Source organism: Streptococcus sp. NLN64 (genome assembly GCF_015831295.1).
GTDB lineage: Bacteria > Bacillota > Bacilli > Lactobacillales > Streptococcaceae > Streptococcus.
Window position 1 is genome coordinate 1 of sequence record NZ_JADXDQ010000008.1, and the last position, 50,873, is coordinate 50,873.

The 50,873-nt window shown below is 43.9% G+C and carries 46 protein-coding genes; 39 read left to right on the forward strand and 7 right to left on the reverse strand.

The annotated features are described in order from the left end of the window. The 9 genes from I2503_RS02130 to I2503_RS02170 form a co-directional block, all read left to right on the forward strand. Nucleotides 1-353: transposase (locus tag I2503_RS02130; RefSeq protein WP_196966865.1), on the forward strand; the 353-nt coding region annotated here is incomplete at its 5' end. Nucleotides 354-951: 598 nt separating this feature from the next. Further along, nucleotides 952-1,806, forward strand: a complete 855-nt coding sequence (locus I2503_RS02135; RefSeq protein ID WP_196090943.1) for an Rgg/GadR/MutR family transcriptional regulator — start codon at nt 952-954, stop codon at nt 1,804-1,806. Nucleotides 1,807-2,351: 545 nt separating this feature from the next. Then, nucleotides 2,352-2,519 carry a hypothetical protein gene (locus tag I2503_RS02140; RefSeq protein ID WP_196966866.1) on the forward strand — a complete coding sequence of 56 codons (168 nt, stop codon included), beginning with the start codon at nt 2,352-2,354 and terminating at the stop codon, nt 2,517-2,519. Nucleotides 2,520-2,521: 2 nt separating this feature from the next. Then, a complete protein-coding gene (locus I2503_RS02145) occupies nt 2,522-4,462 on the forward strand; it encodes a kinase (protein WP_196090944.1) in 1,941 nt (646 codons plus the stop codon). Continuing rightward, the gene (locus I2503_RS02150; protein ID WP_196966867.1) at nt 4,453-5,673 is read left to right on the forward strand and encodes a transporter; all 1,221 of its coding nucleotides are present in this window, start codon (nt 4,453-4,455) and stop codon (nt 5,671-5,673) included. The genes I2503_RS02145 and I2503_RS02150 overlap by 10 nt, the downstream gene beginning before the upstream one ends. Nucleotides 5,674-5,860: 187 nt before the next feature. Further along, nucleotides 5,861-6,472, forward strand: coding sequence for a 30S ribosomal protein S4 (gene rpsD / locus I2503_RS02155; protein ID WP_196966868.1), 612 nt, complete (start codon nt 5,861-5,863; stop codon nt 6,470-6,472). Nucleotides 6,473-6,915: 443 nt separating this feature from the next. Continuing rightward, complete coding sequence (locus I2503_RS02160; RefSeq protein ID WP_196090960.1) at nt 6,916-7,212, forward strand: DUF4298 domain-containing protein; 297 nt, start codon at nt 6,916-6,918, stop codon at nt 7,210-7,212. 66 nt (nt 7,213-7,278) lie between these two features. Next, nucleotides 7,279-7,569 carry a hypothetical protein gene (locus I2503_RS02165; protein ID WP_196090961.1) on the forward strand — a complete coding sequence of 97 codons (291 nt, stop codon included), beginning with the start codon at nt 7,279-7,281 and terminating at the stop codon, nt 7,567-7,569. A gap of 9 nt (nt 7,570-7,578) precedes the next feature. Further along, nucleotides 7,579-7,734 (forward strand): hypothetical protein, encoded by a 156-nt coding sequence (locus I2503_RS02170; protein WP_196090962.1) that lies wholly within the window; start codon nt 7,579-7,581, stop codon nt 7,732-7,734. A gap of 55 nt (nt 7,735-7,789) precedes the next feature. On the opposite strand, the gene I2503_RS02175 is transcribed toward I2503_RS02170, so the two are convergent. After that, nucleotides 7,790-8,338: a TetR-like C-terminal domain-containing protein gene (locus I2503_RS02175; protein ID WP_196090963.1), complete on the reverse strand. Its 549-nt coding sequence runs from the start codon at nt 8,336-8,338 to the stop codon at nt 7,790-7,792. Between the two features lie 87 nt (nt 8,339-8,425). Here I2503_RS02175 and I2503_RS02180 point away from each other — a divergent pair, with 87 nt between their 5' ends. Beyond that, nucleotides 8,426-10,849, forward strand: a complete 2,424-nt coding sequence (locus tag I2503_RS02180) for a YhgE/Pip domain-containing protein (RefSeq protein WP_196090964.1) — start codon at nt 8,426-8,428, stop codon at nt 10,847-10,849. Between the two features lie 245 nt (nt 10,850-11,094). Here I2503_RS02180 and I2503_RS02185 read toward each other — a convergent pair whose 3' ends face one another. From I2503_RS02185 to I2503_RS02205, 5 genes are all read right to left on the reverse strand, one after another. After that, nucleotides 11,095-12,081 (reverse strand): LacI family DNA-binding transcriptional regulator, encoded by a 987-nt coding sequence (locus tag I2503_RS02185; RefSeq protein ID WP_196966869.1) that lies wholly within the window; start codon nt 12,079-12,081, stop codon nt 11,095-11,097. 2 nt (nt 12,082-12,083) lie between these two features. Beyond that, nucleotides 12,084-12,884: a hypothetical protein gene (locus I2503_RS02190; RefSeq protein WP_196090966.1), complete on the reverse strand. Its 801-nt coding sequence runs from the start codon at nt 12,882-12,884 to the stop codon at nt 12,084-12,086. Between the two features lie 40 nt (nt 12,885-12,924). Then, the gene (locus tag I2503_RS02195) at nt 12,925-13,767 is read right to left on the reverse strand and encodes a sugar ABC transporter permease (protein WP_196090967.1); all 843 of its coding nucleotides are present in this window, start codon (nt 13,765-13,767) and stop codon (nt 12,925-12,927) included. Further along, nucleotides 13,767-15,059 carry a sugar ABC transporter permease gene (locus I2503_RS02200; RefSeq protein ID WP_196090968.1) on the reverse strand — a complete coding sequence of 431 codons (1,293 nt, stop codon included), beginning with the start codon at nt 15,057-15,059 and terminating at the stop codon, nt 13,767-13,769. Before I2503_RS02200 ends, I2503_RS02195 begins: the two co-directional genes overlap by 1 nt. 328 nt (nt 15,060-15,387) lie before the next feature. After that, the gene (locus tag I2503_RS02205; RefSeq protein WP_196090969.1) at nt 15,388-16,641 is read right to left on the reverse strand and encodes an extracellular solute-binding protein; all 1,254 of its coding nucleotides are present in this window, start codon (nt 16,639-16,641) and stop codon (nt 15,388-15,390) included. 320 nt (nt 16,642-16,961) lie between these two features. On the opposite strand from I2503_RS02205, the gene malQ reads away from it, so the two are divergent. From malQ to I2503_RS02330, 25 genes are all read left to right on the forward strand, one after another. Then, nucleotides 16,962-18,470 (forward strand): 4-alpha-glucanotransferase, encoded by a 1,509-nt coding sequence (gene malQ / locus I2503_RS02210; RefSeq protein WP_196090970.1) that lies wholly within the window; start codon nt 16,962-16,964, stop codon nt 18,468-18,470. A 20-nt stretch (nt 18,471-18,490) separates the two neighbouring features. Further along, nucleotides 18,491-19,597 carry a sn-glycerol-3-phosphate ABC transporter ATP-binding protein UgpC gene (ugpC, locus tag I2503_RS02215; RefSeq protein WP_196966870.1) on the forward strand — a complete coding sequence of 369 codons (1,107 nt, stop codon included), beginning with the start codon at nt 18,491-18,493 and terminating at the stop codon, nt 19,595-19,597. Between the two features lie 35 nt (nt 19,598-19,632). Beyond that, nucleotides 19,633-21,900: a glycogen/starch/alpha-glucan phosphorylase gene (locus I2503_RS02220; protein ID WP_196966871.1), complete on the forward strand. Its 2,268-nt coding sequence runs from the start codon at nt 19,633-19,635 to the stop codon at nt 21,898-21,900. A gap of 120 nt (nt 21,901-22,020) precedes the next feature. Continuing rightward, nucleotides 22,021-22,518: a DUF6287 domain-containing protein gene (locus tag I2503_RS02225; RefSeq protein WP_196966872.1), complete on the forward strand. Its 498-nt coding sequence runs from the start codon at nt 22,021-22,023 to the stop codon at nt 22,516-22,518. 72 nt (nt 22,519-22,590) lie between these two features. Beyond that, complete coding sequence (gene mutL, locus I2503_RS02230) at nt 22,591-24,492, forward strand: DNA mismatch repair endonuclease MutL (protein WP_196966873.1); 1,902 nt, start codon at nt 22,591-22,593, stop codon at nt 24,490-24,492. A 14-nt stretch (nt 24,493-24,506) separates the two neighbouring features. Continuing rightward, nucleotides 24,507-25,091, forward strand: a complete 585-nt coding sequence (ruvA, locus tag I2503_RS02235; RefSeq protein ID WP_196966874.1) for a Holliday junction branch migration protein RuvA — start codon at nt 24,507-24,509, stop codon at nt 25,089-25,091. An 11-nt stretch (nt 25,092-25,102) separates the two neighbouring features. Continuing rightward, nucleotides 25,103-26,341: a competence/damage-inducible protein A gene (locus tag I2503_RS02240; protein ID WP_196966875.1), complete on the forward strand. Its 1,239-nt coding sequence runs from the start codon at nt 25,103-25,105 to the stop codon at nt 26,339-26,341. A gap of 52 nt (nt 26,342-26,393) precedes the next feature. Next, entirely contained in the window at nt 26,394-27,569 is a 1,176-nt protein-coding gene (recA, locus tag I2503_RS02245) for a recombinase RecA (RefSeq protein WP_196966876.1), read from the forward strand. An 83-nt stretch (nt 27,570-27,652) separates the two neighbouring features. Continuing rightward, complete coding sequence (gene spx, locus I2503_RS02250; RefSeq protein ID WP_196090978.1) at nt 27,653-28,051, forward strand: transcriptional regulator Spx; 399 nt, start codon at nt 27,653-27,655, stop codon at nt 28,049-28,051. An 88-nt stretch (nt 28,052-28,139) separates the two neighbouring features. Beyond that, a complete protein-coding gene (locus tag I2503_RS02255; protein WP_196966877.1) occupies nt 28,140-28,718 on the forward strand; it encodes an SP0191 family lipoprotein in 579 nt (192 codons plus the stop codon). A 69-nt stretch (nt 28,719-28,787) separates the two neighbouring features. Then, complete coding sequence (locus tag I2503_RS02260) at nt 28,788-29,054, forward strand: IreB family regulatory phosphoprotein (protein WP_196090980.1); 267 nt, start codon at nt 28,788-28,790, stop codon at nt 29,052-29,054. Beyond that, entirely contained in the window at nt 29,054-29,473 is a 420-nt protein-coding gene (gene ruvX / locus I2503_RS02265; protein ID WP_196090981.1) for a Holliday junction resolvase RuvX, read from the forward strand. Before I2503_RS02260 ends, ruvX begins: the two co-directional genes overlap by 1 nt. A gap of 9 nt (nt 29,474-29,482) precedes the next feature. After that, on the forward strand, nt 29,483-29,785 hold the full coding sequence (locus tag I2503_RS02270) for a DUF1292 domain-containing protein (RefSeq protein ID WP_196090982.1): 303 nt from the start codon (nt 29,483-29,485) through the stop codon (nt 29,783-29,785). Between the two features lie 298 nt (nt 29,786-30,083). Further along, entirely contained in the window at nt 30,084-31,298 is a 1,215-nt protein-coding gene (locus I2503_RS02275) for a Mur ligase family protein (RefSeq protein WP_196966878.1), read from the forward strand. Between the two features lie 65 nt (nt 31,299-31,363). Then, the gene (locus tag I2503_RS02280; protein WP_196966879.1) at nt 31,364-31,750 is read left to right on the forward strand and encodes a hypothetical protein; all 387 of its coding nucleotides are present in this window, start codon (nt 31,364-31,366) and stop codon (nt 31,748-31,750) included. Nucleotides 31,751-31,790: 40 nt separating this feature from the next. Then, nucleotides 31,791-33,296: a cardiolipin synthase gene (cls, locus tag I2503_RS02285; protein WP_196091009.1), complete on the forward strand. Its 1,506-nt coding sequence runs from the start codon at nt 31,791-31,793 to the stop codon at nt 33,294-33,296. Between the two features lie 94 nt (nt 33,297-33,390). Continuing rightward, nucleotides 33,391-34,917 (forward strand): hypothetical protein, encoded by a 1,527-nt coding sequence (locus I2503_RS02290; RefSeq protein ID WP_196966880.1) that lies wholly within the window; start codon nt 33,391-33,393, stop codon nt 34,915-34,917. A gap of 5 nt (nt 34,918-34,922) precedes the next feature. After that, nucleotides 34,923-35,072, forward strand: coding sequence for a hypothetical protein (locus I2503_RS02295; protein WP_196966892.1), 150 nt, complete (start codon nt 34,923-34,925; stop codon nt 35,070-35,072). Between the two features lie 246 nt (nt 35,073-35,318). Then, nucleotides 35,319-36,770 (forward strand): LCP family protein, encoded by a 1,452-nt coding sequence (locus tag I2503_RS02300; protein WP_196966881.1) that lies wholly within the window; start codon nt 35,319-35,321, stop codon nt 36,768-36,770. Nucleotide 36,771: 1 nt separating this feature from the next. Beyond that, complete coding sequence (gene cps4B / locus I2503_RS02305; RefSeq protein ID WP_196966882.1) at nt 36,772-37,503, forward strand: capsular polysaccharide biosynthesis protein Cps4B; 732 nt, start codon at nt 36,772-36,774, stop codon at nt 37,501-37,503. Nucleotides 37,504-37,511: 8 nt separating this feature from the next. Continuing rightward, on the forward strand, nt 37,512-38,207 hold the full coding sequence (locus tag I2503_RS02310) for a Wzz/FepE/Etk N-terminal domain-containing protein (protein ID WP_196966883.1): 696 nt from the start codon (nt 37,512-37,514) through the stop codon (nt 38,205-38,207). 13 nt (nt 38,208-38,220) lie between these two features. Next, nucleotides 38,221-38,991, forward strand: a complete 771-nt coding sequence (locus tag I2503_RS02315; RefSeq protein WP_196966884.1) for a tyrosine-protein kinase — start codon at nt 38,221-38,223, stop codon at nt 38,989-38,991. 17 nt (nt 38,992-39,008) lie between these two features. Next, nucleotides 39,009-40,028 (forward strand): UDP-glucose 4-epimerase GalE, encoded by a 1,020-nt coding sequence (gene galE / locus I2503_RS02320; RefSeq protein WP_196966885.1) that lies wholly within the window; start codon nt 39,009-39,011, stop codon nt 40,026-40,028. Between the two features lie 410 nt (nt 40,029-40,438). Beyond that, nucleotides 40,439-41,422 carry a putative sulfate exporter family transporter gene (locus tag I2503_RS02325; protein WP_196966886.1) on the forward strand — a complete coding sequence of 328 codons (984 nt, stop codon included), beginning with the start codon at nt 40,439-40,441 and terminating at the stop codon, nt 41,420-41,422. A gap of 240 nt (nt 41,423-41,662) precedes the next feature. After that, on the forward strand, nt 41,663-42,001 hold the full coding sequence (locus tag I2503_RS02330) for a hypothetical protein (protein ID WP_196966887.1): 339 nt from the start codon (nt 41,663-41,665) through the stop codon (nt 41,999-42,001). Between the two features lie 67 nt (nt 42,002-42,068). Here the strand turns inward: I2503_RS02330 and argS are convergent, their stop codons facing one another. Next, complete coding sequence (gene argS / locus I2503_RS02335) at nt 42,069-43,757, reverse strand: arginine--tRNA ligase (protein ID WP_196966888.1); 1,689 nt, start codon at nt 43,755-43,757, stop codon at nt 42,069-42,071. Nucleotides 43,758-43,866: 109 nt separating this feature from the next. Here argS and I2503_RS02340 point away from each other — a divergent pair, with 109 nt between their 5' ends. The 4 genes from I2503_RS02340 to I2503_RS02355 are packed head-to-tail and all read left to right on the forward strand — an operon-like array spanning nt 43,867 to nt 50,379. Then, entirely contained in the window at nt 43,867-44,316 is a 450-nt protein-coding gene (locus tag I2503_RS02340) for an arginine repressor (protein ID WP_196090997.1), read from the forward strand. Continuing rightward, entirely contained in the window at nt 44,313-46,838 is a 2,526-nt protein-coding gene (gene mutS / locus I2503_RS02345) for a DNA mismatch repair protein MutS (protein WP_196966889.1), read from the forward strand. Before I2503_RS02340 ends, mutS begins: the two co-directional genes overlap by 4 nt. Nucleotides 46,839-46,881: 43 nt before the next feature. Then, nucleotides 46,882-48,609, forward strand: a complete 1,728-nt coding sequence (locus tag I2503_RS02350) for an ABC transporter ATP-binding protein (RefSeq protein WP_196090999.1) — start codon at nt 46,882-46,884, stop codon at nt 48,607-48,609. Between the two features lie 3 nt (nt 48,610-48,612). Continuing rightward, entirely contained in the window at nt 48,613-50,379 is a 1,767-nt protein-coding gene (locus I2503_RS02355; RefSeq protein WP_196966890.1) for an ABC transporter ATP-binding protein, read from the forward strand. Nucleotides 50,380-50,873 lie beyond the last annotated feature (494 nt).

Genomic DNA, 50,873 nt, shown 5'->3' on the forward strand with positions numbered 1-50,873 from the left:
TTGGTGAACTTGGCGATATTCGTCGTTTTAAAACACCGAATCAGATTAACGCCTTTATTGGCATTGATCTCAGACATTATGAATCAGGGAACTATCTAGCTAGAGAACACATTACAAAACGTGGGAATCCCTATGCCCGCAAAATTCTCTTCAAGTGTATTCACAATATCGCTTCAGCTAGTCGTACTAACCCCTGTCATATTGCGGATTTTTATGAGAAAAGAAAAAGACAATCGCCAAAGGGTTCTACGAAACCACATGCGATTGCCTCCATGCATCGGCTAATACGGACGATACATTACCTAATAACGCATAATAAGCTTTACGACTACAATATCGCAAAAAGTCGGTAAAGAAACTTATGCCATACCATTGTAGCACCTTTCGAAAAAAATGGAAAGTCAAGGTGCTGTTTCAGTGTACACTTTTTAGTCGGTTCGCTCCATTTTAGGAATAAAATTACTACAAAAATGCCTGTAAGCAAGCCCATTATAAGAGAAGAGGGATTGAGTGTAAAGGCACGCTTATGCTCAAGGCCTTGACACCAAATCCTCTTCTCTTAGCTTTACAACTAGGCTTAGCAGGCATCACTATGCCAAATAAATTGCCCTATTTTTAAAAAATTGGTTGACAAATGGTAGAAAAACTTTTGAAGAAAGTTTCAGTGAAGTACGGCAAGACGAGTTAACACAGTAATAAAAGACAAACTAATACTTAACTGATTTCAAAATCAGAATACTAGCGGGATTTCAAAAAAATGACGAGGAAAGCCGATGAAGATAGAACTAAAGTTCATCAAAGAGGCTTGACAAAGTCAGATTTCAAAATCCAATGAGTATAAAAGAGTATACATGACTCCTAAGTCGTAATCTATTATACTTCTTGACAATTTCTGACTTAAAAATATATAGTGATAATGTGATCCTACTGAAACAATCAAGGAGATGTAATATGAATTATATGGGTGAAGTTTTTAGGGAGCTAAGACAAAGTCGAAAGATTTCTTTAAAAGATGCTACGGGTGGGGAATTTTCCTATTCGATGTTAAGTAAATTTGAAAAAGGGGAATCTGATTTGACTATATCGAAACTTTTAACTGCCCTTGAAAATATTCATACAGAATTAGATGAATTTACCTTTCTTGTTAATGGCTTTAAACAGACCCCTTATAATGAACTTCAAGACAAAATATGGAAAGCAATAGAGTCTAGAGACATGTCTCAATTGCAAACTCTGTACGAATTAGAACTTCTGAATTATCGAATGGAAGAAGATCAAAAATACCTGTTAAATGCTCTCGTTATTAAAGCTCATTTTGTTATATTAGATCCAGAATTTGAAGTTACCAATTTAGATCTTGAAGTATTGTATGATTACTTGTTTTTCATTGATATTTGGGGAGAGTTTGAATTGCGTTTATTTTCGGACATAGCCCCTCTCCTACCATTAGATCTGTATTATCAATATTGTCGTGAGATGTTGCAAAAAGTGGACTACTTAGGTGCTATGCCTAAAAATAGAAACTATGTCCAAACCATACTTTTAAATGGACTTTTTAAAGCGATTGATTCTAAGCAATTAGTTAAGGCAGCGTACTTTGATCAACAGATTCGAAAAAATTTTTTTGAAGAAAATGAAACTTATCTTCGAATTGTATATAGATTTGCAGATGGGGCCCATGATAGGATAAAAGGAAATGAAGCTATAGGTCTTAAGAAGATGGAAGAAGCTGTTGAAATTTTAAACATCTTAGATTGTAGTGAAAGTGCAAAATATTATGCCTCAATTCTCGAAAACTTCATTTGAGATATTTGAATAAATGACAATCGTTGATTTTGGTAAGCTATACTCATTTAATTTAAATTCGGGATATTCACGATAGTTCCTATGGATGAATAGGGAATCTAGTGGGGATTGTTTTACAGGGCCGAGAGTGCTCACGAACATTCTAGATAAACGAATATGCTAGCGATCAAGGACGTGTTTAAGGAGTCTGAATATATTTTATTAGATACTAATAAAAAGAGTTGGCATCTCTGTTAAGAATGGAGGTAGGTTAGCTCTTTTTTTATTTTTCTCAAGTAAGGGATAAGAAAATATTCCAATTTTTATAAATATTGGAATAAAAATTTATAATCTTTTTAATACATAAAGGAGGTAAAACAGATGACACAATTTGTTCGTGATGCAAATAAATTACAAGCTCAATCACAAATTCTAGTTCTTACATATAGATGTAAGATTGGTTGATTAGAATAATAGAGAAGGAAATGAACACTTTGATTGAATTAAAAGTGTTCATTTTACTCTAATTTTAAATTTAGAAGAAATATTTTGTTAGGGAGAATAATATGAGGAAGCCAACTTTTACCAAGTATTGTGAATTTAATTCAAAGGAATACTCCAAAACAACATCATTTGAAGCGAGGTTTGAACGCTTTATTGAAAAAAAAGTAGAGAAGATTCGAAAACATCCAGAAAAATATCCGAATATTCTTGTATTAGAGGATGGAGAATAAAAATGTTTACTTATTACGATAGTTCAAAGTATCTTCTGCCAGAATTTGGCTTTAAAATCCATATTTCAGGTACTTGGGAAAACTATAGGGAAATTTATAGAAGGACTATTCCATTTTTAATAGATAGGGATATTTCCTTTAAATATATAAAAGATAAAGAAGATGTTTTATTTAATTTATCGACTGAGGAATCTCCTTCTGAATCTGGAAAATTAATTACAATATACCCTGAGAACAGAAATCATTGTATAGAGATTTTAAATGAACTCTATGATCTCCTTCCTTCAAATATAGAAGGTGTTTATATACTTAGTGATCGGAATTATTATGATTCGAATATTTTGTTTTACCGGTACGGCTGTATCAAGGTTGATAAAGACAAGCTCATAAATGGTCTTCCGACTTTAATCTGTTCTGATGGAAAAATATGGCAGGATTTCCAAAGAACCTATTTTGAATTACCTAATTGGATTGAAGATTTACAAGAAAAGCAAGTTTTTAAACCATCTTATTTAGGTAATACCTATGAAATAGAAAATTTAATAAAGCAGAGTAATGGTGGAAACGTATATAAAGCTAAACGAATGGATAATGGAAAAAATGTTGTTATAAAGGAAAGTAGACCCTACATCCATGTTTTTGAAGAAATACAGAAGAAAATGTTGAGAGAGAATGAGTGGAATATACTTGAAAATTTTAGGTCTTCAGTTAGAAAAATTGAAAAAGTGAAAGAGTGGCTCAACTATTACTATATTTATGAATATATAGACGGAGAGGATCTTGTAACATTCTGTGATAATCTAAATCTCTTTTCTTATTTTTCGTCTAACGTAGATAAAAATTTGAATCATTTTAAGCAACTTCTCACTATATTTACCAAAATTATTCAAACTGTCTATCATTTTCACAAACAAGGTGTGATTCTACACGATATTCATCCAAGCAATTTCATTGTAGACAATCATAAGGAAGTTCATTTTATTGATTTTGAAAATTCATATATTGATGGAACAAAGCCTCATACTGGTATTTATTCAGATGTGTCTTTGAAGAATTGGAACAGACTTAATGGGAAGATAGCAGATTGTTATAAGGTTGGCAATACCCTACTTTATTTATTAGGAAGATTGCAGTTGACGGACGAAAGAAATCGACTACCTGAAGTAAACAATTTATTATTACAAAAAAAAATACATACGAACATTGATGAATTGATTCAATATTTACTAGGTGAAAATCCAGATATAGAAACAGCTTTGTATTTAATTCAGAATCGTATTTATGCCCTGAAACGCTCAAATACGAAACAGCTGATTCATATTTCGGAATGCAACACATCTCACCTAGGATTTGACCTTTTAGAATTTGTTCAACTTCAGGAGGAAAGATTCTCAAACTACAAGGAAGTCCTACAGGATAAAAAAAGATTCTACTCAGTGTTAACTCAAGAAAAAAGACTTGGTTTGGATGGTGTTATGGGATTACTCGTTTATCTGAAATCAATAGACTACGATCAAGTAGTTATAGATAGGTGTATCACGTCGGTGTTGGATAATTTAGTAACCGTGGATAATCATCTGAAAGGAGTGAGGATCTCAGATGTGAGCGTATCACCATATCTATTCAATGGAACAGCTGGAATTATTTTAGGTCTGATGTATATTGATTTTGAGAAATATTATGATGAGATTATTCAATTGTCAAAAACTTTGAATATGGAATATGCTCAGTCAGGAAGCTTTTTGTATGGGATGTTGGGCATAGCTCAAGTGCTACTAGAATTGTATACCTACACAAAGAAAGACGCCTATCTTTATACCGCTAGAGAATTGATTATTAGTAGTGGCATTTTGGCAAAAAGTGACGAGGAATTGCAGTCAGAGTATCTGTTTGTGGCTCATCAATATTCAGAAATTAGGAAGGAGGATACCGCGTGCATTTAGTTTTTAGGCATAGCTTTTACCGTGTGATTACAGCATCACGCCTACTGAACTCAATAGGTTCGTATTTGTATAATTTGGTTTTTGTAATTTATGCAACTACACTCCCTGAAGCCAATTGGGCTGTCTTTCTCGCAAATATGACTGCTATAGTCCCGACTATCTTTACATTTTGGGTTGGAGTAAAGGCCGATGAGACGCGACAAAAAGCTAAATGGATGATTAATTTAGGTTGGGTTCAAGCGGGTCTTTTTACCTTGATTGCTGTAATGATTGGGAACAAAACCTTTCTTGTTTTTTCTGTGGTTTGTATCCTCAATTTTTTGAGTGATCTAATTAGCGACTACATTGCAGGTCTTCGCTTGCCTATCATGCAATATAATCTTGCTAAAGAAGATTTATTTGAGGCATATTCCTTTGCTCAATTTTCGACCTATCTGGCCAATATTCTTGGACAAGGATTAGGTATCTATTTACTAACACTCTCTGATAATAATTTTACCTTTGTTGCCTTTATCAATGCTATGAGTTTCGCCCTTTCTTCCCTTCTTCTTTGGAGAAATAAAGAAAAACTAACACATCAAACCGTTATTTCTAATAGTAAGAAGCAGTCTCTTTTCCAACAGTTTGGGGAAATGTATAAGCAAATGGAAGATATATTTAGAAAGCATAGTACAAGTAACTTTGCTTATCTACTCCTGTCTATATTGATTTTAAACGCACTAGGTGGCTCTGTTAGCAGTATTTATCATTTTTACTTCATGGAGCATACTCTATTCAATTTAACCTATGGAGAGTCGCTTTTAGTGATGGAGTTCATTCTTCTTTTAGGGGCTATCATCGGGAGTCTAACACCCCATGACTTTTTTTCAAAACAGGAGTTTTCTTTTATTTTACAATTTAATGCAAGTCTTTTTATTGTAATTGGATTATTGAATGTTTTGGGGCTAGCGATATGGCTTGGTTTCCCTTTCCTATTCGGGGCGGCCTATCTCATGGGTAAGCTCACTCCCAAATTAGATGCCTTGATGATGGAGCATCTTCCTTCTGAGACTTTGGCGCAAAGTGATCACTTTATTGGACTTCTTTTCACTCTGTCTCTTCCTATCGGTACATTTTTTTTCTCAACGCTGGCGGTCTATAGTAGCGCTTTGACCTGGATATGTTTTAGCTTAGCGGCCGTAGTTATCTTTTTCTTTTCTTTCAAAAAATAAAAACTTTACAGGGGAGCCTTGGTATGCTACAATAGAGGACGTGTGAAATAGCAGCAGAAAAATATGAAGCTCGTCAACAGGAAGTCCCAGTAAGTAACCCTTGCTGTTTGGGCGAAGGTTTCCTGCACGAATCAGGATTTTTCAAGTGACTATTTCCTCAAACATTATTTTAGAGGAGGACATTTATATGTCACGTTATACAGGACCAGCATGGAAAAAATCTCGTCGTCTTGGCTTGTCTCTATCAGGAACTGGTAAAGAGCTTGCACGTCGTAACTACGTACCAGGACAACACGGACCAAACAATCGTAGCAAACTTTCAGAATACGGTTTGCAATTGGCTGAAAAACAAAAACTTCGTTTCATGTACGGAGTTGGTGAAAAACAATTCCGTAACTTGTTCGTACAAGCTACAAAAATCAAAGGCGGAATCCTTGGTTTCAACTTCATGCTTCTTCTGGAGCGTCGTTTGGACAACGTTGTTTACCGTCTAGGTTTGGCTTCAACTCGTCGTCAAGCTCGTCAATTCGTTAACCACGGTCACATCCTTGTTGATGGTAAACGTGTTGACATCCCAAGCTACCGCGTTGAAGTTGGTCAAGTAATCTCAGTTCGTGAAAAATCAGCTAAAGTTCCAGCAATCTTGGAAGCAGTTGAATCAACTCTTGGACGTCCAGCATTCGTATCTTTCGATGCAGAAAAATTGGAAGGTTCATTGACTCGTCTACCAGAGCGTGATGAAATCAACCCAGAAATCAACGAAGCTCTTGTCGTTGAATTCTACAACAAAATGCTTTAATTTTAAGCTTATTATGGAGAAAGTCCGATTTTACGGGCTTTTTCTTTTATTGAAAATAGAATGAAGGGAATGTATTGCCCCTTTTGTGAACTTGTTCCACAGATTTCCTGTTTTTAGGAGTTTGATTACTCTGATAAATTATATATGCTGAAAGCGGAAGCGGACTAACGCCCATGAAGCAGGTTTTCTCTGGAGGTGGTGGGGTGTTTTTTAGGTTAGCATTAAGTGTTTGTTCTGCTAGAATCGGATATACTGAATGAAGACGATAAGCCTTCGAGTCACCCATAGGTGTGCGGACGCTTATCTTTTTTATACCTATCAAAAGCCAGCGAGGTGGTATAATGAAGTGAGAGGTGACAAACTAACCCTGTTTTAAATTTAGAAAAGTCTCTCTTCAGATCTAACTCTACTACAAGACAAAGTTCACATAAGAAAGGTCGTCTATGGAAGATTTAAAGCTCACACAGCTGCAGGAAATGGAGGAACGTTATGAACGTCTTCTTCCTCGTTTTGAAGCCTTTAACGAGGAGTTAGAGGCTTTTCAGAAGGTCTACCAAGACTACATCCTACTCCGAGAGTATTATGCTAGCGAAGACTGGTGGCAGCTTCAGGAAGAATTGCCTGCTGACTATAAATGCGGTGTTCTGAGTCAAGATCGTCTTTACAATCTTATTCAAGACCATGATGAGTTGATTGCCGACCTTTTAGAATTGAGCCATCGTATGTATCGGAATCGTTAATTTTTTTTCTTTCTTTCGAATTAAAAGATGAGGGCCCCAAAAAAGAAAGAAAGTGAGGATAAAAAGATGGCAACGATTCAACAGGTAGAGACAACGACTATCCAGGGAGGTAGTCAAAGCTGGTGTCCAGGTAAGGTTCTGGTTCCAGGTTTTCCTTACCCATACCCAAGCGGACCTTTGGGACCAGTTCCGACTTGTGCTGGTGGTCAGGTCATTGATGTAGTGGATTTGCAATCCATTACTGGGGGAGCTGGTTATATTAGCGAAGCAGGTAGTGCAATTGGCAAAACATGGGCGATGATTTACAAAACGGGACGTGATTTTGGTCGTAGCCTTGTTAATGCAATGATTCCATAGGAGGTCCCCATGAAGAGACAACTAAATCAAACCGACTTACAGGCCTTGGAAGGTGGAGTTGTAAATCCCTTAGTAGTGGGTGCAGCTCTGATTACGATTCCCTTTGTGTTTGGGGCTATCGCAGGAGCAGCAGACGAGTATTCCCGTAAACATGGGCATTCTTGAGTAGAAGACTATAAAAGGACTAGTAGTTGTAGCTACTAGTCCTTTTATAGAGATCTTATTCCTCGATTCCACTGAATTTCAACATTTTCATTAAAAATCGTGCCATGGTTTGAGGGCTTTCCTTCTTCCCTTGGGCGATCCAAAGCTGGTAAACACCTAGGAAGGCGTTAGAAAGGTAGATGGCTGCATATTTCTTTTCCTTATCTTGAAAAAGTTTGCGACTGTAGCGGCCCTGCCATTCATTTTCTAAGAGTACTTGGAGACGTTTCCGGATGAATTGTTGAATTTCTTGTGTTCCATTCTCTGAGAGAAGGGCAGCGAGAAGGGGTTCTCTTTTAAGAAAATCAAATATTTCTGTAATGGTAGCCTCCAGATGCCCAACGTGTTTATCAAAAATATAGTCTAAGGTATGGAAGAGACGATCTTGATAATGGTCAATCATATCGAATTTGTCTTTATAGTGGGTATAGAAACTAGACCGGCTAATGTCCGCTTCCTGGGTCAGTTTGACCGTCGTAATTTGGTCAAAAGGTTGTTCTGAAAGGAGCCTTACCATCGCATTTTCTAGGACCTTTTTTGTTTTTTGTCTTTTATTGCTTTCCATGGATTTCTTTCCTTGCATTTAAAATTTGAAGTGGTATAATCTAGTATATCAAAAATAGACACTGTGTGCAAAAATGGAGGTTGAGTCATGTTTAAAGAATGGAAAGCCATTTTTAAACGACCTAAATTTATTGTTGTGATGTTAGGAGTCTCTCTGATTCCTTTCTTATATAATGTCATCTTTCTTAGTTCCATGTGGGATCCTTATGGAAAATTGTCTGATCTGCCGGTGGCGGTTGTCAATAAGGATCAATCAACGGTTCTGAACGGTAAAACCTTAGCTATTGGGGATCAGATGGTTGAAAATATGGAGAAGGGGAAAGCTCTAGATTTCCATGTCGTCGATCAACAAGTAGCTGATAAGGGCTTGGAAAATGGGGATTATTACATGGTCGTGGAACTGCCAGAGGATCTTTCCCAAAAGGCTGCTTCCATCATGACTACAGACCCTCAGCAAATGAAAATCCAGTATAAAACCTCTAGTGGACATGGATTTGTTGCAGGAAAAATGAGTGATTCAGCAATGAGTGTGCTCAAGCAATCGGTTCAAAAAAATATTATTAATAACTATACTTCTACCCTCTTCAGTAGTATGAAAGAACTCCAATCAGGAATGGGAACGGCTAGTGCTGGAAGTGGTCAGTTGGCAGATGGAGGAAAACAACTCCAGGCCGGAACAGACCAACTCAATGCTGGTTTGCAACGCTTGGCAAGCTCTACCCTTCTTTTTTCAGATGGCGCTAATCAGTTGGCCGCAGGTTTGGGACAATATACAACTGGGGTCAGTCAATTAGCTGGTGGTGTTGGTCAGCTAGCAACGGGTGTGAATCAGTATACAGGTGGTGTCGCTCAGCTTTCTGCTGGAGCTGACCAATTGGATGCGGCCTCTGCGGAATTGCAAGCTGGTGTGCAGGCCCTTCAGGATGCGGCGCGTGGTGGTGATCTGACTGCTCTGGTTGACGGGTCAAACCAGGTAGCCACTGGAATGGGGCAATTAGCTGACCAATTGGCTGGGATTACCATTTCTCCAGAACAGACCGAGACCATCAACCAAGCTGTTTCTCTTTTAACCAACCTTCAAAGTAAATTAGGTCAAGGACAAGATCCGACGGCTGGGCTTAAAGCAGGGTTGAGTCAACTAGAAGCGGATCTGTCGGCCTTGATTGCGGCAGGAGGGTCTGGAACGTCAACGAGTATCGATGCTGCGGGTGCTGTGTCGGCAACAGCAGCCTTCCAAAAATTAGATGCGGCAGATCAGGCTGAAATTCTAGCCGCTTTGCCAGCTGGTGGATCAACTTCAATAACAGATACGAGCCAATTACAGGCTTTATTGGGAGCTGTGCAAGCTCTCTCCGCTGTACTTGATCAAAATGGTGCAGCTCTGGGGCAAGACCTAGCTCCATTAGTTGATCAAGCCTTGACAGACCTTCAAACACTTCAGACAGGTATTGGCCAATTCGGTCAATTACAAGCTGCAACACAGACCTTGGCACAGGGTTCTTCCGCTGTAGCAGCCGGTTTGGGCCAACTACAAGGACAGCTTGAAACGGGAGCGGATGGTCTGGTCGGTGGAGTTTCCGCCTATACCTCCGGTGTTTCAGAATTGGCCCAAGGAGCTCGTACCTTGAATGAAAATTCCGGTCAATTGCAGTCAGGTGTTGCCCAATTGCAAGATGGCGCTAGTCAATTGGATGCTAATTCTGGAGCTCTCCTAGATGGTGCCGGACAGTTGGCTTCAGGAGCTAGTCAATTACAAGATGGCTCTCAAGCACTTGCTCAAGGGGGCGGTCAACTTGGAACAGGGATGACATCTCTAGTTGATGGCTTGGTTAGTCTTCAAATTGGCTTGGACAATGCCAATCAACAACTACAAAAGGCTAATGTAGAAGAAAGCAATGCGAATACCTTATCTGAACCAATTGCTTTGGAGAAAACGGAACAGGATCAAGTGGAGGTAAACGGAGTTGGGATGGCCCCTTACATGGTTTCTGTCGCTCTCTTCGTTGCAGCTATTGCGACCAACACCATTTTCCAAACACTCCCTTCTGGTAGACAACCTTCCACTCGTTGGTCTTGGTTGAAAGCTCGCTTGGAAGTGAATGGAATTATTGCTCTAGTAGCGGGGCTGCTGGTTTATGCCGGAATTCACTTAATTGGCCTAACGGCTAATCATGAAATGGCAACGCTAGGTGTTATCTTACTCACCAGTGCAGCCTTTATGGCCTTAGTTACGACATTGGTGACCTTGGACAATAAGGTTGGAGCCTTCTTGGCCCTGATTCTATTACTGCTACAATTGGGAGCCAGCGCAGGAACCTACCCAATTCAACTCTCTAATTCCTTTTTTGAGACCCTTCATCCTTGGTTACCTATGTCTTACTCCGTCTCTGCCCTTCGAGAGACGATTTCGATGACTGGTCAAATTGGAAGTCAAGTAGCCTTCCTCAGCATGACCTTGGGACTCTCTATTCTTGTCGGGTATTTGATTTACAGACCTGACAAGCAGGAGTAAAGTTCAGGGACTGGGAGACAAGTCAACTACTTATACTTAACTAATTTCAAAATCGGAATACTAGCGGGATTTCAAAAAAATGATGAGGAAAGCTGATGAAGTAAAGTTCATCAAAGAGGCTTGACAAAGTCAGATTTTGAAATCCAATGAGTATTACAATTAGAATACATAAAAATAGCATAGAATCAACGTTTCTGTTATGTGATTCTATGCTATTTTCTTTGTGAAAAATTTTTGGTTTGACCTTATTTTTCGAGTAGGTTGTGGTCAACAATTTTTTGATAGGCTGTTTGTTGGTCTTTTTTATGGTCTTGAATAATTTGGAGCAGGGTTTCCACACACTCTTGACCTAGTTCCAAGGCTTGGATATCGATATAGGCTGTCACATCGTAGGTAGGAGCTAGAGAAGTGAAGCTGAGGCAAGGAAGGTGGAGCTGATGGTCTTGTAGATAGCTGGCCACCCCTTCTGCCAAGAGGCTATCGGTCACAATGATGGCGTCTAAGGGAATTTGTTTTTCCAGCATATCTTCCATCACCTGGTAGCCCTCGTGAAAGAGGAGATCTTTGGCGAAGTAGAGGAGCTTCTTATCCATCTCCACCCCCTTTTCTTCCAAAGCATCTTGATAACCTTGAAAGCGATCTTGGTTAACAAAATAATCCATACTTCCCGCTAAAAAGGCAATGCGTTTGTAGCCTTTGCTCAGAAGGAAGTGAGTGGCATCAGCCCCTGCTTGTCGGTTGTCATTGTCCACCAGGGAAGTAAAGGGATCTGTCGATTTTCCTAAAATGAGGAAGGGAAAATGCTGTTCGCGAACGAATTGAACCAAGGGATCTTGAGGCTTCGCATACAGAAAGATCAACCCATCAACTCGTCGCCCTCGAACCATTTGGGAAATGGATTCTAGGCGCTCGGTTTCCGTTCTGCCTGTAGACAATAAGATGGCATATTGGTATTCGGAACTAATTTGGCTAATTCCCCGCAGTACAGTTGGGAAAAAGGAGTTTTGGTAGAAAGCATCTGAATCGTCCGGTAGGACTAAGCCAAGTACCTTGGTTTCACTACTAACCAAGCTCCGAGCATTGAGGTTGGGATGGTAGTCCAATTCTTTCATGATTCGGCGCACCCGTTCCTTGGTCGCCTGACTGATTGTTGGTTTATCCTGAATGACGCGCGTGACGGTTGAAGGGGAAACCCCAGCCCGTTCCGCAACATCTTTAATGGTGACGCGCATAATTATTCTCCTTGATGATCACGGAATTGTGTTTGGTAAAAAACCAAAGCGAGGGTAAGTAAGAAGAGACTGTTTTGAACCAAAACGGAGGTGGCCAGATCTAGGCCAAGTAAGCCTAGTAAGCAGGTCACCAGCGTTGGAATTCCTAGGGAATAGAGAATGATGTGAAAGGCTTCTTTAAAGCCCTGAAGCGAGTTAAAACGCGATTTGCTGACCAAGTATAGGAGTGCAGCACTCCCTAAGGTTAGCAGTAAGAAGTTTAGACTAAGCAGTCCCCAAGAAAGTGCTAGGACAAAAAGACTGATGACCAAGCGATTGCTCTCAAACCAAGATTGATTTAGGGCCTGTGTCCAAGTATTCGGGCTGCTTAAATCTTTGGTTTCTAGTTTATCATAAGAAAGGCGAGCAATCTCCTGATTGGATTGGAACAATCGTACATCGTCTTCCCGGAATTCCCAGACAAAATCTGGACTCTGTGGAGCCTCTTCCCCAATGACAATCCAATCTTCTCCAACCTGCCAGGAGGTTTTCTGAGAAATTTGAGCTCGTCCCTGGTTAAACGTGATTCCAGTAGCAGCTATTTTCTCCACCTGTTCTTGGTCAAAGACACGATAGGCTTGAGGGACCAGCTGCTCCAAGGGATAGGAAGTCCGTTGCAAACTTGTCCAACAGACAGGAATACAGGTAAGAGCTAATAGGAAGATCCAGGTAAAGAGCAGCTGAGGCCAGCTGAGGAGTCTCCGTTGCTCAAAGGCTCGGCGAAAAGGGAAGAGATTTTGGAAATAGCTAAAGGGGTAGGGCAAGGTTGTGTCCTTTCTAAGTGGCGAAAAAGGTGGGACAAGCTTATCCCTTGTCACCACCGCTAGTTAAACCAGAAACAAAGTTCTTTTGTAGGAAGAAGAAGAGGATACAGATTGGCAACGCCGTTAACACGGCCCCGGCAGCGAAGAAGGAGATTTTTAGATTCTTAGGATCGCTGACGAAGGTACGGAGACCAACAGCCACTGTATAATATTCTTTTTCCCGTAAAAGGAAACTGGAGAGAATGTAGTCTCCAAAAGGTCCCATAAAGGCCCAAAGTGCTTGAACTGCAACCATAGGACGAACAAGGGGGAGGACAATCTGCCAGAAACGGCGGAAGTGTCCAGCACCATCAATCTTGGCGGACTCATCCAAAGAAATAGGGACTGTATCAAAGTAGCCTTTCATCAACCAAGCATTCATTGGGATGCCACCACCAACATAGAGGAAGATGAGGAACCAGCTTTGGTTTAGAGCATTGAGCATCAAGGCCATAACAAAGAAGGCTGTGAGGGCTGCAATGGTCGGTACCATTTGAATGATGAGGAAGAAGACCAAACTTTGTTTACGGGCAATAAAGTTGTAACGGCTATACGCATAACCAGCTAATACAACAATAGAGGTTTGAATCAACATTGTCAAGACAGCAATGATTAAAGTATTGGTGTACCAAGTTCCAAAGAGGGTGTCGGTAAAGAGACCGCTAAAGTTATCTAAGGAAAGCTGAATGTTGCTGTCCAATTTAAAGGCAACCACGTTCCCAGATTTGAAGGCTGAGGAGATGGTGATAGCCAAAGGGTACAAAATAATCAATGATAGGAGGCCCAAGTAAAGGTAGGTCAACCCTTGATTGAGGCGTCTTTTAAAGGTGATGGAACGTTGCATTATACATCCTCCATATCAAAAGCGTGAAGTTTCTTGAAGGCAATCATGGAGATACCGATGACGATGATGGAGATAATAAGGGTCACAGCCGCCGCCATGGAATATTGCGGAGCAGTACCAGTGGTAAGTCGGTAAATCCAGGAAATCAAGATGTCAGTAGAACCAGCACCTCCCCCAACACTTCCGGGACCTCCTTCATTGAAGAGGTAGATAATGGAGAAGTTATTGAAGTTGAAGGTGTATTGACTAATCAAGGTTGGAGCAGCAACTGCCAAAATCATTGGGAAAGTAATCTTGGTGAATTTTTGCCAGCTATTCGCCCCATCAATGTAGGCTGCCTCATATAAGTCATTTGGAATGGATTGTAGGATACCTAGAGTAAGGACATAAATATAAGGGAAACCTAGCCAACCTTGCATCATAATGAGAGCTACCTTGCTCCAGAAAGGATCCGTCTTCCAAGGAATAAGGACGCCGTCTAAGAAGGGGATGACCTTGGAAATGGCAGGGATAACTTGGGTATTGATTGCTCCAATGGAATCATTAAACATGTTGGAGAAGGTCATGATTGTAATGAAGGCTGGAACTGCCCAAGGAAGGAGGAAAATAACCCCAAAAATTCGTTTCCCTTTGATAAAAGGTTGATTAGAGATAATAGCAGTAAAGATCCCAATGATGATTTGCAGGGTAGTAGCTGCCAAGGCCCAGATAATGGTCCAGCTTAAAACAGAACCAAATGCTGAGCGGAAGGTAGACAGTTGCCAAATGTTCATGAAGTTAGTCAAGCCGACCCATTCCAATAGTTTAGCCGGAGGCAAATGCTTGAAATCATAATTGGTAAAGGCAATCAAAATGGTTACCAAAACCGGGAAAACAATGGCGAAAATCATAGCCACATAAGAAGGGACAATTAGTAAATAAGGGAATCCATTCTCATAAATGGAGTGACTCATTTCCTGCCAGCTTGTAGCGACAGGTAGTCCTTGATTCCAGCGATTGGCAGTCTTGTGAGCATCCCATAGATTAAAGCCATAAAAGACCAGATAGGCAATGACAAAAATCAAGTGGAAGGTTCCCTGAATTAAGAGGAAGAGGGAATTATCTCGGCCCCTCATGGATCCAAGTGTCACCAAGCCTTGCAATTGGAATAGCGCTGTTGTAAAGAAATAAATTAAGAATAAGAGTGTTATCCCTAAGAAAATTCCTCCCTTAACTTTCTGGCGATTGTAAATCTGCCCCAGTCCAGGAATAAGGGATAAAAGAAGTGCTTTTTTTGCGTTTTGTTGTTCCATAAATCAGTCCTCGTAGAGATAGGATTGTCTGGGGATAAAGAGTAGTGTTGGGATTGTTATACTCTTTTAGTTTATCTTTTGTTACTGTGTTAGCTCGTCTTGCCGTACTTTAGTACTGCCTGCGACTCGCTGCCTTGTACTAAAAGCAAACTAAAAGACTATATCTCAACTTTCCCTATTTTAGTTCGTGAACATACTTCGACTGAACCCTATAGAAGTAAGTTCTAAAATAATAGAGAGGCCAAGACTTTAGAGTCCCAGCCTGCTCTCACTAACAGTTAAGGGTTCTGAGAAATTTGTCTCTTATCACCCGGTATAGAGAGATGGGCTACTCTCCGAATTTTTGATCAATGCTATCTTTGATGAGTTTTACAGCATCGTCAGCAGCAGCTTTAGGGGCTTTTTTACCACTTACAGCTTCAAAAAGCATTGTTGCTGCTGGATCCCAAACAGTAGACATTTCAGAAATACTTGGCATTGGTTGAGCAGAGTCGAACTGTTTCACAACGGCATTTGCCAACTCATCTTTGCTATCTACAGCATATTTACGAGCTTCAGTATTTGCAGGAACTTCATGGTTCTTGTCATAGAAAGCTTTTTGTTGATCGGTTGAAGTCAAGAAGTTTAGGAATTCTTGAGCGCCATCGATGTTCTTAGAAGCTACAGGGATAACCCAAGCTTTACCGCCTGCAAATGCTTCGTAGTTGGCTCCACCTGGAAGAGTTGGGATTGTTGCTACACCGTAGTTGATGCCTGCATCCTTATAAGCAGCAGCCTTCCAAGGCCCATCAATCACAGTAGCTGTTTTCTTTTCTTGGAATTGAGACTCAATCAAGTTGGCAGCACCTTTTTGGTCTTGCATCCCTTTAGGCCATTTTTCATACCAAGTTTTCGCATATTCTAGACCTTTGATAGAACCGTCGTTAGCAAGACCGATATCTTTGGCATCTGTACCATCCTTACCAAAGACATAACCACCGTTACCACCTAGAAGTCCGTATGCATAGTAGAAGTTTACCCAGTCAGCAAGGAAGGCCGTGTTTTTACCTTCTTCTCCTTCAAAGTTGTAGGCTGGATCTTCGGCTAATTTTTCAACTTCTTCGAAAGTCTTAGGAGCTTCTTGGATTAAATCCTTGTTATAGTAGAGGACCAACGTTTCGATAACAGCAGGAGCTCCATAAACATGACCATCGGCAGCTGTTACCAATTTTTTGGTTGTGTCGTCAGTCATGCTTTCTTCAGCCAATTCAACTTCTGCTAGTTGGCCATCGTTACCAAGGCTTCCGACACGGTCGTATGGCGCCATCATAACATCCACAACATCACCAGATTGGTTATCCAAGGAAAGATTATCCAAGCCAGTCAATTGATCTCCAGTCTTGATGTTGATTTTTGTTCCGCTTTCTTTTTCAAAAGCCTGAGCAGCTTCTTCGATGTAAGGTTTGTATTGTTCTTCAACATAAACCGTTAGTTCTTTACTACCGGAGTCAGAATTTTGTGAACCATTACTGCAGGCTACCAAAACCCCTGCAAAAGCAATCGTTGAAAGAAGGGCGGTCGTTTTAAGAATTCTCTTCTTCATGATGAGTGTCTCCTTTATCTAGCTCATTAGAGCAAACGTTTTCTCTTGACAAAAAAATTATATCAAAAATTGCAAGCGGTTGCAAGCGGTGTAGAAAAAATTTTTATGATAAAATAAAACAAGGGAAATCTTCTTTATATAAAGGGATTTCCGAGCAAAACCCAAGTGATTTTTTCAAGAAATTTTCAAGAAAAAATGAAAGTGGAAAAATTATCCAAATTCATCTTGCTTTTGTGAGTCAAAAGGGATATAATGGCGATGCAAACGTTTTCGCAAAGTGCTTGCGTAACGTGATTGAAAAAAACAGGCGAGGTATACTTATGAAGCAACGTCAAAGTGGTGTCTTGATGCACATTTCTTCCCTTCCAGGGAAGTACGGGATTGGATCCTTTGGCCAAGCAGCTTATGACTTTGTGGACTTCTTGGTCCGTACAAAACAGCGCTACTGGCAGATTCTTCCATTAGGAACAACTAGTTACGGAGATTCTCCTTACCAATCATTTTCAGCATTCGCTGGAAATACTCATTTTATTGATTTTGATATCCTCATCAAGGAAGGTTTGCTGATGGAAGCCGACTTGGAGGGAGTGGACTTCGGTGATGATCCTTCTACAGTGGATTACGAGAAATTATTCTATAACCGTCGGCCATTGCTAGAGAAGGCAGTGGCGAACTTTATGGCCCGGGGTTATAACCCAGAGTATCAACATTTCTTAGTGGACTCCGCTAGTTGGTTGGATACGTTTGCGGAATACATGGCTATTAAAGAACACTTCCAGCAAAAATCATGGTTGGATTGGCCAGATGAAGCTGCTAAAAGTCGCGAACCACGTGCAATTGCAGAGTATCGGGAAAAACTTGCTCCTGCTTTGAATTACCACCGTGTCACTCAATACTTCTTCTTTAAACAATGGTTAGCTCTTAAAGGCTATGCCAATGAGAATCACGTTGAGATTGTTGGAGATATGCCAATTTATGTGGCAGCTGACTCTTCTGAAATGTGGTCTCAACCTCATTACTTCAAAACAGATGAAGAAGGCCGTCCATCATGGGTTGCCGGAGTTCCACCTGATGCCTTTACGGCTGAAGGTCAGCTCTGGGGTAATCCAATCTATGATTGGGATGCTATGAAAGCTGATAACTATGCATGGTGGATCAAACGTTTGGAAGAAAGCTTTAAGGTCTATGACGTTGTCCGGATTGACCATTTCCGTGGATTTGAGTCCTACTGGGAAGTGCCTGCTGGTGCAGAAAATGCTATCGGTGGTCGTTGGGTCAAGGGTCCAGACTACGACCTCTTCAAGACAGTCAAAGAAGAATTGGGTGATTTAAATATCATCGCCGAAGATCTTGGCTATATGACCCAAGAAGTCTATGACTTCCGCGAGAAAACTGGCTTCCCAGGAATGAAGATTTTGGAATTTGCCTTTGATCCAGACGGTGATAGCCAAGATATGCCGCACCATGCTAAGAATAACTCTGTTATGTATACAGGTACCCATGACAATGAGACAGTTCTTGGCTGGTATGAAAATGAGGCGGACGAAGCCACTCGTCGTTTTATGGAACTCTACACCAATAAACGACCTGATGAGTCTGTACCGGCAGCGATGTTGCGGACCGTCTATGCATCTGTCAGCTTTATGGCGATTGCGACTATGCAAGATCTTCTTGGCTTAGGTAGCGATGCCCGAATGAATACCCCATCCACACTTGGTGGAAACTGGGTATGGCGGATGACAGAAGAACAACTAAACCAAGAGGTAGAAGATTTGTTGACCTACCTCACTGTGACTTATCGTCGTTCTAACGAGAACCTGTCTAAGTAAGAAAGGTAGGGACAATTCCTATGGCAACTTTATCCCTTAAAAACATTTACAAACGTTATGATAATGGATATGAAGCCGTGAAGGATTTTAACCTGGAGGTGGCTGACAAAGAGTTTATCGCTCTAGTTGGTCCATCTGGGTGTGGAAAATCAACGACCTTGCGGATGATTGCAGGTCTAGAAGATATTACCCAAGGTGAATTTTACATCGATCAAGAACTGGTAAACGATGTGGAACCTAAAGATCGTGATATCGCTATGGTTTTCCAATCCTATGCCCTTTATCCACACATGACCGTTTTTGAAAATATGGCCTTTGCTTTGAATTTGCGCAAAGAATCAAAAGAGGAAATCAAGAAAAAGGTGGAAGAGGCTGCGGAAATTTTAGGACTCAGTCATCTGCTAGACCGTTTACCTAAAGCTTTGTCTGGTGGGCAACGGCAACGGGTTGCTTTGGGACGGGCTATCGTCCGCGCTCCCAAAGTCTTCTTGATGGATGAGCCCTTGTCTAACTTGGATGCCAAATTGCGCGGAGACATGCGGGCAGAAATTATCCGCATCACGCAACGCTTAGGTGCGACAACCATCTACGTAACGCACGACCAAACCGAAGCCATGACCATGGCAGATCGGATTGTCGTGATGAACATTGGTGAGGTTCAACAAATCGGAACTCCAAAAGAAATTTATGAAAATCCACGCAACTTGTTCGTGGCTGGTTTCGTTGGAGCTCCGACCATGAACTTCATCCAGGGGCGGATTCAGGGAGACCATTTTATTTCCGAGGATGGGACTGATTTCAAATTGGCGCAAGGGCAGTATGCACAGTTGAAGACCAAAGGGTATGACGGAAAAGAAGTAACTTTGGGAATTCGTCCGGAAAATATTTCCAATGACCCACTGGTGTTGGAAACTTATCCTCAATCCCAATACAAGGCAGAGGTTGATTTTGCGGAGCTTTTGGGAGCGGAGTACATTGTCCACACACATCTGGGTGAGACTACTCTCAAGGCTATTGTTCACAGTCGACAAGATGTGCACATGGGGCAAGAAATGACCTTGGCCTTTGATATGAACCGGGCCCATTTCTTTGACCGGGAAAGTGAAGAAAATATTTTACATTCATAAATAGAAATTATATTTTTTAGGAGATAGAAATCATCATGCTTAATTTTAGAGACTATATGAGTCAAGTTCAGCAGAAAAACTTGGCGGATTGTTCAAATGAAGAGATTTATGTAGCCTTGTTGAACTATACCAAAGAATACAGTGCTGAGTTGCCCTACAACGATGCAAAGAAAAAACTCTATTACATCTCTGCAGAATTCCTTATCGGAAAACTCTTGTCCAATAACTTGATCAACCTTGGCTTGTATGAGTCAGTGAAGGAAGACTTAGCTGTTGTAGGTAAGAGTTTGGCAGAGGTGGAAGATGTTGAATTGGAGCCATCTTTGGGTAACGGAGGATTAGGACGTTTGGCAGCCTGCTTCCTAGATTCAATTGCTACTCTTAACTTGAACGGAGACGGTGTTGGTTTGAACTACCATTACGGTCTTTTCCAACAAGTCTTGAAAAACAATGAGCAAACAACGATTCCAAACCACTGGTTGGAAGAGCAAAACTGGTTAATCCGTTCAGAACGTACCTATGATGTGCCATTTGCTCACTTCAGTCTTCGTTCAACGCTGTACGATATCGATGTGCCAGGATATAAAACTGGTAAGAAAAACCGTTTGCGTCTCTTCGATTTAGATACAGTTGACGGCGCTATCATTCATGATGGCATCCAGTTTGATAAGACGGATATCTTGAAAAACTTGACCCTCTTCTTGTATCCAGATGATTCGAACCGCCAAGGTGAATTACTCCGTATTTTCCAACAATACTTCATGGTTAGCAATGCAGCTCAGTTGATTTTGGATGAAGCGGTTGAAAAAGGAAGCAACTTGTATGATCTTCCAGACTATGCTGTGATTCAAATCAATGATACTCACCCATCCTTGGTAATCCCAGAAATGATTCGCCTTTTGCAAGAACGTGGACTTAGCTTCACAGATGCTGTAGCCATTGTGAAACGCATGACTGCTTATACAAACCACACGATTCTTGCAGAAGCTTTGGAAAAATGGCCGTTGGAGTTCCTTGAAGAAGTAGTTCCACACCTTGTTCCAATCATCAAACAATTGGATGCAGATGTAAAAGCGAACTACAAAGATGCATCTGTAGCCATCATTGATGAAAATAATCGTGTGCACATGGCTCATATGGACATCCATTACGGATACTCTGTTAACGGGGTAGCAGCTCTTCATACAAATATCTTGAAAGATACTGAGTTGAATAACTTCTACAAGTTGTACCCAGAAAAATTCAACAACAAAACAAACGGTATTACTTTCCGTCGTTGGTTGATGCACGTTAACCCAGAATTGACTAAATTGATTGACCAAGAAATTGGTCGTGACTGGCACCATAATGCAGAGCTCTTGCAAGGTCTTTTGGATGTAGAAAACCGTGCTGCCGTTAAAGAACGTTTGGAAGTGATCAAACGTGAAAACAAAGAGAAATTGGCAAAACACTTGAGGGAAAAACAAGGGGTTGAATTGAATACCAACGCCATCTTTGATACCCAAATTAAACGCCTTCATGAGTACAAACGTCAACAAATGAATGCTCTTTATGTCGTGTACAAGTACTTGGACATTAAGGCTGGAAATATTCCTGCTCGCCCAGTAACGATGCTCTTCGGTGGAAAAGCAGCACCTGCCTATACGATTGCCCAAGACATCATTCATATGATCATGACCCTTTCTGAAATTATTAAAAATGATCCAGAAGTGGCACCACACTTGCAAGTGGTTATGGTTGAGAACTACAACGTTACAGAAGCAAGTTATTTGATTCCTGCGACTGATATCTCAGAACAAATCTCCCTTGCTTCGAAAGAGGCATCCGGAACTGGTAACATGAAATTCATGTTGAACGGTGCCCTTACCTTGGGAACATCAGACGGTGCGAATGTGGAAATCCATGAATTGGTTGGCGACGACAACATCTTCATCTTTGGACAAGATAGCCAAACTGTTATCAATCTATACGAAACACACGGCTACGATTCTTACCACTACTACGAAAAAGAAGCTATCCGCCCATTGGTAGACTTCATTGTTAGCGATCAAATGCGTGCAACTGGACATCCAGAACGCTTGGAACGCCTCCATAATGAGTTGATGAACAAAGACTGGTTCATGACCCTTCTTGATTTGGAAGAATACATCCAAGTGAAGGAAGCAACCTTGGCAGCTTACGAAGACCGTGATAGCTGGTTGGATAAAGTCTTGGTTAACATTGCCATGGCAGGATTCTTCTCATCTGACCGTACTATCGCTCAATACAATGAGCAAGTATGGCATTTGGAGCCAACTAAATAACTGAAAAAGCAAAAGGTTTGAAAACGACGTTTTCAAACCTTTTTCAAAACAGGACTCTGCCTTTACAAATAGCAGGGCAAGGGTTAAAATAGTAATAGAAAGTCTACCAGGAGGTCCCACATGCGAACACGATTGTTTCTACTGTTTGCCAGTTTCACTATTATTTTAGCCGCTTGTGGTGCTAAGTCTGCATCGGAGTCGAAAGAGAGTTCTTCTACCAGTGTAAAACAAGAGGTCTCCAGTAGTTCGAAGGCTTCCTCTTCAAGCGAAACAACCAGCTCAACTCAAATCCAAGAGTCCACAATTGATACTCAGGGGATTTTAGCTGGGGACTATTCCACATTAGTCGGTACTTGGGTCAATGATAAGGGGGAGGCTCTTCGTATCGAGCCGGATGGCAGTAGTGATCGCTTCGATGCCTCTATTTTTAATGGACTAGAGGAGAACGAGGGTACCCTGGTATCTGACCACTATAAGATTGGTGGGGCCTCCTCTGCCCTCACCATTGTTCCAGCAGGGCAAAAACTGCCCTTTCATGACCAAGTCGCTACTGTCGACAGTCTGGTTATTGGAACAAGCGCGGAGGCAGCCAAGCATGCCTTTACGCGAGCACACTAATTTTTCCTATGGTTAAAGAGGCTGGATCCCACAATCCCGCCTCTTTCTTGCTATCTAGAAAGAGGATTTATTGTGACAGAAATTCTTGAATTACCAGAAGTCCTGGCTAACCAAATTGCTGCTGGAGAAGTGGTTGAGCGCCCCAGCAGTGTGGTCAAGGAACTCTTAGAAAATGCCATTGATGCTGGCAGCCAGTCTATTGAAATCCGCTTACAGGAGGCTGGACTTAAACTCATTGAGATTCGTGATGATGGTCGAGGAATTGCTTTCGGAGAATTATCTTTGGCCCTTAAACGTCATGCAACCAGTAAAATTAAACGTCAGGCTGATTTATTTCGGATTCGGACTTTAGGTTTCCGTGGGGAGGCTCTACCTTCTATCGCTTCCGTCAGTCGCTTGACCCTGGAAAGCCAGGAGGCTGGTGCTCATAAGGGGCAACGATTGGTGACACAGGCTGGTGAGATTTTGGAAGAAGAGACCATTAGCCGTGCTCAAGGAACGACCGTTCGAGTGGCGGATCTGTTTTACAACACCCCAGCTCGTCTCAAGTATATGCGCAGTCCCCAGTCGGAGCTTTCTCATGTTGTGGATGTGGTCAACCGTCTAAGTCTAGCCCATCCAAGCATCTCATTTACGCTCATTCATGAAGATAAGCAGCTGCTTCAAACAAGTGGACAAGGAGATTTACGTCAGGTTTTAGCAGCTATTTATGGCTTGACAACTGCACGGAAGATGGTTGAAGTGGAGGCTCACGACTTGGATATTTCCGTTCATGGTTATGTGAGTTTACCGGAATTGACCCGTGCCAACCGTTCTTACATCACCCTGCTCGTTAATGGTCGTTATATCAAGAACTTCCTGCTGAATCGGGCTATACTTGAAGGTTACGGCAGCAAGCTCATGGTTGGCCGTTTCCCTCTCGTTGTTTTGGATATTGAATTGGATCCCTTCCTTGCCGATGTGAATGTCCATCCGACCAAGCAAGAATTGCGTTTGTCAAAAGAAAAAGAAGTGATGGATTTGATTCGCCAGGCTATTCAAGAGGCCCTAAAAGAGCAGGATCTGATTCCCGATGCCTTGGAAAATTTAGCCAAATCAGCGGTTCAGAAAGTAAATAAACCGGTACAAACCAGCCTGGTTTTGGAAGAAAATCCTATCTATTTCCAAGTCCCTTCCCAAGAAGAGGCTCAAGGTTCAACCCCTGGAGTAGTAGTGGAGGAAGCGCCTCCGGCATCTAACTCTGTTCACTTTGCCCAAAGACAGGAAGCTGATTATGGTGATTTAGACCATCCTGAATTGGATTTAGCCAGTCTAGAAAAGGCATATGGGAAACTAGAAGGAGAGGAGACAGCAACCTTTCCCCAACTAGAATACTTTGGCCAAATGCATGGGACTTATTTGTTTGCCCAGGGGAAAGAAGGTCTCTATATTGTGGACCAACACGCAGCCCAGGAAAGGGTTAAATACGAAGAATATCGCCAATCCATCGGAGAGGTTTCTGGTGATCAACAACAATTGCTGGTACCTTATATTTTTGAATTTTCAGCGGGAGATGCCCTTCGTATTAAGGAGCAGCTACCGGTCCTCGCGGAAGTTGGTGTTCATTTATCTGATTACGGAAACAATCAGTTTATTTTGCGGGAGCACCCGATTTGGTTCAAGGAAGAGGAAATTGAAGCTGGTGTTTATGAGATGTGTGATATGCTCTTGATGACCAAGGAAGTCTCTATCCATAAGTATCGAGCTGAATTAGCGATTATGATGAGCTGTAAACGATCAATTAAGGCCAACCATGCCTTGGATGAACATTCCGCCCGCCATCTTCTCTATCAATTAAGACTCTGTCAAAATCCTTATAATTGTCCTCATGGGCGGCCAGTTTTAGTTCATTTTACGAATAGAGATATGGAGAAGATGTTCCGGCGCATCCAGGAGAATCATAAGAGTCTTCGAGAATTTGGTAAATACGAATAGAAAGTAAGAAAGTCATGTTTGAATATATGAAAGGTCAGCTGACCAAGATTCGCACCAATGCTCTTGTTTTGGAGGTTGGGGGGATTGGCTACTTAATCCATGTGGCCAACCCTTACGCCTACAGCGGTCATGTCAACCAAGAATTGACGGTTTACCTCTATCAAGCGGTACGGGAAGATGCCCATACCCTTTATGGTTTCCGAGATGAGGCGGAGAAGGAGCTCTTTTTGCATCTGATTTCGGTATCGGGGATCGGGCCTACTTCAGCCTTAGCCATTATTGCGGCGGATGATCATGAAGGTTTGGTTCAAGCCATTAGCGAGAAAAACAGTACCTATTTAACCAAATTCCCTAAAATTGGGAAAAAAACGGCCCAACAAATGATTTTAGATTTGGAAGGCAAACTACAGGCGGGTGAGGTTCAGCCGCTTAAGACTGCTATGGCAGCCGATAATCAGGCTTTGGATGAAGCTATGGAAGCCTTGCAAGCTTTGGGTTACAAAGCTACGGAATTGAAGAAAATTCGGAAGTTCTTTGATGGAACTTCGGATACGGCTGAAAATTATATGAAATCAGCCTTGAAAATGTTGGTGAAATAAAGGAGACGGCCATGAAGGCAGAGATCATTGCAGTAGGGACGGAGCTTTTGATGGGGCAAATTGCCAATACCAATGCTCAATTCCTGTCTCAAGAATTGGCAGGTTTGGGGATTGGGGTTTATTACCACACGGTTGTTGGGGATAATGTCGAACGGCTGACAGAGGTGCTAAGGCTGGCAAAAGAACGAGCGGATTGGGTGATTTTATCCGGGGGTCTAGGTCCGACAGAAGATGATTTGACCAAACAAACCTTGGCTACTTTTTTAGGTCGGGACTTGGTGCCAGACCCAGAAGCCATGGCCAAGATCGATGCCTTTTTTGCCAGCAATCCTAAGCGAATCCGGACAGCAAATAATGATCGTCAGGCAGATACTATCGAAGGGGCGCGTGTCCTCCCCAATCGAACAGGCTTAGCCGTGGGGAGTCTTATTGAGAATCAGGGGGTTACCTATGTCCTTCTTCCTGGTCCACCAAGTGAACTCAAGCCCATGTTTTTAGAACAGGTGGCTCCACTTTTGAAACAAGAGCAAGCTCTCTATTCGCGCGTGCTTCGTTTCTTTGGGATTGGTGAAAGTCAGTTGGTGACCCGCCTCGCTGACCTAATTGCCAATCAAACCAACCCTACTCTAGCTCCTTATGCTAAGGTAGGCGAAGTGACTCTACGATTGACCGCTCAAGCCGCCAGCCCAGAGGAAGGAGAGTCTTTGTTAGACCAATTGGAAACGGCCATTCTGCAAGAAGGGGATTTGCAAGATTATCTCTATGCTTATGGAGATCATCAGAGTTTAGCTCAGACAGTCCTCGATTTGCTGAAGGAGAAGGAGTTGACCTTGACAGCAGCGGAAAGTTTAACGGCTGGATTGTTACAGGCCGAATTAGCCCAATTACCAGGGGCTTCTGCAGTCTTTCCTGGTGGTTTTGTGACCTACAGTCTAGAGCAGAAAAGCCAGATGCTAGGGATTCCTCTAGAGAAATTGCAGTCGGCTGGTGTCGTCTCCGCCTGGACTGCTGAACAGATGGCTGCAGGTGCCCGAGCCCACACGGGAGCGGACCTAGCCCTTAGCCTGACAGGGGTTGCGGGCCCTGATCAGTTGGAGGGACAAGAAGTGGGGACGGTCTGGCTAGGTTTGGCTGGTCCCCAAGGGACCAGCAGCCACCGTCTTTATTTAGGAGGTCGAGACCGCAACACCATTCGCCAGATGGCTGTTCTAGAGGCTTTTAATTTAATACGGAAAACTTTAATCAAGTAAGAGAGTTTGCTATAATGGAAGAAGTGTCTTGTATTTGAAATAAGGAGAAAAAATGGCAAAAAAACAAAAAAAATTACCTGAAATTACCAAAAAATTTGGTGATGAACGGAAAAAAGCCCTTGAAGATGCGATGAAAGTCATCGAAAAGGATTTCGGTAAAGGGTCGATCATGCGTCTAGGTGAACGGATGGATCAGAAGGTTCAGGTCATGAGTTCAGGAAGCCTGGCTTTGGACATTGCTCTGGGTGCCGGTGGTTATCCTAAAGGTCGGATTATCGAGATTTATGGACCAGAAAGTTCTGGTAAGACGACGGTTGCCCTGCATGCGGTAGCCCAAGCGCAGAAGGAAGGGGGCATTGCTGCTTTTATTGATGCTGAGCATGCATTGGATCCAGCTTATGCCCAGGCTCTTGGAGTGAATATTGATGAGCTTCTGCTCTCTCAACCAGACTCTGGGGAGCAAGGTTTAGAAATTGCTGGAAAGCTGATTGATTCTGGAGCGATTGACTTAGTGGTGATTGACTCGGTAGCAGCCTTGGTTCCGCGAGCTGAAATCGATGGAGACATCGGAGACAGTCACGTTGGTTTGCAGGCCCGGATGATGAGCCAGGCGATGCGAAAATTAGGGTCTTCCATCAATAAAACCAAGACCGTTGCGATCTTTATCAACCAGCTTCGGGAAAAAGTTGGAGTTATGTTCGGAAACCCTGAAACCACACCGGGTGGCCGTGCCCTTAAATTCTATGCTTCTGTCCGCTTAGACGTTCGTGGCAATTCTCAAATTAAGGGAACTGGCGACCAGAAGGATGAGAATATTGGTAAAGAAACCAAGATTAAGGTTGTCAAAAACAAGGTTGCGCCGCCATTTAAAGAAGCGGTCGTTGAGATTATCTACGGTGAGGGAATTTCTGCGGCCGGGGAACTGGTCAAGATTGCTAGTGATTTGGAAATCATTAAAAAATCGGGAGCTTGGTATTCTTACGGAGACGATAAGATTGGTCAAGGTTCTGAGAATGCTAAAAAGTTCCTTAAGGAAAATCCAGCTATTTTTGAAGAAATTGATCGCAAGGTCCGTCAACATTTTGGCTTGCCAGTAGCTGATCTTCCAGAAGGAGAGGCTGCAGATAGCTCGGAACAGCCTCAAGTCGATGAGAAGGTTTTGGAAGAAGCTGCGGACATGGTTCAAGATCTTCCTTTGGATTTGGAAGAGATTGAAATCGAAGAATAAATGCAAAAGTCGGTCTGGGGACCGATGGCCTTTTTTTCAAAATCCGCTAAACTAACAGTAGTGTAGCGAAAGGAGGATTTTGTATGATCAAAATTTACACAGTTTCAAGTTGCACAAGCTGTAAAAAAGCAAAAACCTGGTTAACTCAGCATCAATTAAGTTATAAAGAAAAAAACATTGGAAAAGATGGTATTACAAGAGAAGAACTAATGGCAATCCTCTCTAAGACCGATAATGGCGTTGCTAGCATTGTTTCTTCTAAAAATCGCTATGCCAAGAGCCTAGGGATTGATTTAGAAGATCTACCGCTTAGTGAGGTAGTGGATATTATCCTTGAGAACCCACGAATCCTTAAGAGCCCGATTATGGTAGATGAGAAACGTCTACAAGTAGGTTACAAAGAAGATGATATTCGAGCCTTTCTCCCACGATCTGTTCGCAATGTTGAAAATGCAGAGGCTCGCTTACGTGCGGCTCTCTAACTCCAAAAAAGCTGGCCTTATTTGCGCCAGCTTTTTTGTCAGTAGAAAGACAGTATGATAAAATAGAGGCTGAGAGGAGACTCAAATCATGAAAAAAATACTCATAACAGCCACGCTAAGCCTCCTTGTGCTAGCAGGGTGTGTTCAAGCTAGAAAAGAAAACAAGGAAGCTCAAAAGGAGATTGAAATTACTTCGACTCTTCCAATTTTGACGGAAAAGGTCGATGAAAATGCTGTGCAGAAAAAACGCCTGGAGTTTCCAACAGCTGCAGATGGAACGACCACTGTTCAAACTCTGACTTATCAAGGAGACAACTATCTGACGTTTGAAATAGAGCTCATTAGTCCTTTGACCGATGAATTGAAACAATCCGTTGATGAAGTAGGAGTAGCGGAAACCAACAACCGTTTACGAGCTGGCCTTGAAGAGGATGAGAACTATAAGGCAGCGACAGCCGTTCGAGGTTTTACCAATAATGTCGAGGTCTTAGAGGATCAGCGGCTTAAAAATGTTTCGACTTACAACTTTCAAGACTTGGATTTAGATGCCATCCGATCAATCGCCTACTTCCAAGGCAGTGGTATTGTAGAGATGAGCGAAGTTACTCCAAGTAAATTCTTGGAAGTTCGGCAGACGAACGGTGCCGTTGTGACTGATGCTCCGTAACCCCCAATTGTTTTCCCCTCTGGAGTGTGGTATAATGGGGAAATACTATATGAGAAAGAAGGTGTAATAGTGAGTTTTACAGATGAAACAGTTCGTTTTAATCTTGATGATTCCAATAAAAAGGAAATCAGCGAGACTTTGACCCATGTTTACACGTCCCTAAGCGAAAAAGGTTATAACCCAATCAACCAGATTGTCGGGTATGTTTTGAGCGGGGATCCAGCTTACGTGCCTCGTTACAACGATGCTCGGAATCAAATCCGTAAATACGAACGCGATGAGATTGTTGAAGAACTGGTCCGCTATTACTTGAAAGGACAAGGAGTCGATTTTTAATGAGAATTATGGGGTTGGATGTGGGCTCTAAAACAGTTGGAGTCGCAATCTCCGATCCCTTGGGATTTACTGCCCAAGGCTTGGAGATTATTCCCATTGATGAAGAGAAGGGTGAATTTGGCTTGGACCGCCTTTCTCAACTTGTCCAAGAATACACAGTAGATCAATTCGTAATTGGTCTGCCTAAGAATATGAACAATACCAGCGGTCCTCGGGTTGAAGCTAGTCAGGCCTATGGAGAATTACTGACCAAGGAGTTTGGCAAGCCAGTATCCTACCAAGACGAGCGCTTGACCACTGTGGCCGCTGAGAGAATGCTGATTGAACAAGCGGATATCAGTCGTTCTAAACGCAAAAAAGTGATTGATAAATTAGCGGCTCAATTGATTTTACAAAATTATTTAGACCGCCATTTTTAGGAGGAAACCATGTCACATTCACACGAAGAACACGAACGCGATGTTATCACTCTGGTAGATGAGGCCGGGAATGAAAGCTTATTTGAAATCATCTTAACCATCGATGGGCGAGAAGAATTTGGTAAGAACTATGTTCTCCTGATGCCCGTCAGTGCTGAAGAAGACGAAGATGGCCAAATCGAAATTCAAGCCTATTCCTACACAGAAAACGAAGACGGCACCGAAGGCGACCTCCAACCGATCCCTGAAGATTCCAACGCCGAATGGGACATGATTGAAGAAGTCTTCAACAGCTTCATGACAGAGGAGTGAAACAGTCATTGAAGTGACTGTTTCACCAGCCGACCGGAAATGAAGACTCGGCTCAAGTCCTGCGGGGCTTTTTACCAGCCAGCTTGAAAGAAGCTAGGTAAAGCAATTAAACTGAAGAGAAAAACGATTTGTAGGGGTCGGGGCAGGTACTTGCCTCGGCTTTTTCTGTATTCGACTAATGAGGGTCGGATGGATGCTGGAGGGAGTAGCTATTCCAGTTTCGGCCAGCGGGTCTGTATATTGATGAACCGATCGGCTAATTTGTTTCAGGAGTGTTTTAGAAAAGGGGGTTCTAATCATGAATCTGGAGGCGTTAGAGTCTTGGTTTGATAGTCGGATAGGACTGAATTTTCATAAGGGTCAGGAGCGGTTGTTGGAAGCTTTAGAACTTCTGGACCATCCTGAGCGACAGTTTGCGAGTATCCAGATTGCGGGGACAAATGGCAAGGGGTCAACCCAGGCGATTTTAGGTCAACTGTTGCTGGACCAGGGTTATAAGGTGGGCGCTTTTACCTCTCCGCACTTAGAAGATATGCGGGAACGGGTGCGCTTGAATGGACACGTACTTCCGTTGGAGCGTTTGTCTCAGTTGGCCCTGCGTCTGCAGGAGGTGGAGGCTCAGATGCAGTTGGGGCCTCTGTCCTATTTTGAGCTGTGGACTTGTGTGGCCTTTCTCTATTTTGCGGAGGAGGCCGTGGATGTGGCACTTTTAGAGGTTGGGATTGGCGGTCGCCATGACGCGACTAATGTGGTGGAAAGTGAATTGGCTCTCATCACTTCTATTGGCTTGGATCATCAGGAACTCCTGGGGTCTAGCTTGACTGCGATTGCGTGTGAGAAAGCAGGGATTGTGAATGCAGAGCAGGAGTTACTCTTGGGCCCGCTGTCCGCAGACTTGCTTCCAGTTTTTGAAGAAGAAGTGGCTCGTTTTGGGAATCCTATTTTCCGCTTTGGTCAGGAGTTTGTGTGGCAGGACCAGACTTTCTGGACGAATGGGTTGACCTTGGAAGAACTCAAGTTGAGTCTGCCGGGTGCTTATCAGAGAGAGAATGCAGCCCTAGCCTTGATGGCTGCCCTTCGCTGGGCTCGGATCAGGGGACAAGACCTTGACCTGGCTCAGATGCGACGGTCGCTGGAGCGTGTGCAGTGGCCGGGCCGTTTGGAACTGTTGGCACCGGGAGTTTACCTTGATGGGGCCCACAATGTGCCAGCCTTGGAGCGCCTGGTCGAGTTTATAAAGGCCCAGGCCTGGGACACGCCGATCTTCCTTTTAGGTTTTTTACCAAGAAAAAATTACCAGGAGATGGTCGCTTATTTACGGCAGCACTTACCACATGCAAGCTACTATCTTGTTCCTTTTGATGGAGGCTTAGAGGATGGATCTTTCCTAGGGCTGGACCGGCTTGAAAAAGGGATAGCGACCTTTATCCGGGAAGAGGAAAGGCGTCCAATCTTTATTACAGGTTCTTTACATTTTGTCGGTCAGGTGCGTAAAGGTTGGATAAGTGAGTAAATTAGCTAACATTTTGGTAAAAATGGTGTATACTAGATGGGAGAAAATAGATTAGGAGTAGCAGAATGTCCAAGAAATGGCTGACCGTAGGGTTGATGTTATTGGTTGCCCTAGGATTGACAGCCTGCTCGGCACGATCCAGTCAAGAGCAACCGGTTGAAGAAGAGACGGTATTGGCAATTCCGGAAAACCTGGATGGAACCTATGCAGCTTCAACGGAAGATGAAAACTACCATTTGACCATGAAAGATGGTCAAGGGACCTTGATCTCGGACGATGGTGCTGGGAATAAAATTGTACGTCAGGTCCAGGTGGTTGATCCTGAAGGCATGATGGTGGACGAAGAGTACATGCTCTATCGTGTGGAGAACCATCAACTTTACATCCAAGATATTGAATATGATTATGATGGGGAGCTAGAGGCTGAGAAGGTCTTTAAGCGAACAGGATAAGTGATAAAGAGGAAGTAGTGTGCGTAAATTACGATTAATCATGTGGAAATATGGTTTTAGTGTTGCAATCATGTTGGCGGAATTAACCTTGGTTTTAGCCGCCTTCTTTTATTTCGGCCGTATGTTTCCCTATATTTGGCTGGGTTTGATTTTCTTAATCACAATAGCCACGATCATTTCCATTTTTAACCGTAATATGGCCCCTGATAGCAAAGCTACTTGGCTCTTAGTAGCCCTTTTGCCAGTACTTGGTCCCCTGCTCTATATCATGTTCGGGGAGCGCCGTCTGTCTCGCAAGGAGATTCAGCAATTGGAAACGATTGGACAGTATGATTTCTTTGTACCCGCATCACAGGAAAGCCTGGATGAGGTGCGAGAGCAAAATCAATCAGTGGCGGGGATTATGCAAGCCCTTTTGAAGATTGACCCTAGCTCGGCCATTTACAAAGGGACTCAGTCTGATTACTTTGCATTAGGTGAGGACTATTTTCAGGCCCTCTTACAGGATTTGGAAGCTGCAGAGAAGTTTATTTTCTTGGAGTACTACATCGTGGAACCAGGGATTATGTGGGACCAGATTTTGGATATTCTCAAGCGAAAGGCAGCCCAGGGGGTGGAGATCAAGTTCCTCTATGATGACATTGGCTGTATGGCTACCCTTCCAGGTAACTATGCCCGCCAGTTGCGTGATCAAGGTATTGAGGCTTACCAGTTTAATAAGGTCATTCCCCGCATGACCGTGGCCTACAACAATCGAGACCATCGTAAAATTCTGGTCATTGATGGCCACATTGCCTATACCGGCGGAGTCAACCTAGCGGATGAGTATATCAATGAGCGCCTTCGCTTTGGCCATTGGAAGGATGGCGGAATTCGACTTCAAGGGGACGCAGTTCAAGCTATGGTTCGCCTCTTCCTCACGAACTGGTACATTAATCGAGGTGAGCTGGAAGACATTGATCGCTATCATTTCCTAGAAGAAAAAGAAGAGGGGCAGGGCTATTACATTCCGTATGGTTCTGGACCAAAGCCTATGTATAAGGAGCAGGTAGGAAAAAAAGTTTACCAAAACTTAATTACCCAGGCCCAGGACTATGTCTACATCACCACTCCCTATCTGATTATGGACTACGACTTGACCGAGGATATCAAAAATGCAGCCCTCAGGGGTGTAGATGTCCGCATCGTGACACCATATATTCCAGATAAAAAGGTTATTCAACTCGTAACGAGGGGAGCTTATCCTGACTTGCGGAGTGCGGGAGTCCGGATTTTTGAGTATGAACCTGGATTTGTTCATTCGAAAAATGTCTTAGTGGACGGTCATCTAGGAGTAGTGGGAACCATTAACTTTGACTACCGTAGCCTAGTACATCATTATGAAAATGCGGTGCTCATGTACCAGACCAATAGTCTAGAGGCTATGCGTCAGGATTTCCAAAGTATTTTTGATGAATCTATTGAAGTTACGGATCATACTATCAAGCCGGTTTGGTACCAACGGTTGATCAAGGAAATAGTGCAGATTTTTGCTCCTATGTTGTAAAAAAAGTGATAAAGAAGGGAGGGAGTTTCAGTTGAAGGTGCCCGCATCCCTTCTTTTTTGGTATACTAAAGGGGAATGTAAAAAGGAGAATACGATGACGGAACAAATCATGGAATCTAGAGGAGACCGGCGGTCTTATCAGCGATCCAACCGGGAATCAAAAGAGAATGTTCAACTTCCTTTTGTAACTCCCTTAATTTGGAGCTTCCTTCTGGCCTTTTTTAGTGTGGCCAATCCTTTCCTGACTCAACTAGCGACGAATTTGCAAGAGCAAATCCTGTATGGGGGCTGGGCCCTTCAGCAAGGGCAGATGGTCTATGAGAACTTTTATGGAACTGCAGGTATTTTATTTTACCTCTTGATATGGCTAGGTTCCTTTTACCAGGGAGCAGCTCTCCTAAGTCTCTTTCAGTTTGTATTCTTTTATATCAGTGGACGTAAGGCTTATCGGTTCGCTTATAACCTAACAGGGAATCAACAAGTTGCTGGGGCCTCCACCCATTTCTTTTATTTCTTGACATTGATTTTGGGATTTGGTGGTCTCTATGCTCCTCTTTTTACCCTTCCACTCTTATTGGTAGCGCTAGAGACTTTACTGCAGATTTCCCAAGGAGAAGTAGGGAATAAGATTTTTCTTAGGTATGGTGCTTTGGCGTCTATTGTAGTGATGATAGATCCGTTTGTAGGGACTTTCTTTTTTGGAATCAACTTCCTCTACCTAACCTATCACAATCTTCGACAGCGTCAGATTGGTGTGGGCGTTTCTCAGCTCCTATCCGGCTTGATTGGTTTTTCGCTGGTCTTTTATCCCTTAGGCTATGTGACAGTTTTTAATGGAACCTTTGGGTTGGCTTTGAATCAAGGTTCTTATATCTGGCAGACCATGAATTTCCATATGGCTAGTTTCTGGCAATCAGCTCTTTTCTATTTCTTGGTTTTATTGGGCTTAGGTCTTCCAATTGGTTTGTGGGGTCTGCGGCAGGCGCCCCGGACTCGAGAAGGGCTCTTTTTCCTCCCTCTTGGTGTCCTGGGGTCTTTGGCTACCTGGCTTGTGGCCAGCAGTCAGGCTGAATTTGGTTTCCACCAGTTATTGCCAGGTTTAGTCTATTTCTGGCTGATCCAAATTTTTCTCTTTGATCGATTGCAGGCAGGTGTCCAACATGGACGGCACCAAAAAGCTCAGACAGAACGTCCCCTATTCCGGAAGTATGTCGCCACCCTTTTCTACCTTCCCCTACTCTTGGGAACTGTTTTAGTTCTTCTTCCTTTAGGCATTCGAACTATTGGAGAAGCCGAGGTGCAAGAGGAACGTCAAGAATTGCGATCCTATATCCAAGCGGAGGCGGATCGCTCTGATACTCTCTATGCTTGGGATAGCCGGGCTAATTGGTACCAGGAGGTGGAGATGTGGTCGGCGTCCTCACTTTTGAGTCCGGATTATTATTTGGCTTTACCGGAAAATCAAATCCGCCTGACTAATGATTTGGAAGGCGGCCGGCCGCGCTACGTGGTGGTTAATCAGTCTCAACCGCTCTTGGATGAGGTGGAGCGAGAGCTGTCGACCAACTACTCTGAGATTGAGACAGATTTGAATCAATTCAAACTTTACGAAAGAAAGTGATATCGATGGGTAAATATCAATTAGATGATAAGGGCAAGGCTCAGGTTCGTCGCTTCCATGAAAAACAAGCACGAGAACAGGAAGCAAAACCAACTTCAAAGACAGCCTTGCTTGAAAAAATGAAAAAATTGCAGTCCCAGCAAAAAGAGGGATAACTGTGAGAGGCTTCTGGCCTCTTTTTTGGTTTAGAAAGCTTGACAAATCAGGATTTGTGGTATAATAGGAGAGATTGAAGAGTGGTCAGATTTTCTTGCAAGATAAGTGAGGCTGGGAGTGACCACCTTTGAACGGAATCCATTTTTGGATAGGTTACGACCGCTACCGGGTATGAAATCTGGGCGGGAGTGTAAGAATTTTGAAAAAAGTAAGGATGGAGCCCATTGGGTTTCCGAAAGGAAAAGATGTCAAGAAGTAGAAGAAATCGGGTTAGGTCCAACCCTGTTTTGCAAATCGTCAACTGGTTCCTATGGGGCTTAGTCTTTCTGCTATCCGCTTATCTGATTTACAGTGTGATTCGCTATAACATTTTAGCGGTCTACCATGTTAATTTGATGTTGTCCTTCCTGGCCATAGTAGTTTTAGGAATTCTATTCTGGGTGCTTTTGCGTTTCCCTGGGCGTGTTTGGGTAACGCTAGTTTTGGTAGTCGGCTTGGTGTCAACTGGATTGGCTTCGATTGGGGTCCAACAGTTGGTAGGTCTTTCCACGCGCCTCAATCATCAGGCCAACTACACAGAGTATGAATTGACCGTCTATGTTCCTAAAGACAGTGACCGTAAGGACATTAGTCAGGTGGAGAAAATTTTGGCACCAATGGATACCGACCGGGATAACGTGACGAAATTGCAGGAAGACTTAAGTGCGAAAAAGCAGGTGACTCCAAATTTCGACACCTCATCCTCTTACGTAGATGCTTATAAGCAATTGCAAGAAGGTCAAGCACAGGCCATTGTCGTCAATAGTATTTTTGCTGATACCATCGAAAGTGAGTATCCAAACTTCCAGGACAATTTGACTCCTCTTTACACCATGAAGGTAAGACGGAAGTTGGAGACAAGTCGTCAAGACCCGAATGCTCAAGCCTTCACCATCTATGTCAGTGGGATTGATACTTATGGGCCCATCACTTCTGTATCTCGCTCAGATGTCAATATTTTGATGACCGTTAACCGTGAGACCCAGAAGATTCTCTTGACGACTACTCCTCGGGACTCCTATGTTCCCATTGCAGATGGGGGAAACAACCAGCCAGATAAATTAACCCATGCAGGTATTTACGGTGTGGATGCCTCTATCCACACGCTGGAAAATCTTTATGAGATACCAATCAATTACTATGTCCGCCTCAATTTTACATCCTTCCTCAAATTGATTGACTTGGTTGGAGGGGTCGATGTGGAGAACGATCAAGCCTTTACCAGTCTTCATGGGAATTATGAATTTCCAGTTGGCACTGTTCATCTGGATTCAGATAAAGCGCTGGCTTTTGTGCGGGAGCGCTATGGCCTTGATGGTGGAGACAACGATCGTGGTAAGAACCAAGAAAAGGTTATTGCAGCTGTCTTGCGCAAACTGATGTCCACCGAGGCTTTACGAAACTACCCACAAATCATTCAAGGTCTGCAGGATTCTATCCAAACCGACATGAGTTTGGAAACCATGATGACCTTGATGAACAGCCAGCTGGAATCAGGTGGTCAATACCAGATTGAGTCACAGGCAATTGAAGGAACCGGAACCATGGACAAACCATCTTATGCCATGCCAGGTTCCCAGCTCTATGTCATGGAGATTAACCCAGATAGCCTAGCAAATGCCAAATCCAAAATCCAAGCAGTTTTGGAGGGACAATAAGATGATTGATATTCACTCACATATTATTTTTGATGTGGATGATGGGGCTCAGACACTCGAAGATACCAGGGCTCTTTTGGAAGAATCCTATCGCCAAGGTGTTCGAACCGTCATTGCGACCTCCCATCGTCGTAGGGCTCTCTTTGATACCCCGGAAGATAAGTTTGAGACAAATTTTCAGCAGATCAAAGCCTTAGAATCTGAAATTGGCCCTGGATTCACCATTCTTTATGGTGCCGAGATTTATTTCAATTCAGATGCTTTGAAAAAATTAGAAGAGCGGACCATTCCTACTCTAGGTGGGACTGGATATGCCCTAATCGAATTTAGCATGGACACGCCCTACCGGGACATTCATAAGGCTCTTTCAGCTATTCTGCAATTAGGGATTACTCCTGTGGTGGCCCACATTGAACGCTACCATGCCTTGGATATGGATGCTGACAAGGTCAAGGAACTCATTGATATGGGCTGCTACATGCAGATTAATTCCTCGTCCGTGCTTCCCCCCAAGCTCTTTGGGGATAAGTACAAATTCATGAAGAAAAGGGCCCGTTTCTTTTTGGACCAAGATTTGGTCCATTTTGTCGCAAGCGATATGCACAATTTGGATAGACGGCCTCCATACATGGATCAGGCTTATAAACTGATTCGGAAAAATTATGGCTTGGAGCGAGCGCATCGGCTCTTTATCACCAATCAAGAATTGTTACTAGAAGATGAAATTATATAGGAGAACTCATGAAAAAGCAAAATAACCAAGTGGAAGTGGACGTGCTTAGTTTGATACGTACCGTCTGGAAACGCAAGTTTTTGGTCCTCTTCTTCTCCTTGCTCGTGGCGATTATGGCCTTAGGTTATAGCCTCTATGTAGCCACTCCCATGTACCAAAGTACAACTCGGATTTACGTGGTGAACCGCCAGCAACAAGACAATCCGGGTTTGACCAACCAAGACCTTCAGGCCGGTAGTTACCTGGTTAAGGACTACAAAGAAATCATTCTCTCCCAAGATGTGATGAGCCGGGTTGTATCTGAACTCGGTTTGGACATGGGGACCTCTCAGTTGGCCTCTAAAATCAACGTAACGGTGCCGGCAGATACGCGGATTGTATCGATCAGTGTACAAGATGAATCAGCTGAAGAAGCCGCGCGGATTGTTAATGGTGTCCGTCAAGCAGCGGCTGATAAGATCATTGAAGTTACTCGCGTGTCTGATGTAACAACCTTGGAAGAAGGACAAGTTAACAGCCAGCCCGTTTCACCAAACATTCGCCGCAATGTTCTCCTTGGTTTTGTAGCCGGAGGATCCTTGATGGTTGTGATTATCTTGGTTGCAGAAATCGTGGATGACCGCGTGAAGAAACCAGAAGATGTGGAAGAGATGATGGGCTTGACCCTTTTGGGTGTAGTGCCAGATTTTGCCAAACTAAAGTAAGGGAGCTAGCTGTATGCCAACATTAAAACTAAATCGGACGCGTCGAGAGGATGCGGAAAAAACCGAAGAATACTATAACGCCCTACGAACCAATATTCAGTTGAGTGGTGACAGCATTGATGTCATCTCCATTAGTTCCGTACAGCCTGGAGAGGGGAAGTCAACGACCTCCGTGAACTTGGCCATTGCTTTTGCTCGGTCTGGTTACCAAACTCTTCTGGTGGATGCGGATATTCGGAACAGTGTGATGTCTGGTGTGTTTTCAACGCGGGATAAAATCACAGGTTTGACAGACTATCTGACAGGAAAAACCGATTTATCGGAAGGGCTCTGTGATACAGACATTGAGAATCTCTATGTCATTCAATCTGGTCCGGTTTCTCCAAACCCGACTGGACTCTTGCAAAGCCTGAACTTTAACAAGATGATTGCTATTTTACGCAAGTACTATGATTATATCATCATTGATACTCCACCGATTGGGATGGTTATTGATGCGGCGATCATCACTCAACAAGGAGACGCGACTATCTTGGTGGTGGAGTCGGGTTCTAATAAACGCCGTGCTGTTGAAAAAGCGGTGGAGCAATTGGAGCAAACCGGAACACCTTTCCTTGGTGTGATCCTCAACAAGGTGGACACCAATATGGAGCGCTATGGTGCTTACGGTTCCTACGGTGATTACGGAAATTACGGAAAAAAAACTCAAAAAGAAAAGAAAAAATCCAAGAGAAATAAAGAAAAACGAAGCAATTCACGTCGAAACCGCGATAAGAAGAAATAAGGGAAGGGGAAGAGCGGATGGCAGAAACAATCTTGGTGACAGGTGGGGCCGGTTATATCGGTTCTCATACCGTTTTAGAGTTGTTGGAGACCAGCCATCGAGTGGTGGTCTTAGACAACTTCAGCAATTCGCATCCCAAAAGCCTGGAAGTGGTCAAGGAATTGACCGGCCAGGCTTTCCCTGTTTATGTAGGAGATGTGCGGGATAAGGGTCTGCTAGAGCAGATATTCCAAAAAGAAGAGGTGACAGGGGTTATTCACTTTGCTGGCTTTAAGGCAGTTGGGGAATCTTCACAGATACCCCTGGCTTACTATGACAATAATCTTGTAGGCCTGCTTCATTTGCTGGAAATCATGCAAAGTGTTGGCTGCCGAAACCTCATTTTTTCCTCCTCTGCCACCGTTTACGGGGATCCCCAAGAACTGCCCTTGACAGAAACAGCCCCTCTATCTGTTACAAATCCCTATGGCCGAACCAAGCTTATGGGTGAAGAGATTCTTCGAGATCTATTTGCTGCTGATGGAAGCTGGAATCTGGTCATTCTCCGTTACTTTAATCCCATTGGTGCCCATCCTAGTGGACGTTTAGGAGAGCATCCCCAAGGAATTCCCAGTAACCTAGTTCCCTACATCACTCAGGTTGCCTGTGGATTACGTGACCATGTTCGGGTCTTTGGGGATAATTATACCACTCCTGATGGAACAGGTGTGAGGGATTATATCCATATCCAAGACCTTAGCCGGGGGCACGTGGCAGCAATGAAACGATGGGCAACAGGATCAGGCCTATCTGTTTACAATTTAGGGACTGGTCAAGGCTATTCCGTTTTGGAAATGATTAGAGGTCTTAGCCAAACAGCTGGTCAGGAAATACCCTATCAGATTTATTCTCGGAGACCCGGCGATATCGCTGCCTGTTACGCAGACCCCACTAAGGCTCGAGAAGAGTTGGGCTGGGAGGCCCAACTCGGACTGGAAGAGATGTGTCGTCATGCCTGGAAGTGGCAGCGCTTGAACCCCAATGGATTTCAGGATTAAGGAATTCCAAAACTTGTTCGTTTCCCCATTTTGTGAATGATGAGAGTGGTGACGAACAAGTTTTTGTAATTTCATAGCCTTTTATAGTCTTTTAGTTTGCTTTTAGTACAAGGCAGCGATTCGTAGACAGCTCAAATCTCTGGGGGAGATTTTGAACTTGCCGATACAATTTTCGAAGAAAGTTTCAAATAAGTACGGCAAGACGAGCTAACACAGTAATAAAAGATAAACTAAAAGAGTATATACTCATTGGATTTCAAAATCTGACTTTGTCAAGCCTCTTTGATGAACTTATTGATTGCATGCCTTGCATGCTTAATGGATAAAATTCAACAGGTCTCCCAGACCTGTTGCACTATTTTCTCCCTCCTCTGGAAGCTAGGGGTGAGGGAGTTTTTAGAAAGGATTGTATGACACGCCATCACCTGCCCGGCCTTGTGGCCGCTCTTTTTGTAACAATCTTAGCCGTTATTTTGGCTCAGTTTATTCCCTTGGTTGGAGTTGCTCCCTTGACCCTTGTACTGGGGATGATCCTGGGGAATACGCTCCTTCGGTCTCCCCAATTAAACTTGGGAACGAAATTGGCGGAACGTCGATTCTTGGAATATGCCATTATTCTTCTAGCCTTTACCATGGATACCAAAAATTTTAGCCAGATGGGGATTCCCTCTATGGCTTTTGTGAGCTTCGTGTTTATCCTATCTTTAGGAGCTAGTTATAAACTGGCTCAGAGGCTAGGTTTCTCGCAGGATGCGTCGATATTGTTGGCTGGTGGAACGGCCATCTGTGGATCATCAGCGATTGGGGCTCTAGCTCCTATGACCAAGGTTTCCGAGCAGGAGAAGGGGACAGCCATTGTTCTAGTGAATCTCTTGGGAACCTTGCTCATGTTTCTCTTCCCTCTAGCCGCTGTTCTGCTCCATTTCCAAGAACTACAGCAAGCTGCTCTCATTGGCGGTACCCTGCAATCTGTTGGGCAAGTTGCTGCAGCGGCCACCCTTCTTTCCCCGGCCGTGCTTCCCTTGGCTATGCTCTTTAAACTGACCCGCATTCTTTATCTGGTTCCTGTCCTTTTTTTCCTTGAATTTTGGAAAAAAGAAAAAGAAGCGGGAGCAGTCAAGAAGGCTTGTCTCTTGAAAAAAGTTCCTTATTACCTCTACGGGTTTATCTTGGCGAGTCTGCTAAACACCTTATTGGAGTTACCAGAGGCCTTAACGTCTAACCTTCAAAGTTTGATGACTTGGTTGGAATGGTTGGCTCTGGCAGCCATTGGTCTCCGACTAGATTTGCGAACTTTTATGAAAAATGCTCCAATCTATGGCTCCTATATTCTGGTCATTGGACTGGTTCAATTGATGTTAGCCTTAGTTGGAATTTGGATTTTTGGATTGTAAGAGGTGCTCTCTTAATACTTGACTCTTGTCACATGGAGGATTATACTGGGGGTACGAATTGTCGGGAATAGCTTGAATCAATTAAGGCGTCACCGGACTCATTCTGAAAGCTAATCCAAATGCTGTTCCACCTACAAAACTAGGAAGTTTAGACTCCCTACCTATGGGGAGGAAAATCGTAGTCAGAGTCCTTGTCGACCGTCATCAGTGGATGAATTTGTTTTTTGAGGAGGATAAAGTATGGAGAACAACTACTACACCAAGACCGAAATCGACTTAAAATTTGATGCGATTCAAAATGAGTTGCGCTACAATCGCGAACTCACCCAATTGGGTTTTGAGAAAATCAATGAACGCTTTGAAAGAGTTGATGAAAGATTCGAAAGAGTCAATGATCGTATGGATGATCTATTGACCAAAACCCAACTCATGTTCTCCAACTTTAGAGAAGAACAGTCTCTTGCAAGGATTGATGAATTAGAGCGTGAACGCAAGATCAAACGAGAGTTCATCTTGTGGTCTATAGGGACCACCATAGCTCTCTTAGCGGTACTAATTCCGCTGATTATCCACTCTTGAGAAGGAGTCTAAAAAAGCACTTGAATTTTTCAAAGTTCAAGTGCTTTTTAATCATCTTTTACAGATTTTACATTTGTTCAGGTGCTTCCACTCCCAATAAACGAAGGGCTTCTTTAAGAACGATACCGGTTGCGTAGCTGAGGGCTAGGCGGCTTTCACGTTCGGGGCTGTCTTCCAGGATGCGGGTGTGGGCATAGTATTTGTTGAAGTGTTGTGCCAGGTTGATGGCATATTTTGCGATGATCGATGGTTCGAACTGGTTAGCTGCCCGTTCGATAACGCGGCTGAAGTCTTGAAGAATTTTCAAGATTTCCCAGCTTTCGCTGTCTTCTAAGTGATAGTGAGCAGCTGGATCTGGTTGATAGTCTGCCTTACGTAGAATAGACTGAATACGTGCATAGGCGTACTGCACATAAGGACCAGTTTCACCTTCGAAGGATAACATGGCTTCCAAATCGAAGTCATAACCGTTCATACGATCGGTTTTCAAGTCGTAGAACTTGATGGCTCCTACACCAACTTGGCGGGCCACTTGCTCCTTGTTTGGAAGATCTGGATTTTTCTCAGCAATTTGCTTTTCTGCCCGTGCAATCGCCTCAACGATGGTTGGCTCGAGCAAGATGATGTTGCCCTTCCGAGTGGACAATTTTTTCTTATTTTTCGTTACCAAGCCAAAAGGAATATGGGACATGTCTTTGACCCAGTCATAGCCCATTTTCTCCAAAACGGCATTGAGTTGAGCAAAGTGGCCAGATTGTTCGTGCCCAGTAATGTAGATGTTTTTGGCGAAATCGTAAGTCCGTTTCCGGTAGAGGGCAGTTGCTAGGTCACGAGTGATGTAGAGGGTAGCCCCGTCAGACTTTTTAATCAAAGCTGGGTTGAGGTTGAATTCCTCCAAATCAACAATAGAAGCTCCTTGTGATTCCTGAAGGAGGCCTTTTTCTTCCAAGATTTCAATGACTTCATCCATTTTGTCATTGTAGAAAGCTTCACCGTTGTAGCTATCAAAGGAGACATTGAGAAGTTCATAAATGCGGTTGAATTCAACCAAGCTTTCAGAACGGAACCATTCCCAGAGTTCCCATGCTTCCTGGTCGCCCTGTTCCAATTTGAGGAACCATTCCCGTCCTTGTTCGTCCAATTCTGGTTTGGTTTCCATTTCCTCGTTGATGCGGACATAGAGTTTAAGCAACTCGTCAATCGGGTTGGCTTCAACAGCTGCCTTATCCCCCCAAAGTTTGTAAGCCACAATCAAAAGCCCGAATTGTTTTCCCCAGTCTCCAAGGTGGTTAATCCGGATAGTGTTGTAGCCTAATTTAGAAAAGAGGTTCGCTAGAGAATCACCGATAACGGTTGAACGTAAGTGTCCGACTGAGAAGGGTTTTGCGATGTTGGGACTAGACATGTCAATGGTGATATTTTGTCCCTGACCGATCGTTTGAGATCCATAAGTGTCTTTTTTTTCAATGACAGAACGGAGAATTTGGTCTCCCATGCTGACCTTGTCTAGGAAAAAGTTGACATAAGGTCCAGTTGCGACCACTTTTTCAAAACCAGTTGCGTCAATGGCGTCAGCGATTTCTTGGGCAATCACAGCAGGTGCCTTGCGAAGAACCTTGGCCAAGCTGAAGGCAGGGAAGGCGATATCTCCCAAATCAGAAGATTTTGGGGTTTCTAAAAGGTCCAGAATGGCTGCTTCATCAAGGCTTTCAATTTGAGCCGCTAGCCGTTGGGCCACTAATGATTTTTGGTTCATAATTTCTCCTTTTTTCTCTTTATTTTATCATAAGGCTGGACTTAAATCCAACAAGGACAGGCTGATAAAAAATTTGTTATAATTGAAACAGAATGCATGAGGAAAAGCTATGAAAAAAGCAGATAGACAGGATTTGATTGGACAACTTTTGAGCGAGCGGCGGTTTCATCGGCAGCAGGAGCTACAAGCTGCTCTCAAGGAAGCTGGTATTGAGGTGACCCAGGCAACCTTGTCCAGGGATATGAAGGAGCTGGGGGTGGAGCGCCACATGCCAGCTCAAGGTCCGTCTTTTTACCGCCTGCCGCGGACGGGACCTGAGACGAGTTTGGGAGATGTTGCCCTCTATGTGAAGAGAGTGGACCGGGTTGAGTTCAGCCTGGTTTTGCATACTGGATTGGGGGAGGCTTCCGTTTTGGCCAATAGCCTAGATGCCAGTGGCGATTGCCGAATTTTGGGCACGATTGCAGGGGCTGACACCCTTTTGGTGGTGACACGTTCCAGTCAAGATGGTGCCAGTTTAGAAGAAGATATTCGCTCTTATGTCGAGGAGGCCTTATGAGTCAAGCTAAATTATCACCTGGCATGCAGCAGTATGTCGATATGAAAAAAGATTACCCCGATGCCTTTCTGTTCTTCCGCATGGGGGATTTTTATGAGCTCTTTTATGAAGATGCGACCAGAGCGGCGCAGATTCTTGAGATTTCCATTACGTCGCGAAATAAAAATGCGGAGGACCCCATTCCCATGGCGGGGGTTCCCTATCACTCAGCCCAGCAGTACATTGACACTTTGATAGAACAGGGCTACAAGGTAGCCATAGCTGAGCAAATGGAGGATCCCAAACAGGCCAAGGGCGTGGTGAAACGTGAGGTCGTTCAAGTAGTGACTCCAGGAACTAGCTTGGACGGCCCTAGTCGTGATGGCCAGAACAATTTCTTGGTTGGCCTTTATACCCGGGGGCAGGCCTATGGCTTGGCCCACTTGGATTTGGCTACGGGGGAATTTGCGGTGACCCAGTTGGATCGCTGGGAGTTGGTTTTGAGTGAGATCCGAAATCTCCAGGCTAAAGAAGTGGTTCTGGCAGGCCAGGTGTCAGAGGAACAAGAGGCGGTTCTAAAACAGCAGCTGCAACTCCTAGTCTCCTGGGTAGACAAGCCCTTGGATGCCAGTCCTCTCTTACCGATTAGCTTAAAGGAGCTGGAATTTACGGCTGCTGCGAGCTTGCTGGCTTATATTTACCAGACCCAGATGCGGGATCTGGACCATTTGAAGCCGGTTGAAGTCTATCAAATTGCGGATTCTCTCCGGATGGATTTTGCGACCAAACAAAGCTTAGATCTAACCGAGAATGCTCGGAGTGGCAAGAAGCAGGGCTCCTTATTAGGGGTCTTGGATCAAACACGGACGGCCATGGGCTTGCGGCTCTTACGCCGATGGATCCAACAGCCACTCCTGGATCGAAAGCAGATTGAGCAGCGGCAAAATCAGGTGACGATTTTGTTAGAGGCCTTTTTTGAGCGCCAGGACTTGGTAGAGAGTCTGAAAGGGGTCTACGATATTGAACGCTTGGTTAGCCGGGTTTCCTTCGGTAAGGTCTTGCCCAAGGATCTCTTGCAGCTATCTGCGACCTTGGGGCAGGTGCCACAGATTCGGCACCTGCTGACCAGTTTGCAGCAGTCAGCCTTAGAGCCTCTGATTCAAGGTTTGGATCCCTTGGAGGAATTGTATGCCTTGATTGATGCGGCTATCGATCCGCAGGCCCCAAATCAACTCATGGATGGAGGCCTTATTAAGACAGGATTTGATCCAGTTTTGGATCAGTACCGCAAGGCCTTGCGGGAAGGAACTTCTTGGTTGGCGGATTTGGAAAGCCGGGAACGTCAGGCGACGGGCATCAATAATCTCAAGATTGATTACAATCGGAAGGATGGCTATTATTTCCATGTCACTCAGTCCCAACTTAGCCATGTGCCTGACCATTTTTACCGCAAGGCAACCTTGAAAAACTCGGAGCGTTTTGGAAGTCAGGAATTGGCCCAAATTGAAGGCCAGCTCCTAGAGGCTCGAGATCAGTCGTCTCAGTTAGAGTATGACCTCTTTATGCGGATTCGGGAAGAGGTGGCCAAGTATATGCCCCGGCTGCAAAGTCTGGCTGGAGCCCTGGCCAGTATCGATGTTCTCCAAAGTTTAGCCTCGGTTGCAGAAAGTCAGCTTTGGGTCAAACCGACTTTTAATGAGACAGGTCAGATTCGAGTACTGGAAGGCCGCCACCCGGTGGTGGAGGCAGTCTTGGGTCGCCAGTCCTATGTTCCTAACAGCCTAGTTATGTCGGCAGAGGACCGGATTCAGTTGATTACAGGTCCTAATATGAGCGGGAAGTCGACCTACATGCGACAGATTGCAATGATGGTTATCCTAGCTCAGCTAGGCTCCTATGTTCCCGCTAAGGAAGCAGATTTGCCGATTTTTGATGCCATCTTTACCAGGATTGGAGCTGCTGATGATTTGGTTTCTGGCCAATCAACCTTTATGGTGGAGATGATGGAAGCCAACCAGGCTGTGCAGCATGCTAGCGCCCAGTCCCTCATCCTCTTTGATGAGTTGGGCCGTGGAACCGCAACCTATGATGGTATGGCCTTGGCTCAAGCCTTGATTGAATATATCCATGATAAAGTTGGAGCAAAAACTTTCTTTGCCACCCACTACCATGAGTTAACGGAATTGGAAGAGGACCTCACGGGACTGGCCAATGTGCATGTTGCCACACTAGAAGAAGGGGGTACGGTTACCTTCCTCCACAAGATTGAACCTGGTCCTGCCGATCAATCTTACGGAATCCATGTGGCTAAAATTGCAGGTCTGCCTCCTGCTCTCTTGGCTCGAGCCCAGGTTATCTTGGATGGACTGGAGAATCAGGAGTTTCAGCCTCAGATGGGGCAATTGGATCTATTCCAAGTGCCAGAAGCCTTGCCAAGTCAGCCCCACCCCCTACTGGAAAAATTAAAAACAATCAATCTGAGCCAAATGACTCCTTTGGAAGCGTTGCTGTTTTTGGATCAGGTTCAGAAAGAACTAGAATAGAATGATACCTCTATCAGTGAGGATTAGCTTGAAAGGAGGAACTATGCTCTATATTTGGAACTATTTGAAAAAATACCCTCAGCTGCTGGCCCTAGATATTTTTGCGGCTTCGCTCTTTGTCATTGTAAACCTGGGTTTACCGACTTTTTTGGCTCGAATGATTGACCAGGGAGTGGTCGCGGGAGATGAGTCACGGATTTACTTCTGGGGAATCACCATGGTTATTACAGCCCTTGTCGGAATTTTGGGGCGTTTCTTGCAGACCTACGCCGGGAGTCGCTTGACCAATAAGATGATCCGCGATATGCGTTTGGATGTCTATAAACGGCTTCAGTACTATTCGCATCAGGAATATGAACAGATTGGTGTTTCCTCCTTGGTCACTCGGATTACCAGTGACGCCTTTACCCTGATGCAATTTGCGGATCAGACCTTGAAATTTGGGGTTATTACGCCGATTATGCTCTTTTCGAGTTTGGTGATGGTCTTTATGACGAGCCCGTCTCTTTCATGGATTGTGGCCTTTTCTATCCCATTCTTGGTGCTGGTAATCTGGTATGTGGCGGTAGCCAGTCGTCCTTTATCGGAGAAACAACAGGAGAGTTTGGACCGGATTAACCATTTTGCGCGGGAAAACTTGACGGGTTTGCGCGTGATTCGGGCCTTTGGCCGGGAAGAATTTCAGGAGGATCGGTTTGCTCAGGAGAATGACATTTACCAAGCCAACTCCAATCGCTTGTTCAAATTGACGGGTTTAACCGATCCCCTTTTTGCTCAGATTATTATTGCGATGATCGTGGCCATCGTTTGGTTTGCCTTGGATCCGTTGAATCAAGGGCAGATTCAGATCGGGGTCGTGGTTGCCTTTATTGAATATAGCTTCCATGCCCTCTTGTCTTGCCTACTCTTGGCCAACCTCTTTACGACCTACCCACGGACGGCTGTATCAGCCCGCCGTCTGCAAGAGGTGATGAATATGCCTCTGTCTATTTCGCCGAATGAAGACGGAGTAACTGAAACCGAAACCAAGGGATACTTGGAATTTGACCGGGTGACCTTTGCTTATCCGGGTGAAACTGAAAATCCGGTGTTACATGATATTTCCTTCAAGGCCCAGCCAGGTCAAACCATTGCCTTTATTGGTTCAACGGGTTCTGGGAAGTCTTCCTTGGTGCAGTTGATTCCCCGTTTCTTTGATGTGACCTTGGGGCGCATTTTAGTGGATGGAGTCGATGTTCGCTCCTATAACCTCAAGGCTCTGCGGCAGAAGATTGGGTTCATTCCGCAGAAAGCCCTGCTCTTTACCGGAAGTATCGCAGAAAACCTCCGCTTCGGGAATTCCCAGGCGGATCAGGAAGATTTGGTGACTGCCTCTGATGTGGCCCAAGCCTTGGATTTTATCCAAAGCAAGGAAGACCAGTTTGAGACCCATCTAGCAGAAGGTGGAAGCAACTTGTCAGGCGGTCAGAAGCAACGCTTGTCCATTGCCCGTGCCTTGGTGAAGGAGCCGGAAATCTACATTTTCGATGATTCTTTCTCGGCCCTGGATTACAAGACGGATGCCCTTTTGCGCCGCAGACTTAAAGAAGTGACCCAGAACGCTACCGTTTTGATTGTTGCCCAAAGGGTTGGAACCATTATGGACGCGGATCAAATTATTGTCTTGGAAAAGGGTGAGATTGTGGGACGTGGAACCCACGAAGAACTCATGGAATCCAATGCGATTTATCGTGAAATTGCTAATTCGCAGCTGAATAGAGGGGAGGAGTAAGGCATGAAAGAAAATAATTTTAAACGTCTGTGGTCCTACCTTCGTGCCTACCGAGGCAGTGTTTATTTAGCAGTGGCCTTCAAAGTCTTGAGCATTGTCATGTCGGTCTTGGAGCCCTTTGTTCTGGGATTGGCCATTACAGAGTTGACCAAGAATCTCCTGGATATGGCGCAAGGCAAGGCCAGCGGTCTCAATGTCTCCTATGTCTTTTGGGTGCTGGTTCTCTACCTGATTCGGGGAACGCTTTATTCAGTTGGTGCTTATTATGCCAACTACTTTATGACCAATGCGGTGCAGGCCACTGTCCGTGACCTGCGCAAGGAATTGAGCCACAAGGTTAACCACCTGCCGGTATCTTATTTTGACCGCCAGCAGTTCGGGGATCTTTTGGGCCGCTTCACCAGTGATGTGGAGACCGTCTCCAATGCCCTCCAACAAAGTTTCTTGCAGATTGTAAATGCCATCGGCACCATTATCTTGGTTTTGGTCATGGTCTATTCCATCAATCTGCCCCTAGCCCTTGTGGTGACCTTGGTGATTCCGCTCACTTACTTGACTTCGAGCCAGATTCTCAAGTTATCCCAACCGTCCTTTAAGCGTCAAGCCAATATTTTGGGAAAATTGAATGGGTTTGTACAGGAACACCTGACAGGTTTCCAGATTGTAAAACTCTATGGCCGTGAAGAACAGACCGTAGAAGAATTTCAGGACATCGTGGATGAGTTAGAAGAAGTCGGCTTCAATGCCAGCTTCCGCTCAGGCCTTATGGCCCCTCTCCTCCACGGACTCTCTGATTTTGCCTATGTTGTAGTGGCCTTTCTCAGTGCCCTCCAAGTTTTGGCAGGCCGCTTGACCATCGGAAACATGCAGGCCTTTGTCCAGTATGTCTGGCAAATCAGCCAGCCCGTACAAATCTTGACCCAGATTGCGGGTCAACTCCAAAGTGCCCAGTCCTCTCTGGACCGGATCTTCCAAGTCTTGGATGAACCAGCTGAAAACCAAACCGGTGAAAAAGCTCTTGCCCAACCCCTCAGCGGTCGGGTCTCCTTTGCCCAGGTCTCCTTTAGCTATACTGCGGATAAACCGCTGATTCAAAACTTTAACCTTGAAGTAGAACCAGGACAAATGGTGGCGATTGTCGGACCAACAGGTGCTGGAAAAACCACCCTGATCAACCTACTCATGCGCTTCTATGATGTAGACGGCGGTGCTATCCGAGTCGATGGCCAAGACATCCGCACCATTGACCGCCAAGAATACCGCCGGCAATTCGGCATGGTCTTGCAGGACGCCTGGCTTTACGAAGCCAGCATTGAGGAAAACCTCCGCTTCGGGAATTTGGAGGCCACCCATGAGGAAATCGTGGCAGCCGCTAAAGCTGCCAATGTGGATTACTTCATTCGCAGCCTCCCAGGTGGTTACAAGATGCAGATGAATCAAGAATCCAGCAACATCTCACTCGGTCAGAAACAACTCCTGACCATCGCCCGTGCCCTCCTAGCGGATCCTAAAATCCTTATCCTAGATGAGGCCACCAGCTCCGTGGATACCCGCCTGGAACTTCTGATTCAAAAAGCCATGAAAACACTCATGCAGGGTCGTACCAGCTTTGTCATCGCCCACCGTCTTTCCACCATCCAAGAAGCCGACAAAATCCTGGTCCTCAAAGACGGCCAGATCATCGAACAAGGAAACCACCAAAGCCTCCTTGCCGACCAAGGCTTCTATTATGACCTCTACCAAAGCCAATTTGCGCGTGAAGAGGAATAGAGTGCATCCATCCCTAGCTGAAAGCAGCTGGGGATTTTTGAAAATGGATGCTAAAAAAGCCGAGTGGTTATTTGGCAATTTTCATGCTATTTTAGTTTATCTTTTATTACTGTGTTAGCTCGTCTTGCCGTACTTCAGTACTGTATACGACTCGCTGACTTGTACTAAAAGTAAACTAAAAGACTATAATGCTGAGTTTATATCCGAATAGATAGTAAAGGTGTGCTTCGATTTATTTTACTCGGAGCATTTTTTATTGATGTCATGCTATTGTTTGGATTTATAGGAGGTTTTTGCTAGTATGGGTGTTAGAAGAGTTGGACTGAATGAGAAACGGAAAATATAGTCTTTTAGATTATAAACTGTATGTGGTATACTATTCCTATGGCATACGGAATTGATTTTAGAAAACGTGTCCTTGAATATGTTAAAGAGGGACATACACGTAAAGAAACAGCAGCTTTATTTAATATTAGCACCAACACTTTATACAG

Bases quoted from the DNA above. Each gene is read 5' to 3' on its own strand.
- I2503_RS02200 (WP_196090968.1), bottom strand. From the start codon at position 15,059: ATGGAACAACAAAACGCAAAAAAAGCACTTCTTTTATCCCTTATTCCT.
- I2503_RS02170 (WP_196090962.1), top strand. From the start codon at position 7,579: ATGAAGAGACAACTAAATCAAACCGACTTACAGGCCTTGGAAGGTGGA.
- I2503_RS02300 (WP_196966881.1), top strand. From the start codon at position 35,319: ATGTCAAGAAGTAGAAGAAATCGGGTTAGGTCCAACCCTGTTTTGCAA.
- I2503_RS02310 (WP_196966883.1), top strand. From the start codon at position 37,512: ATGAAAAAGCAAAATAACCAAGTGGAAGTGGACGTGCTTAGTTTGATA.
- I2503_RS02165 (WP_196090961.1), top strand. From the start codon at position 7,279: ATGGCAACGATTCAACAGGTAGAGACAACGACTATCCAGGGAGGTAGT.
- I2503_RS02275 (WP_196966878.1), top strand. From the start codon at position 30,084: ATGAATCTGGAGGCGTTAGAGTCTTGGTTTGATAGTCGGATAGGACTG.
- I2503_RS02225 (WP_196966872.1), top strand. From the start codon at position 22,021: ATGCGAACACGATTGTTTCTACTGTTTGCCAGTTTCACTATTATTTTA.
- mutS (WP_196966889.1), top strand. From the start codon at position 44,313: ATGAGTCAAGCTAAATTATCACCTGGCATGCAGCAGTATGTCGATATG.
- argS (WP_196966888.1), bottom strand. From the start codon at position 43,757: ATGAACCAAAAATCATTAGTGGCCCAACGGCTAGCGGCTCAAATTGAA.
- I2503_RS02140 (WP_196966866.1), top strand. From the start codon at position 2,352: ATGAGGAAGCCAACTTTTACCAAGTATTGTGAATTTAATTCAAAGGAA.
- I2503_RS02185 (WP_196966869.1), bottom strand. From the start codon at position 12,081: ATGCGCGTCACCATTAAAGATGTTGCGGAACGGGCTGGGGTTTCCCCT.
- I2503_RS02280 (WP_196966879.1), top strand. From the start codon at position 31,364: ATGTCCAAGAAATGGCTGACCGTAGGGTTGATGTTATTGGTTGCCCTA.
- I2503_RS02135 (WP_196090943.1), top strand. From the start codon at position 952: ATGAATTATATGGGTGAAGTTTTTAGGGAGCTAAGACAAAGTCGAAAG.
- I2503_RS02295 (WP_196966892.1), top strand. From the start codon at position 34,923: ATGGGTAAATATCAATTAGATGATAAGGGCAAGGCTCAGGTTCGTCGC.
- I2503_RS02180 (WP_196090964.1), top strand. From the start codon at position 8,426: ATGTTTAAAGAATGGAAAGCCATTTTTAAACGACCTAAATTTATTGTT.
- I2503_RS02255 (WP_196966877.1), top strand. From the start codon at position 28,140: ATGAAAAAAATACTCATAACAGCCACGCTAAGCCTCCTTGTGCTAGCA.
- I2503_RS02205 (WP_196090969.1), bottom strand. From the start codon at position 16,641: ATGAAGAAGAGAATTCTTAAAACGACCGCCCTTCTTTCAACGATTGCT.
- cps4B (WP_196966882.1), top strand. From the start codon at position 36,772: ATGATTGATATTCACTCACATATTATTTTTGATGTGGATGATGGGGCT.
- I2503_RS02325 (WP_196966886.1), top strand. From the start codon at position 40,439: ATGACACGCCATCACCTGCCCGGCCTTGTGGCCGCTCTTTTTGTAACA.
- I2503_RS02330 (WP_196966887.1), top strand. From the start codon at position 41,663: ATGGAGAACAACTACTACACCAAGACCGAAATCGACTTAAAATTTGAT.
- spx (WP_196090978.1), top strand. From the start codon at position 27,653: ATGATCAAAATTTACACAGTTTCAAGTTGCACAAGCTGTAAAAAAGCA.
- I2503_RS02270 (WP_196090982.1), top strand. From the start codon at position 29,483: ATGTCACATTCACACGAAGAACACGAACGCGATGTTATCACTCTGGTA.
- I2503_RS02240 (WP_196966875.1), top strand. From the start codon at position 25,103: ATGAAGGCAGAGATCATTGCAGTAGGGACGGAGCTTTTGATGGGGCAA.
- I2503_RS02195 (WP_196090967.1), bottom strand. From the start codon at position 13,767: ATGCAACGTTCCATCACCTTTAAAAGACGCCTCAATCAAGGGTTGACC.
- ugpC (WP_196966870.1), top strand. From the start codon at position 18,491: ATGGCAACTTTATCCCTTAAAAACATTTACAAACGTTATGATAATGGA.
- I2503_RS02145 (WP_196090944.1), top strand. From the start codon at position 2,522: ATGTTTACTTATTACGATAGTTCAAAGTATCTTCTGCCAGAATTTGGC.
- cls (WP_196091009.1), top strand. From the start codon at position 31,791: ATGTGGAAATATGGTTTTAGTGTTGCAATCATGTTGGCGGAATTAACC.
- recA (WP_196966876.1), top strand. From the start codon at position 26,394: ATGGCAAAAAAACAAAAAAAATTACCTGAAATTACCAAAAAATTTGGT.
- I2503_RS02315 (WP_196966884.1), top strand. From the start codon at position 38,221: ATGCCAACATTAAAACTAAATCGGACGCGTCGAGAGGATGCGGAAAAA.
- I2503_RS02220 (WP_196966871.1), top strand. From the start codon at position 19,633: ATGCTTAATTTTAGAGACTATATGAGTCAAGTTCAGCAGAAAAACTTG.
- galE (WP_196966885.1), top strand. From the start codon at position 39,009: ATGGCAGAAACAATCTTGGTGACAGGTGGGGCCGGTTATATCGGTTCT.
- I2503_RS02355 (WP_196966890.1), top strand. From the start codon at position 48,613: ATGAAAGAAAATAATTTTAAACGTCTGTGGTCCTACCTTCGTGCCTAC.
- I2503_RS02340 (WP_196090997.1), top strand. From the start codon at position 43,867: ATGAAAAAAGCAGATAGACAGGATTTGATTGGACAACTTTTGAGCGAG.
- I2503_RS02160 (WP_196090960.1), top strand. From the start codon at position 6,916: ATGGAAGATTTAAAGCTCACACAGCTGCAGGAAATGGAGGAACGTTAT.
- I2503_RS02290 (WP_196966880.1), top strand. From the start codon at position 33,391: ATGACGGAACAAATCATGGAATCTAGAGGAGACCGGCGGTCTTATCAG.
- I2503_RS02175 (WP_196090963.1), bottom strand. From the start codon at position 8,338: ATGGAAAGCAATAAAAGACAAAAAACAAAAAAGGTCCTAGAAAATGCG.
- I2503_RS02350 (WP_196090999.1), top strand. From the start codon at position 46,882: ATGCTCTATATTTGGAACTATTTGAAAAAATACCCTCAGCTGCTGGCC.
- rpsD (WP_196966868.1), top strand. From the start codon at position 5,861: ATGTCACGTTATACAGGACCAGCATGGAAAAAATCTCGTCGTCTTGGC.
- ruvX (WP_196090981.1), top strand. From the start codon at position 29,054: ATGAGAATTATGGGGTTGGATGTGGGCTCTAAAACAGTTGGAGTCGCA.
- ruvA (WP_196966874.1), top strand. From the start codon at position 24,507: ATGTTTGAATATATGAAAGGTCAGCTGACCAAGATTCGCACCAATGCT.
- malQ (WP_196090970.1), top strand. From the start codon at position 16,962: ATGAAGCAACGTCAAAGTGGTGTCTTGATGCACATTTCTTCCCTTCCA.